This is a genomic window from Streptomyces bacillaris (assembly GCF_003268675.1).
GTDB classification, from domain to species: Bacteria; Actinomycetota; Actinomycetes; order Streptomycetales; family Streptomycetaceae; genus Streptomyces; species Streptomyces bacillaris.
In genome coordinates this window covers 5,157,675-5,213,961 of record NZ_CP029378.1, presented here as the reverse complement: position 1 = coordinate 5,213,961, position 56,287 = coordinate 5,157,675, and the positions used below count along the sequence as shown (strand labels likewise).

Below are 56,287 nucleotides of genomic sequence, written 5' to 3'. Positions count from 1 at the left end.
AACAAGGACGCCGGGAAGATCCTCTGGATCCTCCGCAACTCCTACCCGCAGGTCGGTGACCTGAAGGCGCTGGCCGAGAAGTCGGGCGCCGGGCAGCTGAACGCCAAGACCGCCGCCGCCGGCACGCAGGTCGCCATCTGGCGTTTCTCGGACGGGGCGAAGGTCGAGGCGAAGAACAAGCGGGCCGAGAAGCTGGCGGACTGGCTCGAGGCCGAGGCCCAGAACCTCCAGGAGCCGAAGACCTCCCTGACGCTGGACCCGAACGCGGTCTCCGGCAAGGCGGGCAGCAAGATCGGGCCGGTGACGGTTCACACCGACGCCGAGAAGGTCTCCGTGGCCGCCAACTCCGACGCCACGGCGGCGGGGATCAAGGTGACCGACAAGGACGGCCAGCCCATCACCTCGGTCAACGACGGCACCGAGCTGTACTTCGACGTGCCGGCGGGCACGCCCGACGGCACCGCCTCGCTCACGGCCAAGGCCACCACGCAGGTCCCGGTCGGCCGGGCGTTCGCGAGCCCCAGCAAGAGCCAGACCCAGATCCTGGCCGGCTCGACCGAGTCCACGATCAGCGCGGACGCGACCGTGAACTGGGCCTCGAAGGGCGCCATCCCCTCGGTCACCGCTGAGAAGAACTGCTCCGCGAACGGCATCGACGTCAAGGTCAGCAACGACGGCGACGCCCCGTTCACCTTCAAGCTCGGCGACGCCGAGCACACGGTCCCGGCCGGCGAGACCAAGACCGTGACGGTCCCGGTCGGCGAGGACGAGGCGTACGACATCACCGTCACCGGCCCCGACGGCTTCTCGGAGCGTTTCCAGGGCGTCCTGGACTGCGAGACCCAGGGCACTCCTGCCCCGAGCACCGGTGGCAGCGGCGGGACCCCTCCCACCAGCCCGGCCCCCACGCCCGGTGACACCGACGGCGGCGCCACCGGAGAGACGACCGGCGGCACCACCGGCGACACCACTGGCGGCACCACCGGAGAGACGACCGGCGACAAGACCGGCGGCACCACCGGCGGCGGCGACCTCGCCGAGACCGGCAGCTCCAGTGCAACGCCCCTGATCGCCGGCCTGGCGGTGGCCCTCGTGGCCGCAGGCGGTGCGGCGCTGTTCCTGCTGCGCAGGAAGAAGGCCGCGGGTCAGTAACCTGCGGAAGTTCGTGGACGGGCCCGGCACGCATGTGCCGGGCCCGTCGGCGTCCGGCCCTCGGAGTTCACGACAGGACCTGGCCAGGACGGGCGCCGTGGGCGGCCTCGACCGGGGTACGGACCAGGGAGCAGGCCCCCTGGCATGTCCCGTGGCATATTCCGGGCGGGCAAGATACTCCTTCCCCTCGCGCCCTGTCCTGGTTTCCGGCAACTCTCGGAATCAGTTCCGTCACTCCCGGTAGACCTTTCCTCCATGAGCGCTTGGCTGAAAGACGAAACGACCCTGCAGGCCGGCGGAGCCGCGGCCCACGCCGTCGACATCTTCGCCCTGCTGCGGGACCAGACCGGGGCGCAGGCCGCCCAGGTGACCGCCGCGGGTGCCGCCTGGCTGGCGGGCGCCTCCGCCTACCCGCGCTCCACGCTCGCGCAGTGGGAGGAGCGCCCGTCCTCGCCCGGGGTGCTCCCCTGCGGCACCCAGTTCGACGTCGTCAACGTGCCCGCGCTGTTCGGGCGGCGGATGCTGGAGCGGCTCTGGGCCGAGGGGCCCGGCACCGGTCCGGTCGCCGTGCACCGGGGGCGGATGCTGCTCTTCGCCTCCCCCGGCACGGCCCAGCGGCTGCCCTCGCTGCTGGCCTGGGAGGAGTGGGGGGCGGGCGGCGGCGCTCCGCGCGGCGAGGTGCCCCCGCTGCTCTGTCACGGCACCGGCGACGCCGTCACCGTACCGCCGCTGACCTGCGTATCCGGTGGTTCGGGGCCGCGGTGGCTGGTGGCACCCGACACCCGGACCCCCTGGCTGCCGGGGCCCGATGTGCTGCTGTGGGCGTGTGTGCGGGTGAGCCGGTCGGCGGCCTCCCGCCAGGAGTCGCACGGCTCGGGGCAGACCTCCCACGGGTCCGGGCATTCGATTTTTCCTCGGGCGGATCAGGGTGCTAATGTCTACGACGTCAGCAGGCGCCGTTAGCTCAGTTGGTTAGAGCAGCTGACTCTTAATCAGCGGGTCCGGGGTTCGAGTCCCTGACGGCGCACCGACGGAAGAAGCCCCTCGCGGAAGCGGGGGGCTTCTTCGTGTTCCGTGACGTAAGAGGATGTGCGCTGGCGTACACGGCTCAGACGCCGGTGGTGACCCGGACCGTCCAGGAGCCGGACGGCGTACGGTCCGCGACCTCCACGCGGGTGCGCTCCCCCGGCACGGTGTAGGTCTCGCCCTCCGCGAGCGGGGCGTCCGCGAGCGGCGGGTAGACCGAGCGGTCCCAGCAGGCGCCGGTCTCCGGGTGGGTGTCCACCACCTCGACCGGGCCGCCGCCGGAGGCCGTACCGGACCGGACCTTGTAGATCAGGATGCCTTCGGTGCAGGTCCCCTCGTCGTTGCCGGTGGCGCTGCGGGCCTCGATGGCGAGCACGCTGTCCTCCCCGGTCCGTACGACGGCGAGCCGGGTGCCGATGGACCCGCCGGGCACGGGGGCGGCGGCGACCGGCTCCAGGGTGAGGTCGGCGGAGCCCTGGACACAGACGACCTGGGCGCCGTCCAGCCAGCCGAGCTTCCACTTGTGCCAGCCGAAGAGGTCGGGGGCCAGGCCGAACTGGCTGCCCATGACGTCCCAGTCGCCCACGTAGGTGTCCCAGTCGCCCTTGCCGTCGGTGGGCCGGTGGTAGAGGTCGGCCAGGTCGAAGACGTGCCCGGTCTCGTGAGCGAGGACGTTGCGGTCGGGCGGGTGCTGTTCGAAGACGGTGACCACGCGCCGGATGTCCGTCCCGTCGGCGCGCAGCGGCCGCTCGAAGTTGACGACCTTCGTGGCGTCGGAGTCCACGCCCGGGGCATCCGGGTCGGCCACCAGATAGACGATGTCGTACGCCGAGAAGTCGATGTCCTCGTCGGCGGCGGCGATCGCGTCGCGGAGGTAGGCGGTCCGCTTCTCGGCGTCCCAGTCGCGCTCTATGCCGTACCAGGTGGAGGCACGCGGCATCGGCGTCCAGCTCCGCTGCGGGTGCGGGCGGAGGGTGAACCGGCCGTAGCTGGCGCGCTCGAAGAAGCGGGTGGTGGCGGGGAAGTGGTCGGCGGTGAGGAGTTCGGGGGTGAGCCGGGGCTCGGAGTCCGGGAAGGAGAGGAAGATCATCACCGCGTCGAGGCTGCGGTCGGGACGGGGGTAGGCCCCGTTCCAGCTGTCCAGGCCCAGCGAGTGGTGGGCCGCGGTCCTGGGGAGCGCGCACGGGGTCGCGTCGCGTACGGCAGCCGCGGCGGGACCGGCGACGAGCGAGGTGGCGGCGAGCGCCAGCAGGGAAGTCAGGGCGGCCGCAAGACTGCGCACACTCAGCCGCTCCGCTCCCCCGGGTCCGGGCTCACGCTGCACATCGACCTCCGGGTGGGGAACGCGGTACGTCCCGTCCACCCTGTTCCGGTTCGTGGCGATGCGCCCTGTTGTGCTGCCCCACACGGGTCACAGGGGTCACAGGAGTCGCAGGACCGGCACCCGGAAGCGCTCCACCCCAGACCTTCACGGAATGTCACCGCCGGTCGGATCGGCGACTCGATACAACAGAAGCGCTCAGAAACCATCAGGACCGGGCAAAGCGGAACGGCGCAGACCAGCCGTTCGCGCAACCCGTGGCCGGATGCGAGCTGGAACGCCCGATGCGCCACCCTCTATGCTTCACCACGCTTTCCCGCGTGGATCGGGCCCCTTCACGGGTTCACCACCCGGTGCCCTGTCCGACCCCACCTGTTCACGACAACCTTCACAGCGGGAGCGAGCGGTGAGCGGAACCTCCGAAGGGCCCAGGGCCCCGGCAGGCACATCCCCGGACGCCGTGGACACGACGGTCACGGAGCGTCATACGGAACGACCCCCGGCGCGCCCCGCGACCCGGCCCGCCCAGCCGCAGGTGTCGGCACAGCCACTGGCATCGGCATCGGCATCGGCATCGGCATCGGCACAGGATTCCCGGAGCGCGGCGGACGCCGCCGCGACCGAGCTGCGCGACCACCGGGCCGCCTTCAACGCCGCCACCCTCCCCATGGCCGTCGTGGACGGCCGGGGCCATGTCGTCCGGGCCAACGACCCCCTCGGCGCCCTCCTCGGCACCACGGCCGGGGCGCTGGCGGACCGTCAGGCGTGTGAGCTGGTCGACCTGGCCTCCGACGACCGCACCTGGCTCGCCTACCGCGAGGTGCTCCAGGGCCGCCGCTCCCGGTTCCGCTGCACCCGCCGCCTCAAACACCCCGACGGGCGCACCCTGTGGGCCGAGGTCACCGTCGTACCGATGACGGGCACATCGGCGGCCGAGCCCGCGCGGGTGCTGCTGACGGTGGCCGACGTCAGCGACCGGCGCGAACTCCAGGACCGGCTGCGCCACCTCCAGATGCACGACCCGGTGACCCGGCTGCCCAACCGGACCCTGTTCTTCGAGCGACTCTCGGTGGCCCTGGAGACCCCGCCGTACCAGGACGACTCGATGCTCCCCCGGCACGGCCGGATCGGGCTCTGCTATCTGGACCTGGACGGCTTCAAGGCCATCAACGACACCCTGGGCCACCGGATCGGGGACCGGCTGCTGGCCGCCGTCGCCGGGCGGCTCAACGACTGCGCCGAGAGCGACGCGAGCCGCAACCCGGGCGGCAGCCGGCTGGTGGCGCGCATGGGCGGCGACGAGTTCGCGATCCTGGTGGAGGACTCCGGCGGGACGGAGGCGCTGACCGAGCTGGCCCGCTCGGTCCTGGCCGCCCTCCAGCACCCCTTCGACCTGGCCGGGCAGCGGCTCTCGGTCTCCGCCTCGATCGGGGTGGTGGAGCGGCCGGTGGCGGGCACCTCCCCCACCGGTCTGATGCAGGCCGCCGACACCACGCTCTACTGGGCGAAGGCCGACGGGCGGGCCCGCTGGACCCTCTTCGACCCCGAGCGCAACGCCCACCGCATGACCCGCCAGGCCCTCTCCTCCACGCTCCGGCCCGCCGTGGAGCGCGGCGAGTTCACGCTGGAGTACCAGCCGCTCGTCGGGATGGCGGACGGGGTGGTGCGCGGGGTGGAGGCGCTGGTGCGCTGGAACCACCCCCAGTTCGGCGTGCTCTCGCCGAATCGGTTCGTCGGGATCGCGGAGGAGGACGGCTCGATCGTCCAGCTCGGCCGGTGGGTCCTGCGCACCGCGTGCCGCCAGGCGCGCCGCTGGCAGCTCGACCACCCGGACGAGCCCGCGCTCTTCATCAGCGTCAATGTCGCCGTACGCCAGGTCTGGGACTCCGACCTGGTGGCGGACGTGGCGCAGATCCTCAACGAGACCGGCCTGGACCCCGGGCTGCTCCAGCTGGAGCTGACCGAGTCGGCGGTGATGGGCTCCGGCGGCCGCCCGCTGAGAGCCCTCCAGGCGCTGAGCGACATGGGCGTACGGATCGCCATCGACGACTTCGGCACCGGCTACTCGAACCTCGCCTACCTCAGCCGTCTGCCCGTCTCCGTACTGAAGCTGGACGGGGCGTTCGTGAAGGGTTTCCGGTACGAGGACGGTACGCATCCGAGCCCGGCCGACGAGACGATCGTGGAGGCGATGGTGCAACTGGCCCACCGTCTGGGCCTGACCGTCACCGCGGAGTGCGTGGAGACGGCCGGGCAGGCGGAGCGGCTGCGCCGGATCGGCTGCGACACCGGGCAGGGGTGGCTGTACTCCCGGGCGGTGGCGCCGGAGCTGATCGCGGCGCTGATCACGGCCCGGCCGGGGGCCGAAGAGGCCTAGGGCCTGCCGTCAAACTGCCGTCGCACGGCAGGCGGCAGTTTGACGACAGGCCCTAGGCGCGCGGCAGACCGTACGCGATCGGCCCCGGGGCCCAGGCATCGGACGGTCCGTACGCGATCGGCCCCAGGCTTCAGACCCAGGGCCTCAGTCGGCGCGCGGCAGCCCGTACGCGTCCGCGATCAGCTCGTAGCTGCGCAGCCGCGCCTCGCCGCCGTGGGCGTTGGCGGTGATCATCAGCTCGTCGGCGCCGGTGCGCTTGGCCAGGTCGTCCAGGCCGGTACGGACCTCGTCGGCGGTGCCGTGGACGACGTCGGCGAGCCAGCCGTCGACGAACTCCCGCTCCATCGGGGAGAAGTCGTACGCGGCCGCCTCCTCCGGGCTCGGGATCAGCCCGGGCCGCCCGGTGCGCAGCCGGACCATGGACAGGGCCCCGGTCAGCACCTGGCGGCGGGCCTCGGCCTCCTCGTCGGCGGCCAGCGCGGAGACGCCGATCAGGGCGTACGGGGCGTCCAGCACGGCCGAGGGCCGGAAGGAGCTGCGGTACAGGTCCAGCGCCGGGATCGTGTTCCGCGCCGAGAAGTGGTGGGCGAAGGCGAACGGCAGCCCGAGCGTGCCCGCCAGCCGGGCGCTGAAGCCGGAGGAGCCGAGCAGCCAGACGGGCGGCCGGTGCGCGGACTGCACCCCGCCGGGGGCGGTCGCCTGGACCGGGCCGGGCACGGCGTGGATACGGGCGTACGGGTGTCCGTCGGGGAAGTCGTCGTCCAGGAACCGGATCAGCTCGCTCAGCTGCTGCGGAAAGTCCTCCGCCCCTTCGTTGAGCCGGTCGCTGCGGCGCAGGGCGGCGGCCGTCGCGCCGTCCGTGCCGGGGGCCCGGCCAAGGCCGAGGTCGATGCGGCCGGGGGCCATCGCCTCCAGGGTGCCGAACTGTTCCGCGATCACCAGCGGGGCGTGGTTGGGCAGCATGACGCCGCCCGAGCCGAGCCGGATGCGGTCGGTGTGGGCGGCGATGTGGGCGAGGAGCACCGCCGGGGAGGAGGAGGCGACCCCGGGCATGGAGTGGTGCTCGGCGACCCAGTAGCGGTGGAAGCCCCGGCCTTCGGCCAGCTTGGCGATCTCGACGCCGGTCCGCAGGGCCTGGGAGGCGGTGCGGCCCTGGCCCACGGTCACCAGGTCGAGCACGGAGAGCGGTACGGGGGCGGTGCCCGCCGCCGTACCCCGGATTCCGTCACCGTCCGTCCGGAGGGTGCCCGGCTCGCCCGTCCCGTCGCCGTCCGTCCGGTCGCCCTGGTTCTCGTTCACGTGTCGGCCCTCTCCCGGTGATGCTGGTCGTCATACGTCCGCGTAACGGAGGCGTACAACAGGAGGATGGCTCCGCTTATTCCGGAGCCCTCCTCGGGAGACCGGCCGCGGCCTACTCCCGGACCTCGATGCCCTTCGGTTCCGCAGCACCCGGGACCGGCCGACGGGCGGCGAAGAGGGTGCCGAGCGTCGGGGCCCAGACCCTGCGGTCGGTCAGCCGCAGCCCCTCCCAGACCGTCACCTGGTTCGCCGTGAGGACCGGCTTCCCGACCGCCTCCTCCAGCTCCGGGATGTACGCGGCCGTGTGCAGGGCCGCGTCCGGGAGCAGCAGCACCTCGGCGTCCGGGTGGTCGGCGGCGAGCGCCAGCTCCTTGACCCGGCCGGCCTCCCACCCGGCGATCTCGGCGGCCGTGGCGACGCCCGCACTGTGGGCGGCCACCACCTCGGCACCGCCGGCCACCAGGAACTCCGTGAGGAGCACCGTGACGTCCTCCGGCCAGGCGGCGGCGACCGCGACCCGGTCGGCGCCCAGCTCCCGTACGGCGTGGACGAAGCCGAAGGCGGTGCTGGAGGCGGGCAGGCCCGCGCTCCGGGCGAGGGTGGCGATCTGGTTGTGGGCGCCCGCCCAGCCGTAGACGAAGCTGCCGGCGGGGCTCGCCTGGACGAGCGCCTCCGCACCCGCCAGGCGCAGCTCGTCGACGCCTTCGGAGAGCCGGTCGGGGGCACCGGCCTCCAGCAGGGCGCCCGGCCGGAAGGTGTCCTCGTCGGCCTCGGTGGAGAACAGCGGCAGCCGGATGTCCGTGTCGAGCGTGATCTCGATCCGCGGGAAGTCGTCCTCGGCGGCGTGGCCCGGGTAGAGCAGTCCTACGGCGGTCATGGTCACCCTTCCTTCGCGCGTCTTCGCATCGGCCGCGGAAACCCACTGGTGCCCCTCCCTCCATCAAGTATTCCCCGGGTGGGCCGACGGCGGAGGGTGGGCGGCACACCAGGCGACGCGCGGGCGGGACACCGGCAGCGGGCACGGGTGGGGCACAGCCCGGACACCGGCAGCGGGCACAGCCGGACACCGGGCGACACGCGGCCCGGACACGAGCGGCGCGCGGCCGGGACACCGGCAGCGGGCCGTGTTGACGGGGGCGGGCGCTGCTGCGAGCGTGGGGGGCGCGGAGATCATGATCACGCCTGCACCCACGGCGACCTGCGATGTTGCGGAGTGATGAGCCACCGATGCCGGTACCCGTCGTTCTCGTCCTCGATGCCGACCCGCCCCCGCGCCTCGGCCGGCTGACCGGCCGGGCCCGGATCGTGCGCACCGGCCCGGCGGACCTCGCCGCCCGGCTGCCGGCGGCCGATGTGCTGCTGGTGTGGGACTTCGCCTCCGACGCCGTACGGGAGGCCTGGCCCGGCCCGGGGGCTCGGCCGGGGTGGGTGCACACGGCGAGCACGGGGGTGGACCGGCTGCTCTGCCCGGAGCTGGTGGCCTCCGGCACCGTGGTCACCAACGCGCGGGGCGTCTTCGAGCGGCCGATCGCGGAGTACGTGGCCGGGCTGGTGCTGGCCTTCGCCAAGGACCTGCCCACCACCCTCGCCCTCCAGCGGGAGCATCGCTGGCACCACCGGGAGGGCCGGCAGGTGGCCGGATCGCGGGCGGTGGTCGTCGGCGCGGGCCCCATCGGGCGGGAGATCACCCGGCTGCTGCACGGCCTGGGCGTCCAGGTGGCGCTCGTGGGCCGGAGCGCCCGGCGCACCATCCACGGCATCGGGGACCTGGGCCCGCTGGCGGCCCGGGCGGACTGGGTGATCTCGGCGGTGCCGCTGACCCCGGCCACGTACGGCATGTTCGACACCCGCTTCTTCGGTCTGCTCCAGCCCTCGGCCCACTTCATCAACGTGGGCCGGGGGGCGAGCGTGGTGGAGGCGGATCTCGTGGCCGCCCTGAACCGCCGCTGGCTGGCGGGGGCCGCGCTCGACGTGTTCGCGGACGAACCCCTGGGCGCGGAGAGCCCGTTGTGGGAGGCGCCGGGACTGTTGGTCTCGCCGCATCTGAGCGGGGACACGGTCGGCTGGCGGGACCGGCTGGGCGAGCAGTTCGTGGACATGTACGAACTATGGGTAGATGGTGAGCCGTTGCCCAATGTGGTGGACAAGGAACGGGGTTACGTCCCGTCCGAGGACCTCGCCACCGACAACTCGGTTTCCACGGAGGGCACTTCCCCTGACTGAGCCCGTCACCGACCGCCCTCACCAGGCCACGGGAAGGTCTCCTTCCGGCCACCGTTCGGTTACAGGCTCCGGCTTCCTGCATAGACGCACGGGATCGGGCAGGCGCTCACCCTGTCCGGACTGTTCGACCTCCAGGAGACCGCGAACCATGGCTGACTTTCCTCACCTTTCCCGCCGGGGCTTTCTCAATCGATCGGCGGCCGTGGGTGGCCTGTTGGTCGTTCCCGGCCTCCTGACCGCCTGCAGCAAGACCGACGCGGGGGCCGCCACCGGCGCGGGCGCGCTCGACAAGCTGCGGGAGCAGGGGTTCGTCCGGGTGGCGTACGCCAATGAGGCGCCGTACGGATACATGGAGGGCAAGGAGCTGAAGGGCGAGGCGCCGACGCTGCACCGGGAGATATTCAAGGCCCTGGGCGTGGACGAGCTGAAGCCGACGCTCTCCGAGTGGGACGGGCTCATCCCGGGGCTCCAGGCGGGGAAGTACGACGTGGTCAGCGCGGGGATGGCGATCACCCCGGAGCGCTGCGGCAACGCGATCTTCTCCGAGCCGGAGTTCATCTCCCCGACCGCGCTGATGGTCCGGAAGGGCAACCCGAAGAACATCACCGACCTGGCCTCCGCCAAGGAGGCCGGGATCACCGTCGGCGTCATGTCCGGTGCGGTGGAGGGCGGTTACGCCAAGGGGGCGGGCATCCCCGAGGAGAAGATCAAGACCTTGCAGAAGCCGCAGGACGGGGCCGACGCGGTCAAGGGCGGGCGGGTCGACGCGTTCCTGCTCACCGGGATCTCGCTGCGCTGGCTGGCGAAGACCAACCCGGACACCGAGGTGACCGAGCCGTTCGTGCCGCAGGTCGACGGCAAAGCGCAGTTCTCCCCCGGCGGCGCGGTGTTCCGCAAGGGCAACGAGGATCTGCGGGACTCCTTCAACCGCGAGCTGAAGAAGATCGTCTCCGACAGCTCGCGCTATGTGCAGCTGCTGGAGCCGTACGGATTCGGAAAGTCGGAGATCCCGCCGGAGGACCTGAAGACCGCCGACCTGTGCAAGGGCTGACGGGACGGGCGGGTGCGCACGTATGAGTGACTTCTTCTCCCTTCTCGTCGAGGAGTTCCCCCAGATCCGCTCCGGGCTGTGGGTGACGCTCCAGGCCACGGCCCTGGGCGCGCTGCTGGCCCTGGTGCTGGCCTTCGCGCTCGGGCTGGCCGCGGGCAGCCGGCTGCTCCTGGTCCGCGGGGTCTCCCGGGTGGTCGTGGAGTTCTTCCGGGGCACCTCCCTCTACATCCAGCTGTTCTGGCTCTACTACGCGATGCCGCTGGTGACCGGCTACGAACTCACCCCGGTGATCTGCGGAGTGGTCGCCTTCGGCCTCAACTTCGGTGCGTACGGCGCCGAAGTCGTGCGCGGTGCCGTCAACTCCGTACCGCGCGCGCAGTACGAGGCGGCCATCGCGCTCAACCTCAGCCCGTTCAGGCGGCTGTGGAAGGTGATCCTGCCGCAGGCCTGGGTGCAGATGATCCCGAGCTTCACCAATCTGCTGATCCAGCTGCTGAAGGCGACCCCGCTGCTGTGGCTGATCTCGGCCGCCGATCTGATGACGGTGATCCAGACACTGCGCGACCGCACCGGTGAGACCCTCACCGCCTATCTGACCCTGCTGGCCGCCTACTTCGTGCTGGCCTACGCGCTGACGATGCTGATGAACCTGCTGGAGCGGAGCGCCAAACGGCGGCTCGGCCTGGAGACGGGCGCCACCAGCCTCTTCAAGAGCCGCAGCACGTCGACGGCCACCGTGGGAGGTGCCCGGTGAACGGTTTCGACTGGAACGCCGTCAGGGAGTCCCTGCCCGACCTGCTGAACGGATTCAGGATCACCCTGCTCGCCACCGTGCTCGGCACCCTGGTGGCCGCCGTGCTGGGGCTGGCCGTCGCGGTGGCCCAACGCGCGCCCAGCAGATTCGTGACGGTCCCGGTGCGGGCGGTCATGGAGTTCGTCCGCTCCACCCCGCTGCTGGTCCAACTGGTGGGCGCGGCGGCCCTGTTCAGCTCGGTGGAGCCGCTGTACATCGGGATCGCAGTGCTGGGCGTGCACTACGCCGCGTACACCTCGGAGGTCTACCGGGCCGGGATCGACGGCGTACCGAAGGGGCAGTGGGAGGCGTGCCGCGCGCTGTCGCTGTCGCCCCGGCGCACCTGGCAGGCCGTGATCCTGCCGCAGGCGGTGCGCAATGTGCTCCCCGCCCTCGGGAACTACGCGATCTCGATGTTCAAGGAGACCCCGTTCCTCGCCGTGATCACGGTGCAGGAGATGGTCTTCGAGGCCCGGAAGTACGGGGCCGACCACTTCGCGTACACCGAGGTCTTCACCCTCGCCGGCCTGATCTTCCTGGTCGCGAGCTACCCCACGTCGCTGCTGATGAGAAAGCTGGAGAAGCGCCTTGGCCACTGAACCCCTCCCCCTGAAGAAGACGGAGGCCCCGGCCCCCGAGGACGCGGTCCCCGCGGCCGGGAGCACGGACGGGCCGCTGGTCCGCTTCGACAAGGTGGTCAAGCGCTACGGCGACCATGTGGTCCTGGACCAGCTGGACTTCACCGTCGAGCGCGGCGAGCACGTCACCCTGATCGGGCCCAGCGGCTCGGGCAAGACCACGATCCTGCGGCTGCTGATGACGCTGGAGAAGGTCAGCGACGGGGTGATCTGGGTGAACGGCTCCCCGCTCTCCCACGTCCGCACCCCGGACGGCGGGCTGAAGCCGGCCGGTGAGAAGCAGCTGCGGGAGTCCCGGAAGAAGATCGGGATGGTCTTCCAGCAGTTCAACCTCTTCCCCAACATGAAGGTGCTCCAGAACATCACCGAGGCGCCGATCAGCGTGCTCGGCAAGGAGCGCGAGGAGGCGGAGGCCCGCGCCCGGGAGCTGCTGGAGCTGGTGGGGCTCTCCGGCAAGGTCGACGCGCACCCCTCCCAGCTCTCCGGCGGCCAGCAGCAGCGGGTGGCGATCGCGCGGGCGCTGGCGATGGAGCCGGAGATCCTGCTGCTGGACGAGGTGACCTCCGCGCTCGACCCGGAGCTGGTGGCCGGGGTGCTGGAGCTGCTCGGGGACATCGCCCGCAACACCGACATCACCATGCTCTGCGTGACCCACGAGATGAACTTCGCCCGGGACGTCTCGGAGAAGGTGCTGATGTTCGACGCGGGCCGGGTCGTGGAGTCCGGGGCCCCGGAGAAAATCTTCTCCGACCCGTCGCACGAACGTACGCGCGAGTTTCTCAACGCGGTTCTGTGACCTCGCACTTGAGCCACCGCTCATGCCTTTGGCATATGCCGCACGGATGCGCCCCAGTTGACGGGGCCGGGGCGCACCTACTCGCTTGTCAACTGCCACCCCGAAACCGGGGCACGGCGGCTATCGTGGGGCCGAAGCTTGCGGTCACAACCTTTTAGGGGGACACCGTGGCGTTGAAGCCCGAGCCGACCGCACCGTTCCACTCGGTGCAGTACGCCCTGCGCGTGCTGGAGTCGGTCTCCCGGCACGGCAACGGTGTGACCGATGCCCAGATCTCCCGCGAGACGGGCCTGCCGCCCGGCCACCTCGCTCCCCTGCTGCTGACGCTGCGCCGCGAGGGGTATGTCGAGCAGGTCAGCGACGGCGCGTACGTCATAGGGGCCTCGCTGCTGCTCCTCGGCTCGGGCGCGGCCCGCCGCCAGGCCCTGGAGGGGCGGCTCCGGCACGCCCTGGACCAGCTGCGCGACTCGGTCGGCGCCGCCGTCTACCTCAGCCGGTACGTGGACGGCGAGGTCAGCGTGGTCCAGGTCTCCGACGGGCCGCTCACCCCGGCGGTGAACGAGTGGGTGGACTTCCGCTCCTCCGCGCACGCCAGCGCGGTCGGCAAGTGCCTGCTGGGCCAGCTCGACCACGCGGGGCGGCGCGACCACTTCTCCCGGCACCGGATCGCCCGGCTCACCTCGCGGACGATCACCAGCGAGAAGGCCCTCCTGGCCAAGCTGGAGGCGCAGCCCGCGACGGTTCCGGTGCTGGATCTCCAGGAGTACGCGGTGGGCACCGTCTGCGCGGCGGTCCCGCTGACGGCCGGGGCCACCGCCGGCTGCCTGGCCCTGTCGCTCCCGGTCGAGGACGCCCACCGGCTCCGCGAGGCGGCCGACACCCTGAACCGGCGCGCGGCCCCGGTGCTGCTGTCGCTGGCACTGTAGGACCTGGGGCCCCCGGGCCCGGGAGGCGCTTCGGGAGGGGCGAGCGGCGGGGTGTCATCAGCACCCCTCCGGACCAGGTATTATTTTCGAGTCAGCAGGCGCCGTTAGCTCAGTTGGTTAGAGCAGCTGACTCTTAATCAGCGGGTCCGGGGTTCGAGTCCCTGACGGCGCACGACACGCCTGTGGGCGGTCTCCCTCGCGGAGACCGCCCACAGTGCTGTTTCCGGCCCGGTTCAGCAGCCGCCCACCGCAACGGCGGCCCCGGCTCAGGGCCGCCGTGTCGAGCCACAGCGGAAATGCAAGGTGTGCTCTCAGGTGCGCCGTATGGGGCTACGGGCTACCTGCCCCGCCTCAGAACTTGACGTCCGAGCACGCGTAGAACGCGTTGGTGGTGTCCGCGACGTTCCAGACGGCCAGGATGATGTGCTTGCCGGTCTTCTGGGTGGGGATCGTGCCCTGGTGGGTCAGCGTGGCCGGCGGCTGCTGGCTCCCGTAGGGCACGGTCATGAAGGGCTGCGATTCGAGCGCGGCCCGGGTGAGCGGCTTGGTGGAGTCCCAGCCGTTCTTGGTGATGTAGTAGCGGAAGTCGCTCGTCCGGTGGCGAGCGGTGAACTGCCAGCGGAAGCTGTAGCCCTGCCCGCCGGTGACCTGGGTGGCGGGCCAGTTGCCGCCGCGCGGGTCGTCGAGCTGGGCGAACTGCCCGTTGCCGCCGGAGCAGATCTTGCCGTCGGCGGGACCCGAGGCCGGGAAGCCCTTGGGCCCCTCGACGCTCTGCGGCTCCCACTGGATGTTGCCGCAGCCGGTGACCGTGCCGTTGGCACACAGTTTCTGGCGGCTGATGGGGGAGTCCGTGTAGCCGTGGCTGCTGGCGCTGGTGGTCGCGAGGACGGAGACGCCTGCTATCGCCAGGCCGATCACGGCTGCGCTTGCCTTTTTCCGCATTGCTGTCGCTCCTCTAGAACGTGGGGGAGGTTCCTGAGCACTGCTCGACATGCTGCGCGCACTTGGTGCGTGGTGGGTGGGTACTGCGGTCTAGACCAAGTCTTAGATTATTGACGCTTCATGAACATGTCCAGACCAATAAGCATCGAATTCCGGAGCGCCGGAAGGGGCCCGGAGTGATCTCTCCGGGCCCCTTCCACCACGTACGATCCGCTCGCGGTGCGCTCAGGCGCCGTCCCCTCCGGCGCTGCGGCCGGTGTAGAAGGCAACCGTCAAGTCCTTGACCAGCGCTTTACGTTCGTAGTCGTCCAGCTCGACGATGCCGCGCGTGGTCAGCCGGTTGACGGTGTCGTCGACCGCGTCCACCACCGAAGTCAGCACGCTGTCACGGTGCTTGGCGTCGATGGCGGCAATCCGCCGCCGCTGCATCGCCGCCGCCACCTCGGGGGCGTACTCGATGCCGGTGGGCTGCGCCGAGTAGACCTCGACCCCGACCGGCTCGCAATCCGCCTTCAGCATCCGGGTCAGCGCGTCTCCAACCGCCTCCGCGTCACGGAGAGTCGGGGCGTCCTCGTGAAAGGCGTCGGCGGGGAGTTGGGAGAGGACCCGGGCCATGGCCGACTCGACCTGCGCGCTCAGATACGCCTCGTGGTCCTCGATCCCGAGGGCGGCGCGCACGGTGTCCTTGATCCGCCAGACCACCAGGACGACCACGCGCAGCGCGGTGCCGTTGGCGTCGACCGCGGGGAGCGGTTCGCTGCGCCAGTGCCGCAGGCGTACGTCGACGCGGCGGCGCAGCAGGAGCGGCGAGACCCAGACGAGGCCGGTGCGGCGGACGGTCCCCCGGTAGTCCCCGAAGAGCGTCAGCACCCAGGCATGGCCGACCCGGCCCCGGCCGAGGCCGCCGAGGGCGAGCACGACGGCGGTGACCAGGAGGGCGAGACCGGCCCAGACCCCGGCGCCGATGCCCTCGTACGGGCGGGGGGCCAGCCCCACGGCGCTCTGCACGGCGGCGGGCAGGGCACCCCGCCACCACAGGAGCGCCAGGCCGCCGAGGAGCCCGGCGGCTCCGGTGAGCAGGGCGGCGTACCCGGAGAGGGCGGGACCGGGCCGCTCGGCGAGGCGGGGGTCGGCCAGGGGTGCGGGCCGGGTGGGCGGCTCGACCCGGGGGTGCGGGGAGCGGGGGCGGGGGTGCGGTCGGTGGGGGCGGGGGCGGTGTGCGTGGCCTGGCGGGCCACGGTGGTGGGGAGGGCGGTGGGTTCGGTACGCCGGGGGGCGTCGTCGTCGCGGAAGAGCAGGTGTACGGGGATGGCCGCGGTGGTCTCCCCGGCGATGACCGAGTGGCGTCGGGGGTGGGGTGGAGGCTGGGGGGCCGGTACGGAGAGGGAGGGCGTGGGGGCGGGGGCGCCCTTGGCGCCGGGGGCCTTGTCCGTGTCCTGGGCCTCGGCCCCGGTCTCGGCCCTGGTCCCGGTCTCGGCCCTGCCCTGGTCCGTCTGCGCGGCGGGGGCGGGGGTCGGGCGGGGCCCTGCCTCTTCCCCGTACGCCGGGAGCGGGGTCCACTCCGCCGAGGGTTCCGTCCTCGGACGCCGGACGGGCGGGAAGTGCCCGAGGCCCTCCGTACGCGTCGAACCACTGCCGGGCCGGAAGTGCGGCCGGTCCACCGACTCCGGGACCTTCGCCTCCCCCTGCTCCAGGTGCAGGCTCCGGCCCGGGTGCTCCAGGCTCACCGGCGCGAGGGGGGCGTCCGGGGCTCCGGCCGGGCGCGGGTCGGGGTCGGGGGCGGAATCGCGGGCCGGGGCCTGGGCTGCCTCGCCCGTAACCCGTAGGTCAGGGGCCGGGGCCACCTGGCCCGTCGCCCCCGGGTCCGCCTGCCCCGCCGGCTCCGGGCTTGAGCCCCTGCCCGGGCGCGCGTCGAGGTCAGGGCCGGGGCCCAGGTACCGGCCCTGACCGCCGCCCGCCCCCGTCCGGCTCGGCGTCGGGTCCAGGCCCACGAACAGATCCAGGTCAGGAACCGAGGTCGGAGTCGGGTCCGGGGCCCGGTCGGGGGCCCGGTCCGGGGCCGGAGCCGAGGTGGGGTCCGGGGCCAGGTCTCGAGCCGGGTCCGGGGCCGAGGTCGGAGCCTGGGCCGAGCCCGGAGCCAGAGCCCAGTCCGGAGCCAGGGCCGAGGCCGAAGCCGGAGCTGAGGCCGAGTCCAGCACCGGGGCCGGAGCGCCCGAGCCCTCCCCCATCGGTCTCGGGTCCAGGTCCAGGAGCGGGCCCCGGCCGGTCACCGAGGCCCCTGCCTCCACCGGCCCCACGTCGGAGCCCAGGTCCAGGTCCAGGAGCGGGCCCCGGTCGGTCGCCGAGGCCCCTGCCTCCGTCGGCCCCGCATCGGAGCAGAGGTCCGGGTCCAGGTCCAGCAGCGGTCCCGGGGCCGGGGTCGTCACCGGCGTCCCCTCCCCCGCCCCGTCCCGCTCCTCCCTCGGGCGGAACAGGGGTGGCGGGGTCGATGCGGGGGGCTGGTGCAGGGCCACTCCGTCCACCAGGGGCATCGGGGTCTCGCCGCGAGGGGCGAAGCGGTCGTGGTCGGTCGGGGGGTGGGGGTTCTGGTCTGGGGTCACCGGTTCCCTGTTCCTTTCCGTCATCCGTCGGGTCATCGGGTCCGTCGGGCCTCGAAGGCCCGGGGGCCAGGAGGCCCAGGGCCTCAGCGGGTCCGGGGCCATGGCCTCGCGGCCTCAGGCGAAGAGTCGGCGCCAGGTCTCCGGCCCCGGGTAGCCGTCGGCCGCGCTGCCGCGCCAGCCCTGGGCGCGCTGGAACGCCTCGACGTTGCGCCGGTCCGCCTCGGTCCAGCGGGGGTCGGGACCCGACACGTAGTGCTTGCCGTATCCCTTCTTCATCAACTGTCTGCCGAGCCGGTCGACATGGCTGTTGGACTGACCCGGCTGGAAATAGCCGCGCCCGGGGAAGGCCACCGAGGTGTTCGGGCTGCCGCCCGTGGCGGCGGGCGGGATGTCGCGGCCGGTGCCCGTGGTCAGCAGCCGCCAGGTGTCCGGGCCGGGGATGCCGTCCGCCTCCGCGCCCTTCCACCCCTGGGCCTGCTGGAAGGCCTGCGTGGCCCGCCGGTCGGCCGCGCTCCACACCGGGCCGGGCCCGATCTCGTAGAACCGCTTGCCGCCGCGTTCGACCAGCATCTCGCCGAGCCGGGTGACATGGGCGTTGTTCGCGCCGGGACCGAACTGGCCGGCGCCGGGGAAGGCCGTACCGGACCCCGAGCCGGGGTTGCCGGCGCTGAGGCCCTTGTAGCGGTAGGCGATGTAGCGGTCGGAGTTGTTCCAGTACGCCATGGGCGTGGACTGCTTCCGCGTCTGCGGGCGCGCCTGCTCGTAGGCGATGTAGTGGGTGCGCCGGTAGTCGGTCCAGCCGCCGAAGATCGTGACGTGGGAGCCCTTGGAGGGGTCGGCCGGGTTGTGGAAGAGGAGCATGTCGCCGGGCTGGAGGTCGGCGCGGGCGATCCGGGTCGCGTAGTTCGCGAGGCTGCCGGTCCACTCGTTGGTGCCGAGGTTCCAGGCCATCGAGACATAGCCGGAGCAGTCCTGGCGGTACCCGTCCGACCAGTACTTCTCCATGCTGTACGGGACCTTCGCGGCGACCCACTTCTTGGCCCGGTTGATGATCTCGGCCCGGGTGGTCTTCGCCAGGACAGCGTTGTCGGACGGCGGCCCGGAGGCGCCGCCCCCCTTCAGCGGGCCGGTCTCGCCCTGCGGGGTGGCCGGGACGGGGTCGGGCTCCTCGTCGGCCCGGGGCACCCCCGCGGTGGGCCCGGCGGCGGCCGCGGCGCCGGTGGCACCGCAGGAGAGGACCACCCCGGCGGCGGTGGCCAGGACGAGGGCGCGGCGGGCGCCGTGCGCGGCGGGGTGGCCGCCGTACCGAACGGCGACGGCCCGGGCGGCGGTCCGCCGCTGTACGGCGCACCCCGCACAGGTGCAGTCGATGGCGGGTTCGTACTCCTCGAAGACCGGCACAGTCATGCGATTCCCCTCCGCACTCGTCACTCGTCAAGATCTTTGGGCGCAGCTGCGACGGAGGTGAGCGTCTCAACTCTCCCGACATAAGGCATTTTGACGGACCAATGAGAAAAAACGACCATCTGACGTGGCGTGGCGGCAGGTAAATGGTCCGGAGCACCCTCCGGCGTCGGGTAGAGTTCTCCAGGTCAGCAGGCGCCGTTAGCTCAGTTGGTTAGAGCAGCTGACTCTTAATCAGCGGGTCCGGGGTTCGAGTCCCTGACGGCGCACGCACCATCAAGGCCCCCTCACCACAAGTGAGGGGGCCTTGATCATTCCCTGCCCCAGGGTCGATGAACCGACATTCAACCAACGCACAGCGACATCAGAAGTGCGGAGCGTCACGAATCGGCCCGGGGGAGGCTACGGGGCGCATATCGCCACGTCTTCACGCCCCGCCACGGGCAAGGCCCGGATCAGTTCCCCCGGGTGCGGCCCTCCACCGTTCCGTGACCGGGGCGCTACTCGGTGGCGCGGGCCAGGCCGAGGGCGTACTCCGGCCACCAGTCGCCCGCCTTCGGGCCGCCCTTGCAGTCGCCGTCGGACTCGCCGGGGCGCTTGATCCAGAGGTAGGCGTCGACCTTCTCGTCGCCGGTGGCCGTGGTCGGAGGCTCGCCCAGGGCGCGGCCGGGCGGGTTGCACCAGGTCTCGGCCGGGTCGCCGCCCTCGTAGGGGCCGTTGCCGTTGCGGCTGGTGTCGATGACGAAGGGCTTGTCCCCGACCTTGGCCGAGAGCTTCTGGCCGAACTCCGTACTGACGGCCGTCGTCAGGAAGTTGGAGACGTTGAGCGAGAAGCCGTCCGCCTTCTCGATGCCCGCCCGCCGCAGCGGCTCGTGCAGCGCGTCCGGCGACTGCCAGGCCGCGTTGCCCGCGTCGATGTAGACCTGGGTGGCGGGCTGCCGCTTCAGCCGCTCGACGGCGGACCCGAGCAGGGCGTACCGCTCGTCGTGGTGCTCCTGCGGGGTGCAGCCGTCGACCAGGTGGAGCAGGGCGTCCGGCTCCAGGATCACGGTCGCCCGGCGGTCCCCGATGCCCCGCGCGACGCCGTCCACCCAGGCCCGGTAGGCGCCCGCGTCGGCGGCGCCGCCCCTGGAGAACTGGCCGCAGTCGCGGTGCGGGATGTTGTAGAGGACGAGCAGCGCGTACCGGTCGGCCTGCGCGGCCGCATCGGTGACCCGCCGCACCTCGCCCTCGGGGTCGTCGGGGCCGATCCACTCGCCCATCGGCTGCTCGGCGATCTTCCGGATCAGGTCGGCCTTCTCCCGGTCGCCGTCCTTCTCGTACGCGGCGACCTGACGGGCCGCGCTGCCCTGGGGGTTCACCCAGTACGGGTCCTTCTCCTCGGGCTGCTGGCCGATGGCCGGGGCGCCCTCGGAGCCGCCGCCGTCACCGCCCGCGCAGCCGGTGAGGAGGAGGGCGGCGCAGACCGCCGCCGCCGTACCGGCCGACCTGATGAGACCGGTGTGACTGCCGTACATCCGCTCCCCTGGGGTGCACCGCCCTGCCCTGTATGTACTGCCTGCTGCCGGGCCGGGCTCTCTTTTCGGGCCATCCTGGCACAACGGTCCGTCCCGCGCGGTCACACAGAGGCACCGGGTTCCGGACATCCTGTTCGAAACCGGTGCCTCCGGGGTACCCGTCCCCCTACAGTGGCGGCAGAGATCGACCCCGTACCGCACCGACCTCCCGTACCGCGCCGGGCAACTCCCGCGGCCCGGTGCACGCGGTCGAGGCCGGCCCGGTGAGCAGCCCTGCGACGGGCGTGCTCACCGGGCCGGGTGTCCTGCCGGGCGTCGCACGGCAGGCGGCAGTTTGACGACAGGCCCTAGGCCGTGTCCCGGGTCCCCGTGAGGTAGGCCGAGACCACGACGTTCGCGCTGTACGAGCGGGTCTTCGTGTCGTACGTCCCGCCGCAGGTGATCAGCCGCAGCTCCGCCCGCCCGGCGACGCGGGGCCCGTACGCCTTCCCGGCGTCGAAGCGTTCGCGGGTGACGACCTGGACGTCGTCCACGGTGAACTCGGCGACGCTGCCGTCGTCCCGGACCACCTCGACCTTCTCGCCCGGCTTCACCGTGCTGAGCCCGTAGAAGACGGCGGGCTCGGTCTCGGTGTCGACGTGGCCGACCAGCAGGGCCGCTCCCTCGGCGCCGGGCCGGGTGCCCTTGCCGTACCAGCCGGCCGTCTGCGGCAGGTCGTACGGCGGTGGGTCGATGGCCCCGTCCTTGTCCAGGCCGCGCCGGACGACCGGGGCGTCGATTCCGACCGAGGGGACCTGCACACTGCGCGGGGCCACGCCTTCGACGGGTTCGTGCGCCGGGGGCAGCGGGGCGCCGAGCGGGCGGCCGACGGCGGCGACATCGCCGGTGGTCGGCGCGGACATCCCGCCGGACGCGTCGCGTCCCCAGAGCCAGAGACCGAGCAGGAGCACGGCCCAGGCCACTCCGGTGAGCAGCCGCCCGGTGCCTGCCGGGCGGGCGGGGGCGGACATGTCAGTCCGTGGCCGCGGCGCGGCGGCGGCGCGAGGTGCGCAGGGCAACGGCCACGGAGGCGACGGAGGCGAGGACGAGACCGATCACCGCGTGCCGGACGCCGGGGCCCTCGGACTCGGCTCCCCGCTCGGCGAGGGTGGCGGTGCCTCCGCCGCCGGCCTTGACGGGGGCGACGGGCGAGGGGCGGGTGTGGTGGATGACGGTGAGGGTGCCGGTGGCCTTGCCCTTGCCGTTCTCGCACGTCACCCAGACGTCGTAGGTGCCGGGTCCGGCATCGGAGCGGATGGTGGCCTCGGCGTAGATTCCCTTGTCGTCGGCCGGGCGGAAGTGGGCGACCGAGGCGAAGGCGTCGGAGTTGCCCTTGGCCGACCGGCCCTTGCCGCAGGCGTCGGTCCAGAGTTCCACCTGCCCGCCGGGGGCGATCGTGGACGGGGTGACCGAGAGGGTGGAGCCCCTGCGGTCGTCGTCACCGGCACGGGCGGCCGGGGATGCCTGGGCGGCGGGTATCGGCAGGGCTATGAGCGCGGCCGCCGCTGCGGCACAGAACGTGATGGGCGCTGAACGCATCGTGAACCTCCTAGGGGAAGGTTCACGCCTGGCCCGGCGGCCCGCATCCGCAGTCCTCCATTCGGGCGACGGAGGGAGGGTTGCGGATGCGGTTCCCGCAGGTGAGGCGCGGTGTGGCCGGTTACGGCCGGTCGGCCTGGTCCGGCAGGTCGATGAGGTCCACCAAGTTCGCGATGGAGTCGACGACGTGGGACGGCCGGAACGGGTAGCGGTCGATGTCCGCGGTGCCCGTGAGGCCGGTGAGGACCAGGAACGTCTGCATCCCCGCCTCCAGCCCGGCCAGCACGTCGGTGTCCATCCGGTCACCGATCATGGCGCTGGTCTCGGAGTGGGCGCCGATCGCGTTGAGCCCGGTCCGCATCATCAGCGGGTTGGGCTTGCCCGCGAAGTACGGCTCCTTGCCGGTCGCCTTGGTGATCAGCGCGGCGACCGAACCGGTGGCGGGCAGCGGGCCCTCGGCGGACGGCCCGGTCTCGTCGGGGTTGGTGCAGATGAAGCGGGCGCCGCCGTTGATGAGCCGGATCGCCTTGGTGAGCGCCTCGAAGCTGTACGTACGGGTCTCGCCGAGCACCACGTAGTCCGGGGCGTGGTCGGTGAGGACGTACCCGATGTCGTGCAGCGCGGTGGTGAGCCCGGCCTCGCCGATGACGTACGCCGTGCCGCCGGGGCGCTGGTCGTCCAGGAACTGGGCGGTGGCGAGGGCGGAGGTCCAGATGTTCTCGACGGGCACGTCCAGGCCCATGCGGTTGAGCCGGGCGTGCAGGTCGCGCGCGGTGTAGATGGAGTTGTTGGTGAGGACGAGGAAGGGGAGCCCGGAATCCCGCAGCCGCTTGATGAAGGCGTCGGCGCCGGGGATCGGGGTGCCCTCGTGGATGAGGACGCCGTCCATGTCGGTGAGCCAGGAAGTGATCGGCTTGCGATCTGCCATGTGCGGGGACTCCTGCCATGCGTGCTGCGTGCTGGGGGTGCCCGGACCACGCCGTCCCGGCACCCCCAGCATAATTAGCCGACGCTGATCTTGACCCCGTCGATCACCCAGTACCAGTTGTTGCTGCCGGTGTAGTGGAACCGGAAGCTCACGTTGGTCGCCCCGGCCGGGACGGCGAGGTTCAGCGACTGCGGCTGGGAGATGACCTCGGTGGTGTAGGTGCGCACGACGGTCGGGGTGCCGCCGTTCCAGGAGGCCAGAACACGGGCGGTCTGGCTGCCCTCCGGGCGGTAGAGGGTGGTGAAGTCCAGCGTCACGGAGGACTTGCCGCCGACCGCGTACGCCGGGGTGACCAGCGTCGAGTCGAACCGGCCCGACGATGCCTTGTCGTCCCACTCGTCGGAGTCGGCCACCGCGAAGATCCCGCGCGCGCGGACGTTCAGCTCACGGGACTGGTCGCGCTGGGTGCGGCTCCAGAACTCGTCGGTGGCGAAGGCCCAGCCGCGCCACTCGGCCACTCCCCCGGTGCCCATCGCGGAGTTGATGACCGACCAGCCGCTGGGCGCGGTGTGGGTCCAGCCGAGCACCCCGGCCGGGATGCCGGTCTCGTCGGCCCGGCCGGCGAGTGACGGGTACAGGGCCTCGAAGGGGTCGGTGGAGCGCTCCTGGATCGGCTTGCCGTCCAGGCCCCAGGCGGGGTCGGGGACGATGCCGAGCTGCTTGAAGACGGTGGCGGCGACATCGACGAGCCGGGTGTCTCCCGGGGTGGCACCGGCGGCGATGCCGGGGCCCTGGGCGAGGACGAAGGTGCGCCGCTCCTCGATGGAACTGCCACCGTGGCCACCGGCGTTGGTGTGTCCGTGGTCGGTGGCGACGATGACCGTCCACCGCTCGGTGGAGTGGCTCGGGCGGGCCTTGATCGCGGCGAGGAAGCGGCCCAGGTAGCCGTCGACGGTGTCGATCGCGGCGCGGTACTGGGCGTGGGCCGCGCCGAGGTTGTGGCCGACGATGTCGACCTGGCCGAGGTAGGCGAAGACGACGTCCGGGTTCTGGTGGCGCAGGACCGACTCGGTGTCGGCGGCGATGGTGGCGTCGTGGCCGGTGTAGCCGTCGCGGTCGCCGTCGAGGACGAGCTTGGCGTCGGCGCCCGCGGTGACGGTGCCCTGGGCGTCCAGGGGCTTCCAGTCGACGGCCGCGTAGGTGGAGAGTTCGGGGCGGACCTGGGCGAGGCGGGCGAGGAAGCCGGGGTAGCGCGTGTAGTTCTTGCCGGCGAAGGAGTTGTCCTTCACCCCGTGCTTGTCGGGCCAGACACCGGTGGAGATCGTCGACCAGCCGGGGCCGGAGGAGGTGGCGGCCATGGGGTTGGCGTACAGCAGCGAGGTGCCGTACGTGCCGTTCACCATCATCCCCTTGAGGTGGGGGGCGTTGGCGGCGGCGATGACGTCGTGGCGCAGGCCGTCGATGCCGACGACGAGCACCTTGTCCTTGCTGGTGCCGTTGGGGAGCGTGGGCGGAGCGGCGTACGCGGTGGCGGCGGTGGCGAGGGGGCCGACGGCGGCGACGGTGGCCGCGGCGGCGGTGGTGGCGAGCACGGAGCGCCGGGAGACGGTTCGGGACACGTGATCCTCCAGAGGGGGACGGTGACACGGGGGTTGGTGCGGGGGCTTGCTGCAACTCGCTTCTGGACCAGACCCGTTACCTTTGCGAGACAAATGGGCGGAGTCCAGGGCTTTGCGGTGCGGGATGTGACCTTGGCAGGGGTCCGTGGCCGAAAGGTGACCGGTCAGCTGCCGGTGGCCGTCTTCCAGGCGTCGATGTACGTGTCCAGGTTGGTGCCGATGTCCGCCCAGTCCGGCTCGAAGATCTCCACGCCCTCCAACAGGCCGTTGAGTTCGGTGGCGTTGGCGTCGGTGGCCTTGATGTCCTTACGGGCGGCGAACCCGCCGCCGACCGCGCTGACATCGCGCTGGGCCGTCTCCGAGAGGAGGAAGTCGAGCAGCTTCTTGCCGTTCTCGCTGTGCGGGGCCTTCGCCAGCAGCCCGGCCGCGTACGGCAGGGCGAAGCTGGTGGGCTTCCCGTCGCCCTTGGCGGGGAACCAGATGGCGAGGTTCGGCATGTCCTTGGACTGGGCGTAGTTCATCTGTACGTCCCCGTTGGCGACGAGCAGTTCGCCCTTGTCGACCTTGGGGGCGAGCTTGCCGGTGGAGGCGGAGGGGCCGACGTTGTTGGTCTGGAGCCGCTTGAGGTACTCCATCGCGGGTTCCTTGCCGCCGAAGTCGTGCATCGCCTTGATGAGGACGGCGGTGCCGTCGCCCGCGACGCCGGGGGTGGAGTACTGGATCTTCTCCTTGTACGACGGGTCCAGCAGCTCCTCCCAGGTGCGGGGCGGGTCCGCGAGCCGCTTCTTGTTGTAGATGAAGCCGAAGTAGTTGTTCACGACGGAGGTCCACTTGGCGTCGGGCGCCTTGTCCGCCGCGTCGACCTGGTCGGCACCCTTCGGCTCGTACGCCGCGAGGAGCCCCTTGGCGTCGGCCTGCTGGATGAAGGGCGGGAGGGTGACGAGCACATCGGCCTGGGTGTTGGACTTCTCGCGGACGGCGCGCTGCACCATCTCGCCGGAGCCGCCCTCCACGTACTTGACCTTGATGCCGGTCTCCTTCTCGAACTCCTTGAAGACCTTGTCGTACCAGCCGTCGCCGTTCTCGCCCTTGAGGCCGTCGGCGCTGTAGACGGTGACGACCTTCTCGTCGGAGGCGGCGGAGGTGCCCCCGCAGGCGGTGAGGGTGACGGTGGCGAGGGAGAGGGCGCCGAGAACGGCGAGGGACTGGTTGAGGGCGTGGGTGCGCATGGGATGTCTTCTCCTGGAACGGTTACGTGAAGGGGGGTCCGGGTTTTCAGCGGTAGGAGGCGCGGGTCCGGATGCGGGAGACGGCGGTCAGGACGAGGAGGGTCGTCCCCATCAGGACCACGGCGAGGGCGGCGCCCGTGAAGAGCGAGCCGCGGTCGGTGGCGGCGAAGATGTGCACCGGCAGCGGGGTCCAGTCGGGCGGGTAGAGCATCATCGTGGCGCTCAGCTCCCCCATGGACAGGGCGAAGCAGAGCCCGGCCGCCGCTGTGAGCGACGGCAGCAGGAGCGGCAGTCTGATCCGCCACAGGACGCGTGCGGGGCTCGCGCCGAGGCTGGCCGCGGCCTGCTCGTACATCGGGTCCAGCCGCCGGGCGGCGGCCGAGACGGACTGGTAGGCGAAGGCGGTGACCAGCACCGTATGGGCGATGATCACGATCCAGCGGGTGCCGTTGAGGAGCACCGGCGGCCGGCTGAAGGCGACGAGCACCGCGAGCCCGACGACCACCGACGGTACGGCGACCGGCAGCATGAACAGCGCGTCCAGGACCCGCTTCCCGCGCCTGCCCAGGGAGCCTGCGGCGAGCGCCGCCCAGCCGCCGAGCACCAGGGCCAGCACGCTGGCGCAGACGGCCGTGACCAGGCTGGTGGTGAGCGCCTTGAGGGAGTCGCCACTGGTCGCGGCGGCATAGCGGGTGGCGGTGGGGCCGGAGGGGAGGGCGCCGGACCAGTTGGTCGAGAAGGAGGCGGCGAGGATGACGAGGAGGGGCACCGCGAAGAGCGGCACGAAGAGGAGTGCGAACGCGGACCAGGTGGCCCACTTCCCCGTACGGCTATGCACCAGCACGACGGCTCACCACCCGGTACAGGCTGTAAAGGCCCACGGAGAGAACGACGTTGACGACGGCGACGACACAGGCGGCCGGGTAGTCCGACTCCAGGATCGCCTTGCTGTAGACGAGCGTCGGCAGGGTCGTGACCCCTTTCGCCCCGGTGAACAGGACGATCCCGAACTCGTTGAGGCAGAGCACCAGGACGAGGCTGCCGCCCGCCGCGAGCGCGGGGAGCGCCTCGGGCAGGATCACCTGCCGCACGATCCGCAGCGGTCCGGCGCCGAGCGACGAGGCCACTTCCAGCTGGGCGGTGTCGAGTTGGGAGAACGCGGCGAGCAGCGGGCGCATCACGAAGGGCGTGAAGTACGTGATCTCCGCGAGCAGGACGCCCCAGGGGGTGGTGAGGAAGTGGAAGGGCCCTTCGGCGGCTCCGGTGACGCCCGTCCAGGCGCCGTTGGCCATCCCGACCGACCCGTAGATGAAGAGCAGGGCGAGCGTGATGAGGAAGGACGGGAAGGAGAGGAAGACGTCGATGAACCGGGCGACCGCCTTGCCGCCGGGGAACGGCACGAAGGCGATGACCAGGGCGAGGGCGAAGCCGAGGACCAGACAGCCGACGGTGGCGCCGACCGCGAGCCAGACGGTGGTGGTGAGCGCCTCGCGGAACGCGGCGGAGGCGAAGACCTCGGCGTAGGGGGCGAGGGAGGCGCCGCCTTCGTCCAGCGACTCCGGGGTGAAGGACTGCCGGACGACCAGGGCCAGCGGGTAGAGGAAACCGAGCGCGAGGACGAGGACGGGCGGGAGGGCCCAGACCCAGGTGGGGAGGGCGGTGCGGCGTGGTGCGGCCGGGGTGGCGCTGGGGGCGGAGGGCGGGTCCGGTGGCTTCCGGTGGAGGGTCGCGGTGCTAGCCACCGGCCACCTCCCGCTCACGCGCCGCGCCCGCCGGGAGCAGCACGGCGTCCTCCGCCGCGAAGTGCAGGGTGACCGGGGCGCCGAGGGCCGGGGGCTCGCGCAGTTCGCGGAGGTCGGCCATGAGGGGGTGGCCGTCGACGTCCGCGTGGACGCGGTGGGTGGAGCCGCGCCACTGGACCTCGGTGACCGTGCCGGTGAGCGCGTTGGGCCCGGGGCCGAGGCCGACGAGGTGCGGCCGGACGCAGAGGGTGGCGGTGGCGCCGGGGGTGGCGGTGAGGGTGGGGACGTCGAAGGCCGCGCCCGCCAGGTCCACGCGCCCCGGTCCGGTGACGGTGACCGGGAGCAGGTTGGCGTTGCCGACGAACGAGGCGGTGAACTCCGTACGGGGTCGGCGGTACAGCTCCTCGGGGGTGCCGCAGTCCTGGAGCCGGGCGCGGTCCATGACGGCGATGCGGTCGGCCAGGGTGAGCGCCTCGACCTGGTCGTGGGTGACGTACAGGATGGAGACGTCGGGCAACTCGCGGTGGAGGCGGGCGAGTTCGGCGAGCATCCCGGAGCGGAGCCGGGCGTCGAGCGCGGAGAGCGGTTCGTCGAGGAGGAGGACGCCGGGGCGGATGGCCAGCGCGCGGGCGATGGCGACGCGCTGCTGCTGGCCGCCGGAGAGTTCGCGGGGGTAGCGGGTGGCGTACGCGGCCATGCCGACGAGTTCGAGGGCCTCGGCCACCCGCCCGGCGATCTCGTCCCGGGGCGTGCGGTGGGCCTTGAGGCCGAAGGCGACGTTGTCCTTCACCTTGAGGTGCGGGAAGAGCGCGTACTGCTGGACGACCATCCCGATGCCCCTCTGGTGGGGCGGGAGTTGGGTGACGTCACGGCCGCCGATGTACACGCGCCCGGAGGCGGGGCGGACGAAACCGGCGACGGCACGGAGGGCGGTGGTCTTGCCGGAGCCGGAGGGCCCGAGGAGGGCCATGACCTCGCCCGCTTCGACGGTGAGGTCGAGCCGGTCCAGGACGGTGTTCTCCCCGTACGCGACGCTGACGCCGTCGAACCGGACGCCGCCGGGGGCGGGGGTGACGGGGGCTATGGGGGTGGTCTCGGTGCTCATGCCTCGGCCCGGGCGATGAGGTCCGGCAGCTCCACGACGGAGCCGAGGACATGGGTGGCCCCGGACCGCTCCAGCCGGCCGCGGTCGTGGGCCCCGGTGAGGACGCCCGCGACGAGCCCGGCACCGGACCGTGCGCCGCTGAGCATGTCGTACGAGGTGTCCCCCGCCACCGCGATCCGGCGGACGTCGTCCACGGCACGCGTGCGCAGGAAGGCGGCCAGGACCATGTCGGGGTAGGGGCGCCCCCGGCCGCCCGCGTCGGCGGGGCAGAGAGTGAGGGGGACGAGGTCCTGCCAGCCGAGGGCGGTGAGGATGGCGTCCTGGGTGGTGCGGGCGAACCCGGTGGTCAGGACGACGGTACGGCCTTCGGAGGTGAGCCGCTCGACGGCTTCCCGCGCCCCGGGGACCGGGGCGATGCGGCCGCCGTCGACGAGGGCCCCGTACGCCTCCTCGAAGGCGGTGTTGGCGTACTGGGCCTTCTCCTCCTCTCCGAAGAGGTGGCGGAAGACGGAGATCTTCGACTCGCCCATGGTGGCGCGCACGTAGGAGAGTTGGCGCTCATGCTCTCCCGATCCCGGCTTCACACCGAGGCGTTCGGCGGCGGCGGAGAAGGCCTGTTCGACGAGACCGCCGTCGGCGACGGTGGTGCCGGCCATGTCGAGGACGACGAGGCCGAAGGGGTTGCCGGTCGTGGGTGTCGCTGAAGTCATGTGGTTCACCAGCCCAGTTGGTCTGCGGTCGTTTCGGCGATGGCGGGTGAGCACGTCATGCCGCGCCCGCCGGGTCCGGTCACCAGCCAGACCCCGTCGGCCACCTGTTGGCGGTGGACGACGCGTGAGGTGTCGGTGCACTGGGCGTAGACGCCCGCCCAGCGGTGCCGGATGCGCGGCAGGGGCCGGCCGAGGAAGGCCTCGACGACCCGGGTGAGGTGCTCGTACGGCTCCTCGACGGTGTCGAAGGCGAAGGGGTGCTCGTACTCGTGGGTGTCCCCGATGGTGAGCCCGCCGTCGTTCCGCTGGACCATGAGGAGTTGCATGCGGTGTTCGGCGGCGACCGGGTCCTGCGGCTGGTGGGCATTGAGGGCGTCGAGGGCCTCGCCGCGGTACGCGGGGTAGTAGCGGAAGCTGTCGGCGTCCGCGACCGAGGTGGTGAGGGGCTCACCGAGCGGGTCGGTCTGCATCATCTGGAGGCGGACGCGGCGGACGGGCAGGTCGGGACCGGCCAGCTCGCGGACGAGCCCGCCGAGCCAGGCCCCGGTCGCGAGGATCACGGCATCCCCGGTGTGGACGTCACCGTGGTCGTCGCGCACGGCGGCGCTACCGACGACCTCGCGGACCTCACGGCCGCCGAGGTAGGTGTACCGCCCCGAGGCCAGCAGCTGCTGCTTCAGAGCGAGTTGGGCGGTGCGCGGCTCGACCGCCGCGTCCCGCTCGCACCACAGGGCGGCGGTGAACTCCCCGCGCAGGGCGGGGTTGAGGGCGCGGGCCTCCCCGGCGGTGAGCAGCTTGTAGCCGCGCGCGGCGGCGTCCGGCCGGGCGACGGCGGCCTCGGCGACGGCGGCTTCGGCGGGGGTCCGCAGCGGGGTGAGCGAACCGCAGGCCCGGAAGCCGAGTCCCGGCACCCGCCGCCCGATCCCCTCCCACAGCCCCCGTGCCCGCAGGGCGGTTTCCAGCTCCTCGCCACCGGCCCGGCCGCTGACCCAAATCTGTCCGAAATTGCGGAGCGATGCCCCGCGCGCCTCGCTCTCGCGCTCGATCTGTACGACCTCGTGGCCGCGGCTGACTGCGTGCCAGGCGTGCATGGTTCCCACCACGCCGGCTCCTACGACGATGACTCTCACGGCGGCCACGCTCCTCGGGACGGGTGTCACGGACACATCCGGTCGACAACGAGATGGTGAACGACCCCTCAAGTTTGGACTAGACCCGTTATCTTTTCGTTACCGAATCTCTCTTCGCCGCCGCTGGAGGAGAGGGACCCGCTCCGGGGCTTCCGCCCGCCTCAGCGCCCCTCGTCACCGCCGCCCAGGTGCGTGGTGAAGGAGAACCGGTCCCCCCGGAACAGCGTCCGCACCCGCTCCACCGGGCGCCCCTCCGTGTCCCGGGAGAGCCGGTGGAGCAGGAGCATCGGCAGGGCGGGCGGGGTCCCGATGAGCAGGGCCTCGCGGGGCGTGGCGAGTACGGTCTCGATCCGCTCGTCGGCATCCCCGAACGCGATGCCGAGCCGCTCGCGCAGGTAGCCGTAGAAGGAGGAGTCCGGGTCGAACTCCGTGTCCAGGCGCGGGAGTCGGGCGACGGTGACGTACGTGCTCTCCAGCCCGACCCGCTCGTCGTCGGCGAGCAGCACCCGCTCCAGGTGCCAGACGGGTTCGCCCGGCGCCACCGCGATCTCGGCGGCGAGCGGGGCGGGGCAGGGGAAGCGTTCCAGCCCGATGAGATGGCGGCCGGGGCGCCTGCCCTGGCGGCGGACCCCCTCGGTGTAGCTGGCGAGCGAGAGCGGCTGCTCCAGCTTGGGCCCGGCGACGACGGTGCCCCGCCCCTGCCTCCGCAGCCGCCCCTCCAGCAGGAGTTCGCGCAGCGCCTGGCGGACGGTCTCGCGCGACACCTCGTGCTGCAGGGCGAGATCCCGCTCGGTGGGCAGGAGCCCGCCCTCGCCCAGCTCGTCGAGGAGGAGGGAGATCCGGGCCTTGACCGCGTAGTACTTGGGGATACGGCCGTGCTCCGGGATGCCGGAGCGGATCGGTGCGCCAGGTGCCTGGTCGTTCGGGTAGTCCACCGCCCGATCCTGGCAGATCCAGGTGAACGGGCAGGTGCGGGCCCTGGTCGGCCGGTGGCCTGGGGTACGGGCTGTGGTGCGGACAGCCGTGCGGGTGGTGGTACGGGCTGTGGTGCGGACAGCCGTGCGAGCGGTGGTGCGAACAGCCGTGCGGGCGGTGGTGCGGGCCGTGGTCAGTCTGCGGCTCGGCGCATCCGGCGGCCCTGCGCCACGAGGGCTCCGCCGCAGAGGATGAGGATCCCGGCGAGGGCCCCGGCCCAGGTCAGCAGCTCGGGTCCGGTGCGGGCGAGTTCGGGCAGCGGGCGCCCGGTGTCGTAGTGCGGAGGGCGCGCGGGCCGCTCCTTGCCGCCTCGCCCGTCACCCTCAAGGCGGCCGCCCCTGTCTTCGTCGGCGTCGCTGCCTGCGTCGGAGTCGCTTCGGGGGGACGCCGAACCGTCCGGGCGGGTGGGGGGCCGGGTGCCGGACTCCGGGGCGGGCTCCTTCCCGGGGCCCGTGTAGGTGGGTGCGCCGGAGGAGGTGTCCGTACGGGGCCGGGGCGCCGCCGGGACGTCCGTACGGCCGCCGTCCTCCTCGGTCCCGGTGACCTCCGGCCGGGGGTACTCGCCCGTGGCACCGTCGACGACCACGAACCGGTACGCCCCCGACTCCCCGACCCAGTCCCCGTCCTCGCGGCCGCCGCCCTTGGCCTTGTCCTGGTGGCGGCGCTGGACGACGGCGGCGTGGGCGGTGACGCGGGCGGGGCCGGCCTCGGAGCCGAAGGCCATCCGGACACGGACGCTGATGGTGCCCCCGGCCGGGACGGTGAACCCGAGGAAGTCGTCGGAATCGGAGCCGGAGTTGGAGTCGGAGCCCGGGCCGGAGTCGGAGTCGGACCCCGGGCCGGAGCCGCCGAAGACGCCGATCTGCTCGTGACGGTCGGTGGTCTCCCAGGTGGCCCGGTGCTCGGTGTCGGTGCGGCCGGGTTCGGAGAACTTCAGCTGGATCTGGTCGGCCGTCAGCCTGCGCTCCCCGTCGCTGAGCACCAGCACCGGGTGCAGGGCGCCACAGGCGGTGTCGGTGGTGTTGGTGAGGTCGAGGAACCAGGTGCCGTATCCGCCGCCGGAGACGTACGTCCTCGGCGCGTCCTGGATCCGGGCCTCGATGGGGAACTCCTTGGCGTCCGGATCACCACAGACGGGCTGCTCCTCCCCGGCGGCGGCATCGGCGGCCACGGCAGCGGCGGCGGCTAAGGAGACGGGGGCGCCCGGGGCCGGGGCGACCGGCCGGGCGGCGGCCTGCGGGCCGGCCAGGAGCGCGGCGGGCACCGCGATACCGGCGGCCAGCCCGAGGGCGGCGAGCGCACGGGCGTCACGCAGCCGTGCGCGGGAGGTGGGGGACATGGGGGGGACACCCTTCACTGCTCGCGGACGACCGGGGCGGGGGCCACCGGTGGTGGTCTTCGACGCAAACACGCGCGCGCGGGACCGGAGAGTCGACATGCCGACACCCACCCAGGCGATTCATACGATCACCCGACCGACGGACCGCTGACTGGCGGGCCGGTGAATGGCGGGCCGATGAATGGCGGGCCGGTGACTGACTGACGGACCGCCGGGCGGCGCACCAGGGCAGGGGCGGGCGGCCCGGCCGGGGCGTTGTCAGTGGGGCATGTGACGATCGAAAGCATGATCGCCTCGCTCGTGGCTCTGCTGCCCACCGCCGGTACGCACACCTCGACCCTGTACGCCGACTGGGCGGCCGCCCACGACCCGGGCGCGGCCGGGGCCGCCCGGGATCTCACCACGGACATGGGCTCCGAGCTGGCGCGGTCCTGGACGAAGCCCGGCCGGTTCGTCGACCGGATGGCGGCGCGGGCACGGCAGCTGCCGCCCGCGCATCTGCCGTGGTTCTGGGACACCGTGGGCCACCGGCTGATCGGTTACGGGAGCCGCCCGGCCGGGCGGGCCTACGGCGCGGCGCGGACGGCCGAGGCCGAGCACGGGCTGCCCGTGGACCCCGCCTACCGCCGGGCCAACGCGCTGCTGTTCGCGGCGGGCGGCGCCATGCCGGCCAAGGAGTTCGGGGCCCATCAGCGGTTCCTCGCCGAGACGCTGGAGCCGGCCGGGGCGCACACGGCGCTGGAGGCGTTCCTGACGGCGTGGGCCGGGTCGTCCGGCGACCTCCCGGCGGATCTCGTGCGCCGGGTGCGGGCCTCGGCCAAGGCGGCCGGGCAGGGCGACGAGGAGGTCGCCCGGCTGGTGGGCACGGTCCTGTCGGTGGCCCGCGGGAAGTCGGTGCCCGACGCGCTGCTGACCGCGGCGGGGCCGTTCCTGGCGGCCCATCCTCCGGCGGACCCGGTCGCGGCGGGGCTGGTGGAGGTCTTCCCGGCGGGGGCGACCGACGGCGGGGCGTGGCTGCGCCTGCTGACCGGCTGCGGGGCGGCGGAGGCGCTGGCGAGCGGCCGGGTGGTCCCGGAGGGCGGGCTGTCCCGCTGGGTCGGCCACTTCGCGCACATGTACCTGTACACGCCCGCGTCCGGCGGCGGGATCACCCGTCAGCCGCTGCCGCCGGACTTCCTCGACCTGGTGGGGCGGCTGGGCCCCCGGCTGAGGGCGGCGGGCGCTCCGGTGACGCTGCACACGACCCGCTACCGCCACCAGACCCTCGACGCGGACGTGCTGGACGCCGTGCTGGCGACCGGGGTCCCCGTGGTCGACCCGGGGGCGCGGGTGGGCATCCACTTCTGGGGCGAGAGGTCGCAACGGGACCTCGCCGCGCTGGCGGCCGACCCGGTGTTCGGCCCCCGGCTGGAGGGGACGGTCCACGCGCGTCTGCTGCCGGGGTCGTTCTCCTCCCGGCCCCGGCGGCCCGGATCGGCCGTGACCCTGCTGCCGGGCAACGAGGGGATCGCCCGGACGGTGGCCGACCGGGTCGGCAAGCTCCTCGACACGGTCGGGGGCGGCGGCATGGCCGGGGCCGAGGAGGCCATGGCCGGGCTGGAGACCCTGCTGGACCGCCCGACGGTGACGGCCCTGGGCGGCATCGCCGACGCGGTGGCCGGGGCGGAGGTGGCGGGCGCCCTCCACCGCTCCCTGACAGCGGGCCTCCCGGAGGAGCTGGCCTGGCCGGAACTGGAGGCGGTGTACGAGCAGTTCGAGGCTGAGGGGGCCGGGGCCGAGGAATCTGGGGCCGAGGGAGCCGGGCCGGAAGGAGCTGGGGCTGAGGCGGGTGCGACGGGCGCCCCCGGGGCCACCACAGTGCCCGGTGCCTCCGGGGTGCCCGGTGCCTCCGGGATGGTCGGTGCCTCCGGAGTCGTCGGGGTGACGTCCACGTGGCCGGTGCTGACGGTGTTCGGGCGGGACCGGGCGGTCGCCGTGGCCCCGGACGGGGTGCGCGGCTCCTGCCGGTTCACCGTGCCCGAGGAGGCGACCCTGTTCGCCGTCCATTACGTGGGCGGCTCCTTCCTGGTCAGCTGGACCCTCGCAAGGAACCCGTACAACGGGAACACGGCCGTCTGGGCCGACCGTCCCGACGAGCCGTTCACACCGGAGGAGACGGGCGGCCTGGTGCCGTTCGGCGAGGGCCTGCGCGGGGCGTACGGCTTCCAGTTCGAGAGCGCCGACGGGGGCGGACGGCACAGCGGCGGCCATGTCCTGCGTCCCGGCGGCACGGAGGGCATCGACAGGGACGAGCTGCAGCTCGGGGACGGGGCCCGGATCTGGACCAACTGCGCCCGCAGGGAACGGCCGTGGGAGGTGGTGCACTCGGTCACCGGCGAGCGGAGGGGAGCGAGGCCGCTGCCGGACTTCCCGGGCCGCCCGGCGAACGCGGCCCCGGCCACCGCCCCGACCGGTCCGGCCACCGCTCCGCGCGCCTCCGCCGACGCGTACGGCGCCTCCGAGGAGGGCATGGCCCTGGCCGTCGAAGCGCTGCAACTCGCGCCCCTGCCTGCCCCGTTGACGGACTCCCCGCTGGGCAGCAAGGACGGCCTGACCGGGACCCGGGTGCTGTTCCGCACCCCGCACCGCGACCGTACGCCCGATCAGTTCCTGGTGGAGAGCGCGGACGGGCGGACGGCACGGTTCACCGCCGGCCGGCGGGGCGAGCGCCCCTGGGCCCTGTGGTCGCCGCCGGAGGGCGCGGTGGAGGACGTGGTCCTCACCGATGCCCGGACCTCGACGGGGGTGCGTGCGTACGCGGCCGACGGCGCCCTGCTGTGGGAGCTGAAAGGCCCCCACGCGCCCCGGCATCCGCAGGCGGCCTCGGACCGGAGGATCACCCGGCCCGGAGGCGTGGCCCTGCCCCCGGCCTTCTGGTATCTGCTGCGCACCCGGGACACGGCCGGGTCCCGGGCGCTGCGGGCGGTACGGCCGCAGACGGCGGACGCCCTGCTGGCCGCCGCGCTCGACGGCACCGAAGCCGTACGCGCGGCCGTGGCCCGGGAGTTGCCCGAGGTCACCGACGCCGTGCTGGTGGAGGCCGTCGCGGCGGTGGCCGGGCGGGCGGCCCGGGTGGAGGAGCGCCGCCGCGCCCTGCACCGGCGCGTCTCCCTCCTGGCCGAGGCCCCGCCCGCCCTGCCGCGCCGGTCCGTGCCGGACACCGAGCTGCTGCCCGCCCTGTCCGGGCTGATCGAGCTGCGGGAGCGCGATCCGTGGCGGCGGGCGCCCGACGAGCCCCTTCCGGCGACGCTGAACGCGCTGGCCGCCGACGGCGCGTGTCTGGCCGGGGCGATCGGGGAGGAGGTGCGCCGGCTCTCACCGCCCGCACCCCCGCACGACTGGTCCCAGTTGCTGGGCGCGGTGGACGCCGTCGCCTGGCGGGCGGCCGTCGCCCCGACCCCGGCCCCGGCGCGGGCCGCGCTCCTCGCCCTCCTGGACACCTGGGCCGACGCCCCGTTCGCCCGGGCGGGCGGCCGCTGGTGGGTGGGGACGGCTGCCGCCCCGAGGACCTGGACGGACTGCGGTCGGGCGGCAGGACGGTGGCGTCCGCGGCGGTACGGGGAGGCGGCGCGGCGCACTGGTTCGTGACGGAGGCCGCGAACGACGCCCCACAGGACCGGGCCGGGGACAGCGACACCCGGGGCCGGGGCGAGAACGCGGCCGCGCCCGCCCCGCAGGACCGGGCGGAGGACACCGCCACCCGGGACCGGGCCGAGGACGGCGGCGCCCCCGCCCCGCAGAATCCGGCCGAGGACCGGGCGGTGGCGGCGGTGGACCCGGAGGCCCGCCTCATCCGGGTCGAACGGGACGATGCCGCCCGGCTCCGGGCCCTGGTGGCGGCGGTCGACGAGCAGGGTCCCGTCCCGCTGCCGGAGTCCGCGGCGGCGCGTTTCGCCGAACTCACCGGCGTACGGCGGCCCGTGGCGCGGCTGGTGCTGGCGGGGCTGATCGGCGGCGCGGACCGGGAGGCGGACCGGGCCCAGCTGCGGAAGGCCCCGTACAAGGCGACGCCGCTGACGGTCGAGTCGTACGGGCGGCTGCTGAAGCGGCTCGGGGAGAGCGGCCGGCGCGCGGTGCTGGCCGCGGGCCTGCCGGAGGACCCGGCGGAGCTGTGGCGGCCGGGCGGGACGGAGGCCGCCGCCGAGCGGATGGCCGGGGTCTGGCGGGAGCTGATCGGGGCCCGGCCCGCCGTGCACGACGAGGCGGCCGACACCCTGGAGAGCGCCCTCGGCCTCTCCGAGGTGTGGGCGCGGCGGCTGGCGGGCGGTTACGGGGCGGCCGACGACGGGACCGTGGAGGCGGCGGGCTGGGAGCTGGTGTCGACCGCGTACAGCTACGGGGTGACGGTGCGGCCCGTCGCGCCGCCCGGTGCCGAGCCGCCCTACGGCACCCCCGTGGGGATCCCGCTCAGGGAGATCGCGAGCGCGCTGGTGTGGGCATGGACGGACCGGCCGGTGGGCGATCCCGCGGTGGCCGGGGCGGCGGCGCTGTACGAGCGGCTGCGGGAGGAGCTGGCCCGCCCCGGACTGCTGCTGAAGCTGGAGGGCGGCCGGGTCCAGGACACCACGGACCGGATAGCCGGGCGGTTCGGGCCCGCCCGGCTGCCGGTCGCGCTGGACCGCCGCAAGGACGACAGGACCCCGGCGGCGACGGCGTACGACGGGGGCCCGTTGGTGGTCTGCGCGCCCGGCGGAGTCTCCTTCCTGCGGCCCACCGCCGTCACCGGCCCGGAGGTGTGGCGGCGGGTCCGGGAGGTCACCGGGCTGACCGGCGCCCTGGACCGGGTGGCCCCGCTGCTGCCCGGCGGCGGGCTGGAGCGGATGCTGCACCGGTCCCGTTCCGGGGCGGTGGAGACGGGGGCGTACGAGGCCGACCCCCGGCACTCCTGCCCGGAGCTGGTCGAACGGGTCGCGAAGGAGCTGGGAGTGGGCACGGACGCGGCGGCGCTCCACCTCCAGCTGGCGACGCTGGCCGCCCCCACCGACCGGAACGTCCGCCGCTGGAACGGCTGGTCGGCCAAGCAGCACCGGCAGGCGGCGGCGGAGCTGCTCGCCACGGGCGCGGTGGTGGAGGCCAAGCGGGCGCGGGCGGGCCGGACGCTCTTCCTGCCGGGCGACTGGACGGAGATCGGCGCCCCGCACCTGCCGCTGGAGAAGGCGAAGCTGACGACGCACGCGGTGTGGCCGCTGTACGGCAACAGCGTCGTCGCCCCGTTCGTACGGATCCTGCCGGCGGCCCCCTTGCACGAGATGTTCACGGAGGCGTGGGAGCGGCGATAGGGCGAACGGCGTTGGGTGGAGCGGTCACCCGGGGAGGGCGGTCACCGGGGGAACAGCGACAGGAGGAGAAACGGCCGCCAGGAATACAACGGCAGGAGGAGAAGCGGCCGCCAGGGGAACAGCGCCAGGAGAAGCGGCCACCGGGTCAACAGCGCCAGCAGGACCGGCCACCAGGGGAACAGCGCCAGGGAGAAGGGCCGTTCAGGCCTCTCCGGCTCCCTCCGCCCCTCCCCCCGCGAGGCTCGCCCCCGACACCAGGGCGCGGGCGGTGTCGGCGAAGTACTGCTCGTCGGCGTCCGGGGCGAGGCCCAGCAGGACGCCCTGGCTGAGGCCGATGAGCACGGCCCGCAGCGCGGTGGCCAGGCGCCGGGCCCGGTCCGGGGTGACCAGGGACCCGTCGTGCGTCCGGCCGGTGAACAGCGCGACCAGCCGCTCCTCCTCCGCCCGGATCGCCGTGGCGAGCCGGGGGCCCACCTCGGGGTCGCGCAGGGCCAGGTCCAGCAGGGTGAACTGGAGCGACTGACCGGCCCGCGCGTCGGCGGCGTCGCAACCTCGCCGGTAGTGGCGGGCGAAGGCGTCGACCGCCCCCACCAGATCCGCGTCGGCCGGTACCGCCCGCTCGATCTCCTCGTAGTACGGCTGGAGGTAGTCGATGACCAGGGCGCCGAGCAGTCCGCTCTTGCTGCCGAACAGCGAGTAGACGGCCCCCGTCGTCAGCCCGGCCCGCTCGGCGATCTCGTCGAGCCGGGCGCGGTGCCCGTCCCGGGCAACGGCGTGGAAGGCGGCGTCCAGCAGCGCACGGCGGTTGCGTTCCTTGGTTTCGGCCCTCGTCATTCTCATAATCCGGCTATTCTAATAACAAGATTACGAGGAGGGGATCATGCCATCCAAGCTTGCGGGAGCCATCAGCGACGGCGCGTTCAAGGTGCTGCTCGGCGCGGCTCTCGCCGTCAGCCCGACGTTCGGATCCTTGTTCGGGGTGCCGGCCTGGCTGATGGTCGTCACGGGATCAGCCGTCCTGATCAGCGGCACGGTCGAGATCGTCTACGGACCCCGCCGTTCGATGGCCGCCTGCGTCCGCCTCATGTTCGTCTACGACATCGGCTGGACGGTGGCGACCGCCGTCGCGCTCGGGGTGGCGTGGCTGGGCAGCACGGCCGGGGGCGAGATATGGGCCGGATACCAGGCGGTGGCCTCCCTCGCGTTCGCCGTACTGCTGCTGCGCGCCCCCGCGTCCGCCGCCCCGCCGGCCACCCCCGTACAGCCGTCGACGCCGGACACCACGGCAGGGGAACCCACCCCCTGACGCCCTCCGGGCCCCACAGAACGGGAGGGACCTGACCTCCTCCAGGCCATACAGGACCGGGGGACCCGACGCCCTCCGGCCACGCAAGACGGGGGGACCTGACCCGCTCCGGGCCACGCAGGAGGGAAGAGCCTCCTACCCTCGCTCCCCCACCCGCCCGAACACCGGCGCGAGCACGAGCTGTGCCGCGCCCTCCGCGACGGGCCGGTCGCCGCCGTCCGCGACCGTGACGGTCACCTGGGCGCCGCCCGCGCCCCGGGCGGCCCGCTCGGCGATCACGGCGCGGACGCCCCGTACGTACGCGTCCTCGTCGGCCGCCACCGTCCGCCCGCCCAGCACGACCCGGTCGATGTCGAGGAGCCCGACCAGGTTCGCCGCGCCCGCGCCCAGGACCCGGGCCGCCTCCGCCCGGTCGCCGCGGGCCTCGGCGGCCAGGCAGAGGGCCTCGATGCAGCCGCGTCCGCCGCACTCGCACAGGGGCCCGTCGAGCTGGAGGGTCTGGTGGCCGAACTCGCCCGCCCCCGTCCGCGCGCCCCGGTGCACCTCGCCGCCCAGGACGAGCCCGGCGCCGAGCCCCGTACCGAGGTGGAGGTAGGCGAAGTCACCGCACGGCTCGCTCAAGGAGACGGTCAGGGCGGCGGCGTTGGTGTCCTTGTCGACGGTGACCGGCAGCCCGGTCCGCCCGGCCAGCGCGTCGCGGAGCGGGAAGCCGTCCCACTGCGGGAAGCCGGTGACCCGGTGGAGTACGCCGTCCCGGTGGTCGAGCGGCCCCGGCACGGCGACGCCCACCCCCAGCACCGGCTTGTGCGGCTCGGCCGCGCGCAGGTCGCGTACGGCGTCCGACGCCGCGCCGAGCACCCGCTCCGCCGGGGCCCCGAAGTCGAGCGGTGCCGTGGTCACCGCGACCGAACGGCCGGCCAGGTCGACCAGGACGGCGGTGAGCCCGTCCCGGTCCAGATGGAGGCCGACGGCGAACTGGGCGTCGGGGACGAGCCGGAGCACCGTACGCGGCTTGCCACCCGTGGAGGGCCGCAGCCCCGCGCCCACGGCCAGCCCCTCCGCCCGCAGCCGGGCGGTGATCTTGCTGACGGCCTGCGGGGTGAGGCCCGTGCGCTCGGCCAGCTCCAGCCGGCTGATGCCCTCCGTCCCGGCCTCCCGCAGCAGGTCCAGGACCAGCGCCGCGTTGTGGTGGCGCACGGCGGGCAGGCCCACTCCGGCCTGGGCCTTCGTCAGGCTCCCGTTCACGGTTCGCTCCTCTTCACCACACCATTGTGCCGGTCGCTTGCACTTTGGCAACAGCGTTGCTTAAGTGGAACGCATGGTTGCCAACGTCCCGTTCCCGGGCGCCCCTCTCCGCGACACCCGCCCCGGTGGCACTCCCCTCCGCGTCGCCCTCGTCGGCTACGGCCTGGCCGGTTCCGTCTTCCACGCCCCGCTGATCGCCGCGACCGACGGCCTGGCCCTCGACACCGTCGTGACGGCGAACGAGGAGCGCCGGGCCGAGGCCCGCGCCGCGTGTCCGGACCTCCGGTTCGCCGCCTCGCCGGACGAGCTGTGGGAGCGCGCGGACGAGCTGGACCTGATCGTGATCGCCTCCCCGAACAAGACGCACGTCTCCCTCGCGACGGCCGCGCTCAAGGCGGGCCTGCCGGTGGTCGTGGACAAGCCGATCGCCGGGACCGCCGCCGAGGCGCGCGAGCTGGCGGCCCTGGCCGAGGAGCGCGGCCTGCTGCTCTCGGTCTTCCAGAACCGCCGCTGGGACAACGACTTCCGTACCCTCGCCGCGCTGATCGCGGACGGTGAGCTGGGCGAGGTGCAGCGCTTCGAGTCCCGCTTCGAGCGCTGGCGCCCGCAGCTGAAGGGCGGCTGGCGCGAGTCGGGCGACCCGGAGGAGATCGGCGGACTGCTGTACGACCTGGGCAGCCATGTCGTCGACCAGGCGCTGGTCCTGTTCGGCCCGGCGGCCTCGGTGTACGCGGAGTCCGACGTACGCCGTCCCGGCGCGGCGGCGGACGACGACACGTTCATCGCGATCACGCACGCCAACGGGGTCCGCTCGCATCTGTACGTCAGCGCCACCACGGCCCAGCTCGGCCCGCGCTTTCGCGTGCTCGGCTCCACGGCGGGCTATGTGAAGTACGGCCTGGACCCCCAGGAGGCGGCCCTGCGCGAGGGCAAGCGCCCCGGGGCGACCGGTGGTGAGCCGTGGGGCGAGGAGGTGGAGACGCTGTGGGGCCGCATCGGTTCCGGCGAGTCCCCGCTGACCGGAGGCGGCACCCCGGTCCGTACGCTGCCCGGCGCCTACCCCGCGTACTACGCCGCCGTCACCGCCGCCCTGCGTGGCACCGGCGAGAACCCGGTCACCGCGCTCCAGGCGGCCGCCGCCCTGGACGTACTGGAAGCCGCACGCCGCTCGGCCCACGAGGGCGTCACCGTGACCCTGCCCGGACACCTCCCCCACGAGGAGCAGCCCGCCCCATGACCACCACCTCCCCCACGATCTCCGAGCTGATCGCCCAGGAGCGCCGACTCACCCTCCCGCACTCCTCCTACGACGACGCGTTCGCGCTGGGCAGCCTGCTGGTGGGGCTGGCCCGGGAGCGGCACGCCCCGGTGGCGATCGACATCCGGCGCGGGGCGCAGCAACTGTTCCACGCGGCGCTGCCCGGCTCCAGCGCGGACAACGACGCCTGGATCGACCGCAAGCGGAAGGTGGTCGAGCGGTACGGCGAGAGCTCGTATCTGGTCGGCACCCGGTTCCGGGCGAAGGGCACGACGTTCGAGGAGTCGTCCCGCCTGGACCCGGACACGTACGCGGCGCACGGCGGTTCGTTCCCGATCGCGGTGGAGGGGGCGGGCGTGATCGGCACGGTCACCGTCTCGGGGCTGCCGCAGGCGGAGGACCACGCGATGGTGGTGGAGGCGCTGGAGCAGTTCGCGTCGACGCTGGGCACCGGCTGAAGGGCGTACGTACGGGGCCGGGGGCGTGGCACAGCACGCCCCCGGCCCACGTGCACTCCGGCCTACGCCCCCTTGAGCTCCTGCCGCTGCCGGCCGAGCCCCTCCACCTCCAGCTCCACCACGTCCCCCGCCTTCAGATACGGCTTGGGCTCGGGCTGCCCCATGGCGACCCCGGCGGGCGTACCGGTGTTGATGACGTCGCCCGGATACAGCGTCATGAAGTGGCTGAGATAGCGCACGACTTCACCCACCGGGAAGATCTGGTCGGCGGTGGTGCCGTCCTGCTTCAGCTCGCCGTTGACCCAGAGGCGCAGCGGGAGGGCCTGCGGGTCCTCCACCTCGTCGGCGGTGACGAGCCAGGGACCGAGCGGGTTGAAGGTCTCGCAGTTCTTGCCCTTGTCCCAGGTGCCGCCGCGCTCGATCTGGAACTCGCGCTCCGAGACGTCGTGGGCGGTGGCGTACCCGGCGACATGGGCGAGGCCCTCCTCGGCGGAGCCCAGGTAGCGGGCGGTGCGGCCGATGACGACGGCGAGTTCGACCTCCCAGTCCGTCTTGCGGCTGCCGCGCGGTACGAGCACGGTGTCCTCGGGCCCGACGACGGTGTCGGGGGCCTTGAAGAAGAGGATCGGCTCCGCCGGGATGGCCGCCCCGGTCTCGGCGGCGTGGTCGTGGTAGTTCAGCCCGATGCACACGATCTTGCCGATGCGCCCGAGCGGCGGCCCGATGCGCAGCCCCGCCGGATCGAGGGCGGGCAGCACGGCGGGGGTGTCGGCGGCTGTCCGTACCCGGGCTAGGGCGGAGGCGTCGGCGAGCAGATCGCCGTCGATGTCGGGGACGATCCCCGACAGATCACGCAGAGTCCCGTCGCGGTCGAGAAGCGCGGGGCGCTCGGCGCCCGCCGTACCGACTCGAAGCAGCTTCAACGGTCCAACTCCTCTTGTTCGAGGTGGGGCCCTCCGGCGGGTTGCGGCCGGCGAAGGGCTTGTCTGATCCTCCAAGAGCCGGGATCACTCCGCAAGACCCCGTTCACACACTGGACCGGCGCACCGGGCGACGGAATTACGCCGCGGTGGCCATGGCGCCACCGGAGGCGGCCGTGTCCCGGTCCCGGTACACGTCCCGGTAGAGCCAGGCCCGTTCGACGGCGCTCCAGGCGGTGGTGGTGACGACGTACAGGGCGGCGGCGAGCGGGACGACGGCGACGGTGATCAGGGTGGCGAACGAGAGCAGCGGCATCATCTTCACCATCGCGCCCATGCCCGGCAGGGGCTGCCCGTCCGGGCCGGTGGCGGGGTTCATGGGGTTGGCGGCCATCTGCCGCCTGGTGAGCCGGTAGCTGAAGGTGGCGACGGCGAGGACGAGCGCGAAGAGCCCCAGGTACACCAGACCGTTCCCCCCGAAGGCCCCGTCGGCCGCGAGAGCGTCGTGCCAGCGCCCGCCGAGCGGGGCGCCGAGGATGTCGTGGCTGAGGAGCGCGTTGGGCTCGCCGCCGATGGAGCCGCTGGAGAACAGGTGGTAGAGGAGGAAGAAGGCGGGCATCTGGAGCAGGCTCGGCAGGCAGCCGGACAGGGGCGAGACCTTCTCGGCGGCGTGGAGTTCCATGATCGCCTTCTGCATCCGCTCGGGGTTCTTCCCGTGTTTCTTGCGCAGCTCCGCGATCTGCGGCTGGAGCCGGGTCCGGGCCTTCTGCCCGCGCGCGGCGGCCCGGGAGAGGGGGTGGACGGCGAGGCGTACGAGGGCGGTGAAGAGGACGATCGCGGCGGCGGTGGAGGCGCCGTGGAACAGCGGCTGGAGCAGTTCCGCGAGGGAGCCGACCAGGTTGGCGAAAGCGGACATGAAGGCGGACATGGGTGAGCCCTCCGGGGGTCTCGTCGTGCCGGAAGAGATACGCAGCGCGCGGGACGCACGGGTGCACGCGGTGCGTGCGACGCACGGGATAGGGGCGTGCGGTGCACGGGATACGTGCGTGACGTGCGTGTGGCGCGTGCGGCGCTTGGTGCGCGGCAGGACGACCGGCGCGGAAGGGCGCTCCGGGGCGGTATGCGGCGGTACGGGAAGTGCGGGAGGAACGCCCTAAACGACGACGGCGGCCGTCGGAAGGCCGTACCCGGGGGCTCGCGGCCTGGTGCGCCCGCGGGCGTCGGGGTCGCGTTGGGGCAGGAAGGCGGTGCGCTTCTCGCGGTCCCTGATCGCCGTACGGACCCGGGTGCGGGGCACCGGGGGCGCGCAGCGGGCGCTGATGACGGAGCAGGCGAGGAGCGCGGAGCCGGCCGCGGCGGTGGCGGCGAGCGCGACGGCGGCGGAGAGGCCACCGCCCTCGGCGAGGACGACCTGGGCGACGAGGAGAACGAGAAGGCCGACGGGCCGGAGGACCCGGGCGAAGGCGCCGCGCAGGGACTCGACATCACGCATGGATGGCTCCTCCCGCACTCGTCACTCGTACAACGTCCTTGAATTCGTTATACACGATGATCGCCCCGGCCCGGGATGGACGCCGGTCGGCTACCGGGGGCGCATGGCGGTGAGCTTCCCCCAGACGACGAGCCGGTAGCGGGAGCTGAACTCGGGGGTGCAGGTGGTGAGGGTGAGGTAGTACCCGGGCTCGCTGTACCCGGCGGAGGTGGTGATGTTGGAGCGCGGCACGGGCGCGATGACCCCGCTGTCGGAGGGCGCGGTCCGGGCCAGGCTCTGGTCGACGGTGTACGTGTAGACGGCGTCCCGGGTCTCGACGGTGATCCGGTCACCGCGCCGCAGCCGGTCGATGCGCCGGAAGGGCTCGCCGTGGGTGTTGCGGTGCCCGGCGAGCGCGAAGTTCCCGGCCTGCCCGGCCTGGGCGGTGCGGGTGTAGTGCCCGACGTACCCGCGGTCGAGGACGCCGCCTTTGCCGGTGCCTTCGGCGACGGGGGCGGTGAGGCCGATGCGGGGGATGCGGAGGACGGCGTAGGCCTGGTCCCAGCGGGGGGAGGGGGGTTCGCCACGGGGAGCGGCGGAAGAAGAAGGACCGGATCCGGATCCAGGTCCGGGTATGGGTATGGGTATGGGCCCGGGTACAGCTCCAGCTCCGGGTTCGGGTCCGGGCGAGAACGGGGCCGCGGGTGCCCTCCACTCCCTCTCCAGCGCCTGGACGGTCCGCCCGGCGTCGTCGCGGGCGAGCCGGTTGGTCCACCACAGCTGGTGGGCGACGAGGAGGAGCAGGACGACGCCGAGGCTGACGACCACCTCGGCGAACCCCCAGAGCGCACGGACGAGAAGTCGCCGCCGCACAGCACCGCCTCCCTCCCACTCCCGCACGTCGGGCACGACAGGGGCGCCCCTCCCTATCCCGCTCCCACACGGCGGGCAAGATAGCCCCGCCCCCCGGAACTCTCCATACGTATCAACCGATTCCACTCACTCCTTCTCTCCCGGCCGCTCTCCGTTTCCTCCCGACTTCTCTCCTGTCGTCGCTTCCGTCGCCGCTTCCGGTCATGGTTGCGGCCTCTTCTCCCGGGGGCCGGGCTCCGGCAGTACCGTGTGATCCATGCGCCCCGACACGCCTGCTGACCACACCACCGAAGCCGAGCGCCTGCTGCGCACCGCGGCGCAGTATCCGGAGGACCGGGAGCCCCTGGTCCTGCGGGCCGCGGCCCATCTGGAACTGGCCGGTGACCGCGCCCGCGCGAGCACGCTCTACGACGATCTGCTGGCCGCCCCCGAGTCCGCCGTCGAGAACCCGCACCTGATCAAGGCCCTGAAGGCCGCCAACCTCTGGGAGTACGGGCACGAGGCCGAGGCCCGGGCGATCATCGAGGGCATCCGCGCCGCGGGCCCGCCGGACGCGGCGCCGTGGCAGGTCGCCGCCGAGACCCTGGAGGCGCACGACGAGCTGGAGTCGGCGCACGACTTCTTCTCGACCGCGCTGACCCTGCTGCTGGCCCCCGGCGAGGAGGTCCCGTACGCCACGCAGTCCCTGCTCACGGGCCGCCACCGGGTACGCCGCCTCCTCGCCCTCCCCCACGACGCCTGGGACGAACTGGCCGGCGCACTGAACACGGCCCCGGTCCCCCTGGACGAGCTCCACGACCCGAAGCGCCTGTGGTCGCTGGGCTCCTCGGACCCGGCGGAGCTGAAGGCGGAGATCACCCGCCTGCGCGCGGAACTGGGCACGTACCGCACGGCGCTCTCCCGCCCGTTCCCGGTGGCGGTGCTGCACTGGCCGAAGGAGGAGCTCCGCGAACTCCTCACCGCCTACCCCGACTTGACCGAGGAGTACGTGGACCACGCGACGCACCTGTCCCGCCTGGAGGCCTCCCTGCGCGACCTCCACGCTGCGGGCACCCCCAACCTGGGCATCGTCACGGGCACGGTCCCCTCGTACGAGGCCTTCGCCGCCTCCGAAGCCACCTCCCCCACCACCACCGCCCTCCTCCCCCAATACGCCACCACCCTCGCCGCCCGAGGCCGCGCCACCCCGTGGCCCCCGCCCCGCACAGCAGCCTGCTGGTGCGGCTCCGGAGAGGCCTACGGGGTGTGCCACGGGGGCGGGTGAGAGCTGAGGCCGGCAGTCCGGGGCCCGGTTTTCCGGGCCCCGGACTGTGCACGACAATCTCGCCTAGCTCTGCCTATCGGGCCTCCATGCCCCGGGACGAGACGTACTCACCACCTGGGAACTGCAAGCGCGTTTCCGGAGTCTGATCAGACGCATACCCTCACACCACCATTTCCTACGAAAGCATGCCAGCATGACTCTTTTCGACCCGCCCGGCCCGGTATCTGGCGTCTGTGATGACCCAGAACTGATGGTGGTGCGGAAGCATTTGATGAGTCTCGATCCTCACGGGACCCGTTTCGCCAGAGTACTCCGGGACACGATCGACCAACTCCTCAATGGCGAGGTCACCGGACGCTACGACTGGTCAACCCTCTTGAAAACCGAAAAAACCCACGCCGGCACGCTTGTTGAAATCAACCTTCAGCGTGAGTTTGATTTCGCAGATGGCGTCGACACGGACTACCGAATCGAGGGAATCGACGTCGACTGCAAGTACTCACAGAACTTCGGATCATGGATGATCCCTCCTGAGGCCGAGGATCATCTATGCCTGCTCGTCTGGGCCGATGACTACCAGAGTCGGTGGAGCGCGGGCCTGCTGCGCATCAAGCGTGAGTGGCTCAATGGCGGAACCAACCGCGACATGAAGTTCACGGTCAAGGCGGAGCATCGCAACAAAATCACCTGGCTCTGGAAGGATGCCGATCTTCCAGAAAACGTGCTGCTCCACCTGCCTGAGGCAACACGGGCAAAAATTCTGATCCCAGGTAAAAACAAAGGCCAGGCTCGCGTTCGTGAACTATTCCGTCTAGTGCACGGCAAACCTATCGGCCGGGGCGTGGTGCGCACCGCCGCCCAGCAGGTCGATTACATGGCGCGTGTGCGTGAAGGAAGCAAAGGGCGCGCTCGCCCAGCGCTGCGTCCTCACGGGATCATCATTCTGGGCGACTACCAGTCCCACCAGGCCGTAGCCAGAGACCTAGGAGGTCCGGTACCAGCCGAGGGAGAGTTCGTCGCACACCGCATCGTGCGGGCACGCCCGGAACACAGCGGCCTCCCACAAGCCGAGATTGACGGAGAGTTCTGGGTTGTCGCGCAGCCTGGTGACCCAGAGGAAGCCGCTCCACAGCTGCCCGAAGCCCAGGAAGGCAGCGCGAAAGCCGCTCAGCGGCGCCGACTCTCCCTTGAAGGCCACGATGCCGTTCTACCCTTGCCGCCGCAGGAGCAGTTGAGGGCACCTCAGTAGAAAGCCCTGATTCTTCATGACGGGACTGCTGCAGACAATTACCGCACCCAACGCAGACTTCAAGAAGTGCACGGGCGAGGCAGATGCACGTTGGTATGATAGCGAAGAGGTCGACCCATGCGAGCACCGCCCGCTTGGCCTTGATTCCGAAATAATCTTCCGCCATCACCAGGACCACTGGGATTACTGCAAAATGACGAGCAACGGCGCCTGGGAACCCCCTGACGACTCATGGGCTTCGTCTGCCGCTCGACGCCGGAACATGCAGGCGATCCGGAGCCGCGACACTAAGCCAGAAATGCTAGTACGCAGGCTCCTGCACGCCCAAGGGCTCCGATACAGGGTTGCGGCCAAGCCGCTGCCTGGACTTCGCCGGACGGCAGACATTGTCTTCCGCCCAGCGAAATTGGCTGTCTTTATTGACGGCTGTTACTGGCACGGCTGTCCAGTGCATTACGTCTCACCGAAAACCAACTCCGGCTACTGGTCGGAGAAGGTCCTTCGAAACATCAGCCGTGACAGGGACACCGACCATCACCTCCAGGCCGCTGGCTGGACAGTGCTGCGGTTCTGGGAACATGAGTCAGCCGACGACTGCGCGCTCACGATCGCCGCTACGGTCAGCCGTCTTCGGAACAGCCGGAGCTGAAAGTTCAGTCAGCCTGAACAGAAGCTCACTGTCCCTTGCAGCTGCCCTGGAACGCGGTTTGCGTACCGCGGCGACGACACCAGCTTCCTTCCCTGCCTTCAGCGCTGCGATGATCTGCTCGCCTACAGCCTGCGCAACTGGCGGCGGGAAAGCATTTCCCACCTGCCGGTAGGCGGCAGTTTTCCTGCCTTTGAACTTCCAGGTAGGAGGGAACCCCTGGATGATGGCCGCCTGCTCGACGGTTAGCTTTGGCCCTGCTGCAGCAAAGAGGTCGCGCTCGTGGCTCCCCTGCCTCTTCATCTCTTCAGAGTCATTGGCAACTCCGAGGCCGCAGACGCCAAGTGCCTCCCATGCCTTTTTGGCCCGGGTGGGGCCGAGGTCAGCCCCTCCATGCTTCTTGGAGCCACCAACAAGTGTGGGGGCGACGCCCTTGGACGCCTTTCTCCGCCATTTCTTCAGAGTCTCCTCGGCTCGCGGATCGTCGACCTCCGCGAATCGCCTCGCCATCGTCGCCTCCAGAGCGTCCCTTACCGTACGCACGGGAAGCTTCTCCGGCTGGGTCTGAGCAAAGAAGGGCAGGTACTCCGACTTCAGTGCTACCAGGATGGCGCGGGGCCGAAGCTGAGGAACGCCGTAGTTCTTGGCCTCCAGAACCTCCCAGTAGCACTTTTCATAGCCCATGGATTCCAGGCGTTCCAGGAGTTCCTCGCGGTAGCCCTGGAACTTCTCCCTCGGCTCCAGAAGCCCACGGACGTTCTCGATCATCACGGCTTTGGGCTCAAGCTCATCCACGAGATCGAGCATGTTCGGGAACAGGTCACGCTCGTCGTCCCGCCCCAGCTGCTTGCCGGCAACCGAGAACGGCGGGCAGGGCACGCCTCCCGCCAGGAGGTCCAGGTCACCCGGCTCCAGTCCGAGTTCCAGTCGCAGGTCCTTCGGAGCGAGCTTCGTCAGATCGGCCTGCTTGACCAGGCATCCGCCCCAGGCCTCGTTGCCCTCCACGTTGGCCCGCAGCGTTTCCACTGCGTGGGGGTCGATCTCGATGAGCGCCAAGTGCTTGAACAGTGCCTCGTGGAGCCCTAGCGCCTGCCCGCCCGCCCCGGCGCAGATCTCGACCGAGGTGAACGTCCTCTCAGTGCTGGTCATGCACCCTCCTTCCTAACGTGCCCGACTGACACCGGTTCCAGCCAGCCATCACAGAGGGTGACAAACCCCACTGACAAAGCGATCGCCTTCAAGTGTGCGTCACACATCAGAACACTCCGACCGCCCCACACGTGACAGCGAACACTCATACGATATGGCCCATGCCGCGAAGTCCCGCATGGACCCATGACGAGTTGCTGCTTGCCTGCGCTCTGGTGGTCGAGAATGCCTGGAACGAACTCCGCGAGGGCGACCCCCGCGTGGTGGAGCTGTCTGACCTGCTCCGGTCCCTGCCCATCCACGAGGGAGCCGCACGGTCCATCCCGAAGTTCCGGTCCATCGGAAGCGTCAGCCGCAAGACCTCCGACCTGGCGTCCAACCATCCCTCCTACGCAGGCACGCCTACCAAGGGAGGCCGTCTGGACAGAGAGGTGATCAGTGCCTTCATCGCGCGGCCGACTGAGATGCTTCTCGCGGCGACTGCGCTGCGCCAGGGAATCAGCACTGGGGAGCTTTACACCATTCCTCAGGATCCGGACGAGCTGGACGATGAAGGAAATTCGGCGGTCGAAGGCCGCCTCCTTGCCCGCTGGGCGCTGTACAGGGAACGCAACAGAGCGCTTCGGGCCCGCAAGATCGCCCGGGCCGAGAAGCTTGGGCAGCCCCTGCAGTGCGAGGTATGCGATTTTGACTTCGGCAGCATCTACGGAGATCTCGGCAGAGGCTACATCGAGGTACACCATCGACTCCCCCTCCATGTGACCGGGCTCAGCGAGACCAGGCTGGACGACTTGGCCTTCCTGTGTGCCAACTGCCACCGGATGTGCCACAAGAGCCGCGCTGGCCAATCGTGGCGCACGCCAGACGCATTGCGCGCAGAGATCGCCCCTTCTTCCTCGTAAGGATCCTCCGCTCCAGAGAGCCACTAGACGAACCGGGGTGCTCCGCCAGACTGCAAACCCGTTCCGGCCCGCGACCCCAACTACGCATCCACGTTGGCCACTTGGCCCTTCGTCACGACCTGCCATGACGAAGCGGCAGCCGTCCACATCGATCACCACTCTCGCCACTCACTCGGCCGCCTTTCTCGGCCCCCCAAGAGAAGACTGACAGTGAAACTCTCATTTTGGAACTCTCACTATCAGGCTTCGGGAGCATGCCGCTCAGTGCGCGCCCCCAGCGCACGCCACCTTGCTCCCCGACGATCTCGCCGTGCACCCTCTGAAGGATCAACGTAAGGAATCACCGTCATGCCCGTCGGACCCACCACCCGCAGACGCCAGCTCGGAGCGGATTTGCGCCGTCTCCGCGAGCGCAAGGGCCTCACCCTGGAGGAGGCAGGCGCGCTGGTTGGAATCTCCAAGGCGACCCTGAGCCGCTACGAGCGGAAGGAGGGCACGGTCAAGTGGCCTGTGGTGGACGCTCTCTGCCGCGAGTACGGGGCCTCGGACGCGGAACGCTCAGCACTCGTCGAACTGGCCAAGGGGGCGCGGATCCAGGGCTGGTGGCGTTCGCTCGCAGATCCGGTTCCTGAATCGATGAACCTCATGCTGACGCTGGAGGACGAGGCCGTCAGCGAGGACCACTATGCCTGCATGTATGTGCCGGGCCTCCTGCAGACCCGCGCCTACGCCGAGGCGGTGCACCGCGCCTCGGATGTGCGGTGCACCGAACAAGAGATCGGCCACATGGTGGACATCCGGATGAAGCGCCAGGAACTCCTGGAGCGAGCGCAGCCACCGCGCCTCTGGGCCGTGATCGACGAGGCTGTCGTACGACGGGCCGTCGGTGGCCGCCACGTCATGCGCGACCAGCTGAGCCATCTCCTCGAGCAGGCGGAGCGGCCGCACATCACCGTGCAGGTGCTCCCGTTCTCAGCTGGCGCACATGCGGCCGCGGTCGGAAGCTTCGTCATCCTCGGCGGGCCGACCCCTGGGCTCGACGTGGTCTACGTGGACATCATCGGTGGCGGACTCTTCATGGAGAAGCCGATGGAAATCGCACGCTATAAGTTGGCGTTCGAGTACCTGCATGGGCAGGCCCTGGACACCGAGCGGTCTGCCGCGCTCCTGGAAAAAGTGAGCAGGGAGCTTTAATGGATCACGGCGTTGGCCATTGGTTCAAGTCCTCGTTCAGCGGAGGCAGTGGCACAGAGTGCGTGGAAATCACCAAGCTGCCTATGGCTGTTGGGGTACGTGACTCAACGAGGCGCCACGGTCCGCACATATCCGTCAGTCATGCAGCCTGGTCTGATTTCGTCGCAAGCTTCGGGGAGCAGCACTAACTGCAGACTCCTTGGTCTGCGAAAGCAGCTCCGGCCCTTTTCGTAGCCACCGTGCGGTGCAGAACCGCCGGCACGGGGAGATGGCGCCAGACCTAACCAGCCAGACTCCGATGCCGAAGACCAAGCGCCTGGGCGTTCCGAGGACGTCAGTATCGGTCGATCTTTTCCCCCTCCGGGACCTGGTAGCAGGCGGATACCACGTTGACGAGCAGAGTGGGTTCGTTGCTGTCCCCGCCGCTGTTCTTCTCCCAGAATTCGACCTTGACGGCGAACTTCCTCTCGACGTGATCCGCAGTCAGCTCCAAGGACTTGGCCTTCGAGCTGTTCGGTCCGTAATCGACAATCTTCCAGCCATGTTTGGGGAGATCTTTCTTCAGGCGGCTCATGGCCTCCTGAAGTTCGGCGTCCGAGGAGCCGGTCAAGCTCCAAGGATGCCTCATGAGGAACATTTTCCCTCTCTCCCCTCCATCACATGTACTTACCCCCGGGCCCGACTTGGACATCACTCCCTTGACAGCGATGATGTCGAGAATCTGGCTGGAAATCTGCTTCGTTTCGGCGTCGACGTCGTCGACGCTTCGCGTTCCCACCGGTTTCGGAACGCTGGTTCCTGCCTGGTCATTCATACTGCATCCTGTAAGTGCGGTGAATACTACGACGCCCAGAAGAACACTGCCGAAGGTACTATTCCTCAAGTTTCACCTTTCCGTACTGTCCCGTCACGACCGCCGCCTGGTTTCTGAGGCTGTCGGTGTCCCGGTCCCAGTATTCGCTATGCCCTTCCGAGGTTCCCGTGGTCATCTGGTTCGCTCCGAAGACCTCGTCGCTGGGGATGAGGGCAACGCCTCCACCGAGTCGCCACTGGCTGCCGCCGTGCCCGAAACGCCCGAGGTCGGGCACCGGGTCACCCTTGGCTTCCTCGTTCCAGACATGGCCCTCGGGCACGTCCATCTGCGATGCCTCACCGACCTGCACCCCGGGACTCCCCGCGAACACCACGTCATCCGCGTTCAACTCGCCCTGGCGGGCCGCGGAACCGATCAACGTCGTGCCGTAGGAATGACCGATCGCCGTGTGATGGCCTCCGGAATCGGTGGTGTTGGCCACGTCGAGGCCATCCATGAAATTATTGAATGCCGGGGCTCCGTCATCGGCATAGTGCCGGAAAGGAGCATCCTTGACCACGCTCTGCGGAGCGTCGTACCCCAGCCAGGTGATCGTGGACACCTCTTTGCCCCCGGCCATCGCATCGGATTCTCGCCAGAGATTGGTCATGCGTTCCACGTCACCACCGATCCCGCCAAGGTTCGATGTGGTACCAGGAACATACACAGCGGTGTGGTCAGCGGTATCGGGGTTCCCGTTGGCGACGATCGCACGGCCGTTCTTCTCCGTATCGAAACCCAGGAGGTAGGCGGGCGGCAGCCCGTTCTCACCCGTTGCGTCGAAGCGGTCCTCGATCGCCTGCATCCCCGCCATCGAGCTGTCGGCACGTTCCTTCCGCTCGCCGTACTTCTCGTTCCACTTGCTCCAGCTCGCGTTCTGGACGACGGCCGGGTAAGTACCGCTGGGGTTGGGGGAATACCGGGTCGGCTCGGGTGGGATCCTGTCGAGCTCCAGTTGCACCTGCGCCTTGGCCTGTGCCAGTACCGTGCGGTTGGCCTCGTCACGGATCTCGGCCGGCAGGCCGTCCAACGCGCCTACCGAGGCGGCGTTCAGAGCGAGGTGGGCGGACTGTTCCTCCGGGCTGAGCCCCTTCCACCAGGACGCGTTCTCCTTCGGAGTGGCGCCCTTCGGGACTTCCGGCAGCGAGTCGCGGTAGTCCTTGCCCGCCGCGCGGACGCCGTCCGTGTCCGAGTGCACGTCCGCCCAGTCGCGATCGGAGACCGTCAGGTCGTCGTCGGCCTTCAGCGCGCGCAGCTTGGGCGCCCACTTCGCGTCCGCCTCCGTGGCCTCGTTCAGGGCGTCGGCGATCCGGTTGGCGTACGCCACTGCCCTGCCGTAGTGCGGGTTCGGGTGGATGTTCACCGCCTGGCGCTCCACCGCGTCGGAAGTCGGGCTGCCTCCGGCGCTCCCCGACACCGTGCCGCCCTGGGCGGGCTTCTCGGCGCCGGGCTTCGAGCCGGCCGGGTACGAGACGGATCCGTTCGGGTTCACCGTGCAGCCGGCGGCCCCGGCGTCCTCGATCGCCGCGTCCAACTTCCGCTTGGCCGCTGCCATGTCGAATGCGAAACCGTTCAGCGCTGTGCTCACCAGGCCGCACTCGGTCTGCGCATAGTGGAAGTTTTGCGACAGACCCTTGAGCGCCAGCAGGGCGGCCTCCGCAGCCTCGCCCTCCAGCTGGTTGCGGACTCCGGAGCTGATCCGGTTGTCGATCGCGTCCTTGGCCGTACTGGCGGTCTCCGCAGTGGCGCGGTAGCCATCGGCAGCCTCCTCGTACTCCGAGGGCTTGAAGGCTCTCAGCGTCGAAAGGTCCATGACCGCGGTCACCTCCCCCTGGCCTGGCCGCCGACAGCCTCGGTGTCCTTGTATTTCACCTCGAGCTTCTCGATGTCGGCCTTGACTTCTTGGTCGGACTTCGACAGATCATGGCCCGCCTGCTGCAATAGTCCGCCCAAGGCTGCACAGCGATCGCTCACGTCACCGACGTACTTCTTCCAGGAATCGTAGAGTTCCTTCTGCGCGACCGCGCTCCGGCACCCGCCGGTGTCACCCAACCCTGCCTGCCCGTCAGCGAGTTTCACCAACGCCTTGCCCACGCCGGTCTTCAGGCCGGTGACGCTTTCGCCTGCCTTCACCCATGCCTTCTTGTCCGACTTCATGTCGCCCGAAGCCGAGTCCGCCCAGGTGCCGTCCTCTGATGGGGCCTGGTTCAGCTGCATCTGCGCAGACCCACCGGCCGCCGCGTCAGCTTTGAGCTGTTCCCACTCGTCCCATGCCATGCGTGTGACTCTCCCCGTTTCCCCGTTTTGCCCGCGCCACTGCCTTCCGGTGCCACGGGCCGAGCCGACATGATCTCCGGCTGCGGTGGACGGAATCAAACGGGAGGGGCGAAAACCAGAACGGGGCCTGCGCGGGTGAGCAGGGCATCGCCGGGGCTCGCTGCGGTAATCGCCCCGACGGGCGGGCACGCGAATCCGGCCTCGGCCGTCGAGGCCGGCCCGGCGGCCCTCAACTCTCCGTAGCAGTAGGCCCCACCACGGCCGTCTCCGCGTTGCGGCGGGTTTTGGCCCAGCCTGTTCGGCCGCGGGCGAGGCGTACGGAGCCTCGGGCGGAGACGATGAAGAGGTGGTAGGCGTACAGCCACAGGGTGATGCCCCACAGCACTCCGGCGGCGCGTGAGCGGTTCGGGGCGAACTCCCGGCGGTAGACCGGGCCCCAGAGCAGGAACGGCACGATCGACAGGGTGCCGAGCGCCAGGGCCAGGGGCCAGGCGGCGAACAGGACGGTGCCGGCGGCGAGGCCTGTGGCGAGCACGGAGAGGAGCACCACGGTCAGGACGAGGACCGTGAGGTGGGCGAGCGGCTGGACGAAGGTGTACAGCGACTCCAGGACGCCTCGGGCCCGGTAGTGGCGGGAGCCGATGATGCGGGTCGCGTACCGCACGCACTGGATGTTGCCCTGGGCCCAGCGGGTGCGCTGGGTCAGGAAGCGCCGGGTGTAGGGCAGCGCCTCCTGCGTGACCCAGGTGTCAGCGATGTGGGTGACCCGGTAGCCGGCCAGGCGCATGTGCAGGCCCAGTTCGTAGTCCTCGAGGAGCGCGTCCTGCTTCCAGGGGCGGCGCTCGGCGGCGGCGATCCGGTCGAGCGCGGAGAGGCGGGTGAACTGGCCGTTGCCGCCGAGGCCGACCGAACCGGTCCGGCACCGCAGCAGCTGCATCCCCGTGTTCGACACGGCGAACTCCGCGTCCTGCATCCGGATCAGCAGCCGCGCATACGCGTTGACGGCCCGGCCGCGGTCGGGACGCGGGCGCTCGTCGTCCACGTTCCGCATCCGTACGCCGATCTGTACGCCGCCCGTCTCCGGGTCACCGAAGCCGTCCGGGCCGCTCACATACGCCAGGGCGTCCGGCGACAGCCTGCCGTCGGCGTCCACCACGCAGACGATGACCCGGGACCGGTCCGCGTCCTCCCCCAGCTCCGCGTCGAGCGCCTCATAGGCGGCGTTCAGCGCCGCGCCCTTCCCGATCCGGGCCTCGGGGCGTCGCCGTGTGACCAGCCTGATCCGGGCGTCCTCCCCCGCGAGGGCCGCGACGATCTCCCCCGTACGGTCATCGCTCGCGTCGTCGATGACCCAGACGTACGAGGCCGGGAAGTCGCCCCGCAACCGGTCGACCGTGGTCGCGATGACGGCCTCCTCGTCCCGGCACGGCACGAAGAAGTGCCAGTCCCAGGCCGCGGCGTCCCCCTGCTCGGCGGGCCGGCGC

The 56,287-nt window shown here is 71.7% G+C and carries 51 protein-coding genes and 3 tRNA genes (2 of these 54 only partly in view); 23 read left to right on the top strand and 31 right to left on the bottom strand.

Going from position 1 to position 56,287, the window contains the following annotated elements; genetic code table 11:
• From DJ476_RS22715 to DJ476_RS22705, 3 genes are all read left to right on the top strand, one after another.
• Positions 1 to 1,152, top strand: the 3' portion of a protein-coding gene (locus tag DJ476_RS22715) for a Cys-Gln thioester bond-forming surface protein (RefSeq protein WP_162638770.1). Its footprint begins 369 nt before the window's first position; 1,152 of the gene's 1,521 nt are visible here — the last part of the coding sequence; its start codon lies off the left edge, out of view; it ends in the stop codon at positions 1,150 to 1,152.
• 255 nt (positions 1,153 to 1,407) lie between these two features.
• Positions 1,408 to 2,115, top strand: a complete 708-nt coding sequence (locus DJ476_RS22710; protein WP_070201327.1) for a bifunctional DNA primase/polymerase — start codon at positions 1,408 to 1,410, stop codon at positions 2,113 to 2,115.
• A tRNA-Lys gene (locus DJ476_RS22705) sits at positions 2,106 to 2,179 on the top strand. The genes DJ476_RS22710 and DJ476_RS22705 overlap by 10 nt, the downstream gene beginning before the upstream one ends.
• Positions 2,180 to 2,260: 81 nt before the next feature.
• Here the strand turns inward: DJ476_RS22705 and DJ476_RS22700 are convergent.
• Entirely contained in the window at positions 2,261 to 3,502 is a 1,242-nt protein-coding gene (locus tag DJ476_RS22700; protein WP_112492592.1) for a M6 family metalloprotease domain-containing protein, read from the bottom strand.
• Positions 3,503 to 3,905: 403 nt separating this feature from the next.
• On the opposite strand from DJ476_RS22700, the gene DJ476_RS22695 reads away from it, so the two are divergent.
• Positions 3,906 to 5,876 carry a putative bifunctional diguanylate cyclase/phosphodiesterase gene (locus tag DJ476_RS22695; protein WP_112491397.1) on the top strand — a complete coding sequence of 657 codons (1,971 nt, stop codon included), beginning with the start codon at positions 3,906 to 3,908 and terminating at the stop codon, positions 5,874 to 5,876.
• A 144-nt stretch (positions 5,877 to 6,020) separates the two neighbouring features.
• Here the strand turns inward: DJ476_RS22695 and DJ476_RS22690 are convergent, their stop codons facing one another.
• Complete coding sequence (locus DJ476_RS22690) at positions 6,021 to 7,175, bottom strand: LLM class flavin-dependent oxidoreductase (protein WP_103418235.1); 1,155 nt, start codon at positions 7,173 to 7,175, stop codon at positions 6,021 to 6,023.
• A gap of 112 nt (positions 7,176 to 7,287) precedes the next feature.
• Entirely contained in the window at positions 7,288 to 8,052 is a 765-nt protein-coding gene (locus DJ476_RS22685) for a maleate cis-trans isomerase family protein (protein WP_103418234.1), read from the bottom strand.
• Between the two features lie 350 nt (positions 8,053 to 8,402).
• On the opposite strand from DJ476_RS22685, the gene DJ476_RS22680 reads away from it, so the two are divergent.
• The 7 genes from DJ476_RS22680 to DJ476_RS22650 all read left to right on the top strand — a co-directional run bounded on the left by DJ476_RS22680 (position 8,403) and on the right by DJ476_RS22650 (position 13,774).
• Complete coding sequence (locus DJ476_RS22680) at positions 8,403 to 9,398, top strand: D-2-hydroxyacid dehydrogenase (protein WP_103418233.1); 996 nt, start codon at positions 8,403 to 8,405, stop codon at positions 9,396 to 9,398.
• 148 nt (positions 9,399 to 9,546) lie between these two features.
• On the top strand, positions 9,547 to 10,449 hold the full coding sequence (gene ehuB / locus DJ476_RS22675) for an ectoine/hydroxyectoine ABC transporter substrate-binding protein EhuB (protein ID WP_103418232.1): 903 nt from the start codon (positions 9,547 to 9,549) through the stop codon (positions 10,447 to 10,449).
• Between the two features lie 22 nt (positions 10,450 to 10,471).
• Positions 10,472 to 11,203: an ectoine/hydroxyectoine ABC transporter permease subunit EhuC gene (ehuC, locus tag DJ476_RS22670; RefSeq protein ID WP_103418231.1), complete on the top strand. Its 732-nt coding sequence runs from the start codon at positions 10,472 to 10,474 to the stop codon at positions 11,201 to 11,203.
• Positions 11,200 to 11,841 carry an ectoine/hydroxyectoine ABC transporter permease subunit EhuD gene (ehuD, locus tag DJ476_RS22665; protein ID WP_070201334.1) on the top strand — a complete coding sequence of 214 codons (642 nt, stop codon included), beginning with the start codon at positions 11,200 to 11,202 and terminating at the stop codon, positions 11,839 to 11,841. The genes ehuC and ehuD overlap by 4 nt, the downstream gene beginning before the upstream one ends.
• On the top strand, positions 11,831 to 12,676 hold the full coding sequence (gene ehuA / locus DJ476_RS22660; RefSeq protein ID WP_112491396.1) for an ectoine/hydroxyectoine ABC transporter ATP-binding protein EhuA: 846 nt from the start codon (positions 11,831 to 11,833) through the stop codon (positions 12,674 to 12,676). Before ehuD ends, ehuA begins: the two co-directional genes overlap by 11 nt.
• Before the next feature lie 167 nt (positions 12,677 to 12,843).
• Complete coding sequence (locus tag DJ476_RS22655) at positions 12,844 to 13,602, top strand: IclR family transcriptional regulator (RefSeq protein WP_103418230.1); 759 nt, start codon at positions 12,844 to 12,846, stop codon at positions 13,600 to 13,602.
• 98 nt (positions 13,603 to 13,700) lie between these two features.
• A tRNA-Lys gene (locus tag DJ476_RS22650) sits at positions 13,701 to 13,774 on the top strand.
• Between the two features lie 179 nt (positions 13,775 to 13,953).
• Here DJ476_RS22650 and DJ476_RS22645 read toward each other — a convergent pair.
• The 4 genes from DJ476_RS22645 to DJ476_RS22635 form a co-directional block, all read right to left on the bottom strand.
• A complete protein-coding gene (locus DJ476_RS22645) occupies positions 13,954 to 14,544 on the bottom strand; it encodes a lytic polysaccharide monooxygenase auxiliary activity family 9 protein (RefSeq protein ID WP_070201337.1) in 591 nt (196 codons plus the stop codon).
• 225 nt (positions 14,545 to 14,769) lie between these two features.
• Positions 14,770 to 15,414, bottom strand: a complete 645-nt coding sequence (locus DJ476_RS35720) for an SPFH domain-containing protein (protein WP_318294896.1) — start codon at positions 15,412 to 15,414, stop codon at positions 14,770 to 14,772.
• On the bottom strand, positions 15,408 to 17,144 hold the full coding sequence (locus DJ476_RS22640) for a hypothetical protein (protein ID WP_318294768.1): 1,737 nt from the start codon (positions 17,142 to 17,144) through the stop codon (positions 15,408 to 15,410). The genes DJ476_RS35720 and DJ476_RS22640 overlap by 7 nt, the downstream gene beginning before the upstream one ends.
• Before the next feature lie 114 nt (positions 17,145 to 17,258).
• Entirely contained in the window at positions 17,259 to 18,551 is a 1,293-nt protein-coding gene (locus tag DJ476_RS22635) for a peptidoglycan-binding protein (RefSeq protein ID WP_112491395.1), read from the bottom strand.
• 192 nt (positions 18,552 to 18,743) lie between these two features.
• Here DJ476_RS22635 and DJ476_RS22630 point away from each other — a divergent pair.
• Positions 18,744 to 18,817: transfer RNA gene (locus DJ476_RS22630), tRNA-Lys, on the top strand.
• Positions 18,818 to 19,048: 231 nt separating this feature from the next.
• On the opposite strand, the gene DJ476_RS22625 is transcribed toward DJ476_RS22630, so the two are convergent.
• From DJ476_RS22625 to DJ476_RS22560, 13 genes are all read right to left on the bottom strand, one after another.
• On the bottom strand, positions 19,049 to 20,065 hold the full coding sequence (locus DJ476_RS22625) for a glycoside hydrolase family 6 protein (RefSeq protein WP_112491394.1): 1,017 nt from the start codon (positions 20,063 to 20,065) through the stop codon (positions 19,049 to 19,051).
• A 347-nt stretch (positions 20,066 to 20,412) separates the two neighbouring features.
• Entirely contained in the window at positions 20,413 to 21,075 is a 663-nt protein-coding gene (locus DJ476_RS22620) for a class F sortase (protein ID WP_103418226.1), read from the bottom strand.
• 1 nt (position 21,076) lies between these two features.
• On the bottom strand, positions 21,077 to 21,643 hold the full coding sequence (locus tag DJ476_RS22615) for a hypothetical protein (RefSeq protein WP_103418225.1): 567 nt from the start codon (positions 21,641 to 21,643) through the stop codon (positions 21,077 to 21,079).
• A gap of 121 nt (positions 21,644 to 21,764) precedes the next feature.
• Positions 21,765 to 22,571, bottom strand: a complete 807-nt coding sequence (locus tag DJ476_RS22610) for an HAD-IIA family hydrolase (protein ID WP_103418224.1) — start codon at positions 22,569 to 22,571, stop codon at positions 21,765 to 21,767.
• Between the two features lie 74 nt (positions 22,572 to 22,645).
• On the bottom strand, positions 22,646 to 24,190 hold the full coding sequence (locus DJ476_RS22605) for an alkaline phosphatase family protein (protein WP_103418223.1): 1,545 nt from the start codon (positions 24,188 to 24,190) through the stop codon (positions 22,646 to 22,648).
• Between the two features lie 164 nt (positions 24,191 to 24,354).
• A complete protein-coding gene (locus DJ476_RS22600) occupies positions 24,355 to 25,419 on the bottom strand; it encodes a 2-aminoethylphosphonate ABC transporter substrate-binding protein (RefSeq protein WP_103418222.1) in 1,065 nt (354 codons plus the stop codon).
• Positions 25,420 to 25,465: 46 nt separating this feature from the next.
• Positions 25,466 to 26,263, bottom strand: a complete 798-nt coding sequence (locus DJ476_RS22595; protein WP_112491393.1) for an ABC transporter permease — start codon at positions 26,261 to 26,263, stop codon at positions 25,466 to 25,468.
• Positions 26,250 to 27,161, bottom strand: a complete 912-nt coding sequence (locus DJ476_RS22590; protein ID WP_103418220.1) for a 2-aminoethylphosphonate ABC transporter permease subunit — start codon at positions 27,159 to 27,161, stop codon at positions 26,250 to 26,252. Before DJ476_RS22590 ends, DJ476_RS22595 begins: the two co-directional genes overlap by 14 nt.
• Positions 27,154 to 28,266 (bottom strand): ABC transporter ATP-binding protein, encoded by a 1,113-nt coding sequence (locus DJ476_RS22585; RefSeq protein WP_208853522.1) that lies wholly within the window; start codon positions 28,264 to 28,266, stop codon positions 27,154 to 27,156. The genes DJ476_RS22590 and DJ476_RS22585 overlap by 8 nt, the downstream gene beginning before the upstream one ends.
• Complete coding sequence (locus tag DJ476_RS22580; RefSeq protein ID WP_112492590.1) at positions 28,263 to 28,976, bottom strand: phosphonatase-like hydrolase; 714 nt, start codon at positions 28,974 to 28,976, stop codon at positions 28,263 to 28,265. Before DJ476_RS22580 ends, DJ476_RS22585 begins: the two co-directional genes overlap by 4 nt.
• 5 nt (positions 28,977 to 28,981) lie before the next feature.
• Positions 28,982 to 30,106 (bottom strand): TIGR03364 family FAD-dependent oxidoreductase, encoded by a 1,125-nt coding sequence (locus DJ476_RS22575; protein ID WP_112491392.1) that lies wholly within the window; start codon positions 30,104 to 30,106, stop codon positions 28,982 to 28,984.
• A gap of 161 nt (positions 30,107 to 30,267) precedes the next feature.
• Positions 30,268 to 31,041, bottom strand: a complete 774-nt coding sequence (locus DJ476_RS22570) for a GntR family transcriptional regulator (protein ID WP_070201348.1) — start codon at positions 31,039 to 31,041, stop codon at positions 30,268 to 30,270.
• 173 nt (positions 31,042 to 31,214) lie between these two features.
• On the bottom strand, positions 31,215 to 32,420 hold the full coding sequence (locus tag DJ476_RS22560) for a relaxase family protein (RefSeq protein ID WP_112491390.1): 1,206 nt from the start codon (positions 32,418 to 32,420) through the stop codon (positions 31,215 to 31,217).
• Positions 32,421 to 32,705: 285 nt separating this feature from the next.
• On the opposite strand from DJ476_RS22560, the gene DJ476_RS22555 reads away from it, so the two are divergent.
• Together DJ476_RS22555 and DJ476_RS22550 are read left to right on the top strand one after the other, a co-directional pair.
• Positions 32,706 to 36,047, top strand: coding sequence for a hypothetical protein (locus tag DJ476_RS22555; RefSeq protein ID WP_208853521.1), 3,342 nt, complete (start codon positions 32,706 to 32,708; stop codon positions 36,045 to 36,047).
• Positions 35,999 to 37,738 carry a hypothetical protein gene (locus tag DJ476_RS22550; RefSeq protein ID WP_208853520.1) on the top strand — a complete coding sequence of 580 codons (1,740 nt, stop codon included), beginning with the start codon at positions 35,999 to 36,001 and terminating at the stop codon, positions 37,736 to 37,738. Before DJ476_RS22555 ends, DJ476_RS22550 begins: the two co-directional genes overlap by 49 nt.
• 201 nt (positions 37,739 to 37,939) lie before the next feature.
• Here DJ476_RS22550 and DJ476_RS22545 read toward each other — a convergent pair whose 3' ends face one another.
• Positions 37,940 to 38,572 carry a TetR/AcrR family transcriptional regulator gene (locus DJ476_RS22545; RefSeq protein ID WP_103418214.1) on the bottom strand — a complete coding sequence of 211 codons (633 nt, stop codon included), beginning with the start codon at positions 38,570 to 38,572 and terminating at the stop codon, positions 37,940 to 37,942.
• Positions 38,573 to 38,618: 46 nt separating this feature from the next.
• Between DJ476_RS22545 and DJ476_RS22540 the strand changes: the two genes are divergently transcribed.
• Positions 38,619 to 39,044 carry a hypothetical protein gene (locus DJ476_RS22540; RefSeq protein WP_112491388.1) on the top strand — a complete coding sequence of 142 codons (426 nt, stop codon included), beginning with the start codon at positions 38,619 to 38,621 and terminating at the stop codon, positions 39,042 to 39,044.
• Between the two features lie 135 nt (positions 39,045 to 39,179).
• Here the strand turns inward: DJ476_RS22540 and DJ476_RS22535 are convergent, their stop codons facing one another.
• Positions 39,180 to 40,289, bottom strand: a complete 1,110-nt coding sequence (locus DJ476_RS22535) for an ROK family transcriptional regulator (RefSeq protein WP_112491387.1) — start codon at positions 40,287 to 40,289, stop codon at positions 39,180 to 39,182.
• 73 nt (positions 40,290 to 40,362) lie between these two features.
• Here DJ476_RS22535 and DJ476_RS22530 point away from each other — a divergent pair, with 73 nt between their 5' ends.
• The gene (locus DJ476_RS22530; RefSeq protein WP_112491386.1) at positions 40,363 to 41,526 is read left to right on the top strand and encodes a Gfo/Idh/MocA family oxidoreductase; all 1,164 of its coding nucleotides are present in this window, start codon (positions 40,363 to 40,365) and stop codon (positions 41,524 to 41,526) included.
• Complete coding sequence (locus DJ476_RS22525; protein ID WP_112491385.1) at positions 41,523 to 42,005, top strand: heme-degrading domain-containing protein; 483 nt, start codon at positions 41,523 to 41,525, stop codon at positions 42,003 to 42,005. The genes DJ476_RS22530 and DJ476_RS22525 overlap by 4 nt, the downstream gene beginning before the upstream one ends.
• 62 nt (positions 42,006 to 42,067) lie before the next feature.
• Here the strand turns inward: DJ476_RS22525 and DJ476_RS22520 are convergent, their stop codons facing one another.
• The 4 genes from DJ476_RS22520 to DJ476_RS22505 form a co-directional block, all read right to left on the bottom strand.
• Positions 42,068 to 42,928 carry a fumarylacetoacetate hydrolase family protein gene (locus DJ476_RS22520; protein WP_019765459.1) on the bottom strand — a complete coding sequence of 287 codons (861 nt, stop codon included), beginning with the start codon at positions 42,926 to 42,928 and terminating at the stop codon, positions 42,068 to 42,070.
• 136 nt (positions 42,929 to 43,064) lie between these two features.
• Entirely contained in the window at positions 43,065 to 43,853 is a 789-nt protein-coding gene (locus tag DJ476_RS22515) for a YidC/Oxa1 family membrane protein insertase (RefSeq protein WP_112491384.1), read from the bottom strand.
• Positions 43,854 to 44,078: 225 nt separating this feature from the next.
• A complete protein-coding gene (locus tag DJ476_RS22510; protein WP_103418207.1) occupies positions 44,079 to 44,417 on the bottom strand; it encodes a DUF6412 domain-containing protein in 339 nt (112 codons plus the stop codon).
• Between the two features lie 90 nt (positions 44,418 to 44,507).
• A complete protein-coding gene (locus DJ476_RS22505; RefSeq protein ID WP_112491383.1) occupies positions 44,508 to 45,269 on the bottom strand; it encodes a class E sortase in 762 nt (253 codons plus the stop codon).
• Between the two features lie 256 nt (positions 45,270 to 45,525).
• Between DJ476_RS22505 and DJ476_RS22500 the strand changes: the two genes are divergently transcribed.
• The 3 genes from DJ476_RS22500 to DJ476_RS22490 all read left to right on the top strand — a co-directional run bounded on the left by DJ476_RS22500 (position 45,526) and on the right by DJ476_RS22490 (position 48,431).
• Entirely contained in the window at positions 45,526 to 46,533 is a 1,008-nt protein-coding gene (locus DJ476_RS22500) for an SEC-C metal-binding domain-containing protein (RefSeq protein ID WP_112491382.1), read from the top strand.
• A gap of 193 nt (positions 46,534 to 46,726) precedes the next feature.
• Positions 46,727 to 47,782, top strand: coding sequence for a NaeI family type II restriction endonuclease (locus DJ476_RS22495; RefSeq protein ID WP_112491381.1), 1,056 nt, complete (start codon positions 46,727 to 46,729; stop codon positions 47,780 to 47,782).
• Positions 47,783 to 47,975: 193 nt separating this feature from the next.
• On the top strand, positions 47,976 to 48,431 hold the full coding sequence (locus DJ476_RS22490) for a very short patch repair endonuclease (protein WP_103418203.1): 456 nt from the start codon (positions 47,976 to 47,978) through the stop codon (positions 48,429 to 48,431).
• Here the strand turns inward: DJ476_RS22490 and DJ476_RS22485 are convergent.
• Entirely contained in the window at positions 48,366 to 49,577 is a 1,212-nt protein-coding gene (locus tag DJ476_RS22485) for a DNA cytosine methyltransferase (RefSeq protein WP_103418202.1), read from the bottom strand. The genes DJ476_RS22490 and DJ476_RS22485 overlap by 66 nt on opposite strands.
• A gap of 161 nt (positions 49,578 to 49,738) precedes the next feature.
• On the opposite strand from DJ476_RS22485, the gene DJ476_RS22480 reads away from it, so the two are divergent.
• The 3 genes from DJ476_RS22480 to DJ476_RS22470 all read left to right on the top strand — a co-directional run bounded on the left by DJ476_RS22480 (position 49,739) and on the right by DJ476_RS22470 (position 51,861).
• Positions 49,739 to 50,479 carry an HNH endonuclease gene (locus DJ476_RS22480; protein ID WP_103418201.1) on the top strand — a complete coding sequence of 247 codons (741 nt, stop codon included), beginning with the start codon at positions 49,739 to 49,741 and terminating at the stop codon, positions 50,477 to 50,479.
• 348 nt (positions 50,480 to 50,827) lie between these two features.
• Complete coding sequence (locus DJ476_RS22475) at positions 50,828 to 51,673, top strand: helix-turn-helix domain-containing protein (RefSeq protein ID WP_103418200.1); 846 nt, start codon at positions 50,828 to 50,830, stop codon at positions 51,671 to 51,673.
• Positions 51,673 to 51,861 carry a DUF397 domain-containing protein gene (locus tag DJ476_RS22470; RefSeq protein WP_103418199.1) on the top strand — a complete coding sequence of 63 codons (189 nt, stop codon included), beginning with the start codon at positions 51,673 to 51,675 and terminating at the stop codon, positions 51,859 to 51,861. The genes DJ476_RS22475 and DJ476_RS22470 overlap by 1 nt, the downstream gene beginning before the upstream one ends.
• A gap of 146 nt (positions 51,862 to 52,007) precedes the next feature.
• On the opposite strand, the gene DJ476_RS22465 is transcribed toward DJ476_RS22470, so the two are convergent.
• The 4 genes from DJ476_RS22465 to DJ476_RS22450 form a co-directional block, all read right to left on the bottom strand.
• Positions 52,008 to 52,487, bottom strand: coding sequence for a hypothetical protein (locus tag DJ476_RS22465; protein ID WP_162638768.1), 480 nt, complete (start codon positions 52,485 to 52,487; stop codon positions 52,008 to 52,010).
• A 58-nt stretch (positions 52,488 to 52,545) separates the two neighbouring features.
• Positions 52,546 to 54,339: an alpha/beta hydrolase gene (locus DJ476_RS22460; RefSeq protein WP_112492589.1), complete on the bottom strand. Its 1,794-nt coding sequence runs from the start codon at positions 54,337 to 54,339 to the stop codon at positions 52,546 to 52,548.
• Positions 54,340 to 54,347: 8 nt separating this feature from the next.
• On the bottom strand, positions 54,348 to 54,803 hold the full coding sequence (locus DJ476_RS22455; RefSeq protein ID WP_112491379.1) for a hypothetical protein: 456 nt from the start codon (positions 54,801 to 54,803) through the stop codon (positions 54,348 to 54,350).
• A gap of 229 nt (positions 54,804 to 55,032) precedes the next feature.
• Positions 55,033 to 56,287, bottom strand: partial view of a glycosyltransferase family 2 protein gene (locus DJ476_RS22450; RefSeq protein ID WP_112491378.1) — the 3' portion only. It continues 92 nt past the right edge of the window; 1,255 of the gene's 1,347 nt are visible here — the last part of the coding sequence; its start codon lies beyond the right edge, outside the window; it ends in the stop codon at positions 55,033 to 55,035.

Bases quoted from the DNA above. Each gene is read 5' to 3' on its own strand.
- DJ476_RS22560 (WP_112491390.1), bottom strand. From the start codon at position 32,420: ATGTCCCCCACCTCCCGCGCACGGCTGCGTGACGCCCGTGCGCTCGCC.
- DJ476_RS22545 (WP_103418214.1), bottom strand. From the start codon at position 38,572: ATGACGAGGGCCGAAACCAAGGAACGCAACCGCCGTGCGCTGCTGGAC.
- DJ476_RS22600 (WP_103418222.1), bottom strand. From the start codon at position 25,419: ATGCGCACCCACGCCCTCAACCAGTCCCTCGCCGTTCTCGGCGCCCTC.
- DJ476_RS22540 (WP_112491388.1), top strand. From the start codon at position 38,619: ATGCCATCCAAGCTTGCGGGAGCCATCAGCGACGGCGCGTTCAAGGTG.
- DJ476_RS22685 (WP_103418234.1), bottom strand. From the start codon at position 8,052: ATGACCGCCGTAGGACTGCTCTACCCGGGCCACGCCGCCGAGGACGAC.
- DJ476_RS22580 (WP_112492590.1), bottom strand. From the start codon at position 28,976: ATGACTTCAGCGACACCCACGACCGGCAACCCCTTCGGCCTCGTCGTC.
- DJ476_RS22455 (WP_112491379.1), bottom strand. From the start codon at position 54,803: ATGGCATGGGACGAGTGGGAACAGCTCAAAGCTGACGCGGCGGCCGGT.
- DJ476_RS22460 (WP_112492589.1), bottom strand. From the start codon at position 54,339: ATGGACCTTTCGACGCTGAGAGCCTTCAAGCCCTCGGAGTACGAGGAG.
- DJ476_RS22490 (WP_103418203.1), top strand. From the start codon at position 47,976: ATGACGAGCAACGGCGCCTGGGAACCCCCTGACGACTCATGGGCTTCG.
- DJ476_RS22470 (WP_103418199.1), top strand. From the start codon at position 51,673: ATGGATCACGGCGTTGGCCATTGGTTCAAGTCCTCGTTCAGCGGAGGC.
- DJ476_RS22495 (WP_112491381.1), top strand. From the start codon at position 46,727: ATGACTCTTTTCGACCCGCCCGGCCCGGTATCTGGCGTCTGTGATGAC.
- ehuB (WP_103418232.1), top strand. From the start codon at position 9,547: ATGGCTGACTTTCCTCACCTTTCCCGCCGGGGCTTTCTCAATCGATCG.
- DJ476_RS22635 (WP_112491395.1), bottom strand. From the start codon at position 18,551: ATGACTGTGCCGGTCTTCGAGGAGTACGAACCCGCCATCGACTGCACC.
- ehuC (WP_103418231.1), top strand. From the start codon at position 10,472: ATGAGTGACTTCTTCTCCCTTCTCGTCGAGGAGTTCCCCCAGATCCGC.
- DJ476_RS22525 (WP_112491385.1), top strand. From the start codon at position 41,523: ATGACCACCACCTCCCCCACGATCTCCGAGCTGATCGCCCAGGAGCGC.
- DJ476_RS22500 (WP_112491382.1), top strand. From the start codon at position 45,526: ATGCGCCCCGACACGCCTGCTGACCACACCACCGAAGCCGAGCGCCTG.
- DJ476_RS22555 (WP_208853521.1), top strand. From the start codon at position 32,706: ATGATCGCCTCGCTCGTGGCTCTGCTGCCCACCGCCGGTACGCACACC.
- DJ476_RS22530 (WP_112491386.1), top strand. From the start codon at position 40,363: ATGGTTGCCAACGTCCCGTTCCCGGGCGCCCCTCTCCGCGACACCCGC.
- DJ476_RS22475 (WP_103418200.1), top strand. From the start codon at position 50,828: ATGCCCGTCGGACCCACCACCCGCAGACGCCAGCTCGGAGCGGATTTG.
- DJ476_RS22510 (WP_103418207.1), bottom strand. From the start codon at position 44,417: ATGCGTGATGTCGAGTCCCTGCGCGGCGCCTTCGCCCGGGTCCTCCGG.
- DJ476_RS22680 (WP_103418233.1), top strand. From the start codon at position 8,403: ATGCCGGTACCCGTCGTTCTCGTCCTCGATGCCGACCCGCCCCCGCGC.
- DJ476_RS22710 (WP_070201327.1), top strand. From the start codon at position 1,408: ATGAGCGCTTGGCTGAAAGACGAAACGACCCTGCAGGCCGGCGGAGCC.
- DJ476_RS22610 (WP_103418224.1), bottom strand. From the start codon at position 22,571: ATGGCAGATCGCAAGCCGATCACTTCCTGGCTCACCGACATGGACGGC.
- DJ476_RS22465 (WP_162638768.1), bottom strand. From the start codon at position 52,487: ATGAATGACCAGGCAGGAACCAGCGTTCCGAAACCGGTGGGAACGCGA.
- DJ476_RS22620 (WP_103418226.1), bottom strand. From the start codon at position 21,075: ATGTCCGCCCCCGCCCGCCCGGCAGGCACCGGGCGGCTGCTCACCGGA.
- DJ476_RS22585 (WP_208853522.1), bottom strand. From the start codon at position 28,266: ATGAGCACCGAGACCACCCCCATAGCCCCCGTCACCCCCGCCCCCGGC.
- DJ476_RS22645 (WP_070201337.1), bottom strand. From the start codon at position 14,544: ATGCGGAAAAAGGCAAGCGCAGCCGTGATCGGCCTGGCGATAGCAGGC.
- DJ476_RS22515 (WP_112491384.1), bottom strand. From the start codon at position 43,853: ATGTCCGCCTTCATGTCCGCTTTCGCCAACCTGGTCGGCTCCCTCGCG.
- DJ476_RS22615 (WP_103418225.1), bottom strand. From the start codon at position 21,643: ATGCGTTCAGCGCCCATCACGTTCTGTGCCGCAGCGGCGGCCGCGCTC.
- DJ476_RS22625 (WP_112491394.1), bottom strand. From the start codon at position 20,065: ATGTACGGCAGTCACACCGGTCTCATCAGGTCGGCCGGTACGGCGGCG.
- DJ476_RS22485 (WP_103418202.1), bottom strand. From the start codon at position 49,577: ATGACCAGCACTGAGAGGACGTTCACCTCGGTCGAGATCTGCGCCGGG.
- DJ476_RS22480 (WP_103418201.1), top strand. From the start codon at position 49,739: ATGCCGCGAAGTCCCGCATGGACCCATGACGAGTTGCTGCTTGCCTGC.